This window comes from Faecalibacterium sp. Marseille-P9312 (genome assembly GCF_902497445.1).
GTDB classification, from domain to species: domain Bacteria; phylum Bacillota; class Clostridia; order Oscillospirales; family Ruminococcaceae; genus Faecalibacterium; species Faecalibacterium longum.
This window is the reverse complement of the sequence record NZ_CABVEW010000013.1, coordinates 1-57,148: the sequence shown is the minus strand read 5'-3', so window position 1 is coordinate 57,148 and position 57,148 is coordinate 1. Positions and strand designations below refer to the sequence as shown.

The 57,148-nt window shown below is 57.5% G+C and carries 50 protein-coding genes, 6 tRNA genes, 2 pseudogenes and 1 other annotated feature (1 of these 59 cut by a window edge); of the genes and pseudogenes, 14 read left to right on the top strand and 44 right to left on the bottom strand.

Annotation, left to right across the window (positions count from 1 at the left end; genetic code table 11):
• The 6 genes from F3G95_RS10445 to rpsO all read right to left on the bottom strand — a co-directional run.
• Positions 1–1,009, bottom strand: partial view of an O-acetylhomoserine aminocarboxypropyltransferase/cysteine synthase family protein gene (locus F3G95_RS10445; protein ID WP_149794870.1) — the 5' portion only. It extends 266 nt beyond the left edge of the window; the window shows 1,009 of its 1,275 coding nt (coding positions 1–1,009); it begins with the start codon at positions 1,007–1,009; its stop codon lies off the left edge, out of view.
• Between the two features lie 250 nt (positions 1,010–1,259).
• A complete protein-coding gene (locus tag F3G95_RS10440) occupies positions 1,260–1,916 on the bottom strand; it encodes a methionine ABC transporter permease (protein WP_015565892.1) in 657 nt (218 codons plus the stop codon).
• A complete protein-coding gene (locus F3G95_RS10435) occupies positions 1,913–2,926 on the bottom strand; it encodes an ATP-binding cassette domain-containing protein (protein ID WP_149794869.1) in 1,014 nt (337 codons plus the stop codon). Before F3G95_RS10435 ends, F3G95_RS10440 begins: the two co-directional genes overlap by 4 nt.
• Before the next feature lie 24 nt (positions 2,927–2,950).
• Complete coding sequence (locus tag F3G95_RS10430; RefSeq protein WP_149794868.1) at positions 2,951–3,874, bottom strand: MetQ/NlpA family ABC transporter substrate-binding protein; 924 nt, start codon at positions 3,872–3,874, stop codon at positions 2,951–2,953.
• Between the two features lie 113 nt (positions 3,875–3,987).
• Positions 3,988–4,249: a binding site (T-box leader), on the bottom strand.
• 149 nt (positions 4,250–4,398) lie between these two features.
• Positions 4,399–6,543, bottom strand: a complete 2,145-nt coding sequence (locus F3G95_RS10425) for a polyribonucleotide nucleotidyltransferase (RefSeq protein ID WP_149794867.1) — start codon at positions 6,541–6,543, stop codon at positions 4,399–4,401.
• 219 nt (positions 6,544–6,762) lie between these two features.
• Positions 6,763–7,017, bottom strand: coding sequence for a 30S ribosomal protein S15 (gene rpsO, locus F3G95_RS10420; protein WP_005933138.1), 255 nt, complete (start codon positions 7,015–7,017; stop codon positions 6,763–6,765).
• Positions 7,018–7,244: 227 nt separating this feature from the next.
• On the opposite strand from rpsO, the gene F3G95_RS10415 reads away from it, so the two are divergent.
• Entirely contained in the window at positions 7,245–8,795 is a 1,551-nt protein-coding gene (locus F3G95_RS10415) for a carboxylesterase family protein (protein WP_149794866.1), read from the top strand.
• Between the two features lie 123 nt (positions 8,796–8,918).
• Here F3G95_RS10415 and ribF read toward each other — a convergent pair whose 3' ends face one another.
• The 15 genes from ribF to F3G95_RS10340 all read right to left on the bottom strand — a co-directional run bounded on the left by ribF (position 8,919) and on the right by F3G95_RS10340 (position 28,779).
• Positions 8,919–9,845 carry a riboflavin biosynthesis protein RibF gene (gene ribF, locus F3G95_RS10410; RefSeq protein WP_149794865.1) on the bottom strand — a complete coding sequence of 309 codons (927 nt, stop codon included), beginning with the start codon at positions 9,843–9,845 and terminating at the stop codon, positions 8,919–8,921.
• Between the two features lie 9 nt (positions 9,846–9,854).
• Positions 9,855–10,739, bottom strand: a complete 885-nt coding sequence (truB, locus tag F3G95_RS10405) for a tRNA pseudouridine(55) synthase TruB (RefSeq protein WP_149794864.1) — start codon at positions 10,737–10,739, stop codon at positions 9,855–9,857.
• Positions 10,739–11,722 carry a bifunctional oligoribonuclease/PAP phosphatase NrnA gene (locus tag F3G95_RS10400; RefSeq protein WP_149794863.1) on the bottom strand — a complete coding sequence of 328 codons (984 nt, stop codon included), beginning with the start codon at positions 11,720–11,722 and terminating at the stop codon, positions 10,739–10,741. The genes truB and F3G95_RS10400 overlap by 1 nt, the downstream gene beginning before the upstream one ends.
• Before the next feature lie 32 nt (positions 11,723–11,754).
• Entirely contained in the window at positions 11,755–12,141 is a 387-nt protein-coding gene (rbfA, locus tag F3G95_RS10395; RefSeq protein WP_015565885.1) for a 30S ribosome-binding factor RbfA, read from the bottom strand.
• A gap of 63 nt (positions 12,142–12,204) precedes the next feature.
• Positions 12,205–14,649, bottom strand: coding sequence for a translation initiation factor IF-2 (infB, locus tag F3G95_RS10390; protein ID WP_149794862.1), 2,445 nt, complete (start codon positions 14,647–14,649; stop codon positions 12,205–12,207).
• On the bottom strand, positions 14,646–15,023 hold the full coding sequence (locus F3G95_RS10385; RefSeq protein ID WP_149794861.1) for a 50S ribosomal protein L7ae: 378 nt from the start codon (positions 15,021–15,023) through the stop codon (positions 14,646–14,648). The genes infB and F3G95_RS10385 overlap by 4 nt, the downstream gene beginning before the upstream one ends.
• Entirely contained in the window at positions 15,007–15,312 is a 306-nt protein-coding gene (locus F3G95_RS10380; RefSeq protein ID WP_015565882.1) for a YlxR family protein, read from the bottom strand. The genes F3G95_RS10385 and F3G95_RS10380 overlap by 17 nt, the downstream gene beginning before the upstream one ends.
• A gap of 33 nt (positions 15,313–15,345) precedes the next feature.
• Positions 15,346–16,467 carry a transcription termination factor NusA gene (gene nusA, locus F3G95_RS10375; RefSeq protein ID WP_149794860.1) on the bottom strand — a complete coding sequence of 374 codons (1,122 nt, stop codon included), beginning with the start codon at positions 16,465–16,467 and terminating at the stop codon, positions 15,346–15,348.
• Between the two features lie 100 nt (positions 16,468–16,567).
• Complete coding sequence (rimP, locus tag F3G95_RS10370; protein ID WP_015565880.1) at positions 16,568–17,053, bottom strand: ribosome maturation factor RimP; 486 nt, start codon at positions 17,051–17,053, stop codon at positions 16,568–16,570.
• 126 nt (positions 17,054–17,179) lie between these two features.
• Positions 17,180–18,421, bottom strand: coding sequence for an aminopeptidase (locus F3G95_RS10365; RefSeq protein ID WP_149794859.1), 1,242 nt, complete (start codon positions 18,419–18,421; stop codon positions 17,180–17,182).
• Between the two features lie 784 nt (positions 18,422–19,205).
• Complete coding sequence (locus F3G95_RS10360) at positions 19,206–20,627, bottom strand: glycine--tRNA ligase (protein WP_149794858.1); 1,422 nt, start codon at positions 20,625–20,627, stop codon at positions 19,206–19,208.
• Positions 20,628–20,903: 276 nt separating this feature from the next.
• The gene (locus F3G95_RS10355; RefSeq protein ID WP_149794857.1) at positions 20,904–21,473 is read right to left on the bottom strand and encodes a hypothetical protein; all 570 of its coding nucleotides are present in this window, start codon (positions 21,471–21,473) and stop codon (positions 20,904–20,906) included.
• 1,814 nt (positions 21,474–23,287) lie between these two features.
• Positions 23,288–23,773: a 23S rRNA (pseudouridine(1915)-N(3))-methyltransferase RlmH gene (gene rlmH, locus F3G95_RS10350; RefSeq protein ID WP_149794856.1), complete on the bottom strand. Its 486-nt coding sequence runs from the start codon at positions 23,771–23,773 to the stop codon at positions 23,288–23,290.
• Positions 23,774–24,525: 752 nt separating this feature from the next.
• The gene (locus tag F3G95_RS10345; RefSeq protein ID WP_149794855.1) at positions 24,526–26,775 is read right to left on the bottom strand and encodes a DNA gyrase subunit A; all 2,250 of its coding nucleotides are present in this window, start codon (positions 26,773–26,775) and stop codon (positions 24,526–24,528) included.
• Between the two features lie 12 nt (positions 26,776–26,787).
• The gene (locus F3G95_RS10340) at positions 26,788–28,779 is read right to left on the bottom strand and encodes a toprim domain-containing protein (RefSeq protein WP_149794854.1); all 1,992 of its coding nucleotides are present in this window, start codon (positions 28,777–28,779) and stop codon (positions 26,788–26,790) included.
• 306 nt (positions 28,780–29,085) lie between these two features.
• On the opposite strand from F3G95_RS10340, the gene F3G95_RS10335 reads away from it, so the two are divergent.
• The 7 genes from F3G95_RS10335 to recG all read left to right on the top strand — a co-directional run bounded on the left by F3G95_RS10335 (position 29,086) and on the right by recG (position 32,185).
• Positions 29,086–29,161, top strand: a tRNA-Phe gene (locus tag F3G95_RS10335).
• Positions 29,162–29,190: 29 nt separating this feature from the next.
• Positions 29,191–29,266, top strand: a tRNA-Gly gene (locus F3G95_RS10330).
• Positions 29,267–29,295: 29 nt separating this feature from the next.
• Positions 29,296–29,369, top strand: a tRNA-Asp gene (locus F3G95_RS10325).
• Between the two features lie 159 nt (positions 29,370–29,528).
• Positions 29,529–29,604 (top strand) — tRNA-Gly (locus tag F3G95_RS10320).
• Positions 29,605–29,633: 29 nt separating this feature from the next.
• Positions 29,634–29,708, top strand: a tRNA-Cys gene (locus tag F3G95_RS10315).
• A gap of 156 nt (positions 29,709–29,864) precedes the next feature.
• On the top strand, positions 29,865–30,026 hold the full coding sequence (locus F3G95_RS13820; protein ID WP_188117546.1) for a hypothetical protein: 162 nt from the start codon (positions 29,865–29,867) through the stop codon (positions 30,024–30,026).
• A gap of 98 nt (positions 30,027–30,124) precedes the next feature.
• Positions 30,125–32,185 carry an ATP-dependent DNA helicase RecG gene (gene recG, locus F3G95_RS10310; protein WP_149794853.1) on the top strand — a complete coding sequence of 687 codons (2,061 nt, stop codon included), beginning with the start codon at positions 30,125–30,127 and terminating at the stop codon, positions 32,183–32,185.
• A gap of 37 nt (positions 32,186–32,222) precedes the next feature.
• On the opposite strand, the gene F3G95_RS10305 is transcribed toward recG, so the two are convergent.
• Positions 32,223–32,915 (bottom strand): metallophosphoesterase family protein, encoded by a 693-nt coding sequence (locus F3G95_RS10305; RefSeq protein ID WP_149794852.1) that lies wholly within the window; start codon positions 32,913–32,915, stop codon positions 32,223–32,225.
• Between the two features lie 270 nt (positions 32,916–33,185).
• On the opposite strand from F3G95_RS10305, the gene F3G95_RS10300 reads away from it, so the two are divergent.
• Together F3G95_RS10300 and F3G95_RS10295 are read left to right on the top strand one after the other, a co-directional pair.
• On the top strand, positions 33,186–34,541 hold the full coding sequence (locus F3G95_RS10300; protein ID WP_149794851.1) for a D-alanyl-D-alanine carboxypeptidase: 1,356 nt from the start codon (positions 33,186–33,188) through the stop codon (positions 34,539–34,541).
• A gap of 107 nt (positions 34,542–34,648) precedes the next feature.
• Positions 34,649–34,734: transfer RNA gene (locus tag F3G95_RS10295), tRNA-Tyr, on the top strand.
• A 62-nt stretch (positions 34,735–34,796) separates the two neighbouring features.
• Here F3G95_RS10295 and F3G95_RS10290 read toward each other — a convergent pair.
• Entirely contained in the window at positions 34,797–35,240 is a 444-nt protein-coding gene (locus F3G95_RS10290) for an MATE family efflux transporter (RefSeq protein ID WP_243130358.1), read from the bottom strand.
• Here F3G95_RS10290 and F3G95_RS13980 point away from each other — a divergent pair.
• Positions 35,167–35,394: a hypothetical protein gene (locus F3G95_RS13980; RefSeq protein ID WP_243130359.1), complete on the top strand. Its 228-nt coding sequence runs from the start codon at positions 35,167–35,169 to the stop codon at positions 35,392–35,394. The genes F3G95_RS10290 and F3G95_RS13980 overlap by 74 nt on opposite strands.
• 120 nt (positions 35,395–35,514) lie before the next feature.
• On the opposite strand, the gene F3G95_RS10285 is transcribed toward F3G95_RS13980, so the two are convergent.
• From F3G95_RS10285 to F3G95_RS10265, 5 genes are all read right to left on the bottom strand, one after another.
• Positions 35,515–36,543 carry an ABC transporter substrate-binding protein gene (locus F3G95_RS10285; protein WP_149794849.1) on the bottom strand — a complete coding sequence of 343 codons (1,029 nt, stop codon included), beginning with the start codon at positions 36,541–36,543 and terminating at the stop codon, positions 35,515–35,517.
• A 29-nt stretch (positions 36,544–36,572) separates the two neighbouring features.
• A complete protein-coding gene (locus tag F3G95_RS10280) occupies positions 36,573–37,325 on the bottom strand; it encodes an ATP-binding cassette domain-containing protein (protein WP_149794848.1) in 753 nt (250 codons plus the stop codon).
• A gap of 4 nt (positions 37,326–37,329) precedes the next feature.
• Positions 37,330–38,298: an iron chelate uptake ABC transporter family permease subunit gene (locus tag F3G95_RS10275; protein ID WP_149794847.1), complete on the bottom strand. Its 969-nt coding sequence runs from the start codon at positions 38,296–38,298 to the stop codon at positions 37,330–37,332.
• Positions 38,295–39,266, bottom strand: coding sequence for an iron chelate uptake ABC transporter family permease subunit (locus F3G95_RS10270; RefSeq protein WP_149794846.1), 972 nt, complete (start codon positions 39,264–39,266; stop codon positions 38,295–38,297). Before F3G95_RS10270 ends, F3G95_RS10275 begins: the two co-directional genes overlap by 4 nt.
• Before the next feature lie 385 nt (positions 39,267–39,651).
• On the bottom strand, positions 39,652–39,990 hold the full coding sequence (locus tag F3G95_RS10265) for a hypothetical protein (protein WP_243130355.1): 339 nt from the start codon (positions 39,988–39,990) through the stop codon (positions 39,652–39,654).
• A gap of 188 nt (positions 39,991–40,178) precedes the next feature.
• Between F3G95_RS10265 and F3G95_RS10260 the strand changes: the two are divergent.
• Positions 40,179–41,580, top strand: a pseudogene (locus F3G95_RS10260) (MATE family efflux transporter).
• On the top strand, positions 41,580–42,158 hold the full coding sequence (locus F3G95_RS10255) for a cytidylate kinase-like family protein (RefSeq protein ID WP_149794845.1): 579 nt from the start codon (positions 41,580–41,582) through the stop codon (positions 42,156–42,158). The pseudogene F3G95_RS10260 and the gene F3G95_RS10255 overlap by 1 nt, the downstream one beginning before the upstream one ends.
• A gap of 88 nt (positions 42,159–42,246) precedes the next feature.
• Here F3G95_RS10255 and F3G95_RS10250 read toward each other — a convergent pair whose 3' ends face one another.
• From F3G95_RS10250 to F3G95_RS14070, 15 genes and pseudogenes are all read right to left on the bottom strand, one after another.
• Complete coding sequence (locus tag F3G95_RS10250) at positions 42,247–43,911, bottom strand: recombinase family protein (protein WP_243130353.1); 1,665 nt, start codon at positions 43,909–43,911, stop codon at positions 42,247–42,249.
• A 239-nt stretch (positions 43,912–44,150) separates the two neighbouring features.
• Positions 44,151–45,878: an ABC transporter ATP-binding protein gene (locus F3G95_RS10245; protein WP_149794844.1), complete on the bottom strand. Its 1,728-nt coding sequence runs from the start codon at positions 45,876–45,878 to the stop codon at positions 44,151–44,153.
• A gap of 3 nt (positions 45,879–45,881) precedes the next feature.
• Entirely contained in the window at positions 45,882–47,651 is a 1,770-nt protein-coding gene (locus tag F3G95_RS10240; protein ID WP_188117545.1) for an ABC transporter ATP-binding protein, read from the bottom strand.
• A gap of 74 nt (positions 47,652–47,725) precedes the next feature.
• Entirely contained in the window at positions 47,726–48,502 is a 777-nt protein-coding gene (locus tag F3G95_RS10235; RefSeq protein WP_243130352.1) for a hypothetical protein, read from the bottom strand.
• 106 nt (positions 48,503–48,608) lie between these two features.
• On the bottom strand, positions 48,609–49,565 hold the full coding sequence (locus F3G95_RS10230; RefSeq protein ID WP_005927522.1) for an AraC family transcriptional regulator: 957 nt from the start codon (positions 49,563–49,565) through the stop codon (positions 48,609–48,611).
• A gap of 51 nt (positions 49,566–49,616) precedes the next feature.
• Positions 49,617–49,856, bottom strand: coding sequence for a hypothetical protein (locus tag F3G95_RS10225; RefSeq protein WP_005927518.1), 240 nt, complete (start codon positions 49,854–49,856; stop codon positions 49,617–49,619).
• Between the two features lie 174 nt (positions 49,857–50,030).
• A complete protein-coding gene (locus F3G95_RS10220) occupies positions 50,031–50,630 on the bottom strand; it encodes an L-2-amino-thiazoline-4-carboxylic acid hydrolase (protein ID WP_005927511.1) in 600 nt (199 codons plus the stop codon).
• Positions 50,627–51,289, bottom strand: a complete 663-nt coding sequence (locus F3G95_RS10215; RefSeq protein WP_005927508.1) for an L-2-amino-thiazoline-4-carboxylic acid hydrolase — start codon at positions 51,287–51,289, stop codon at positions 50,627–50,629. The genes F3G95_RS10220 and F3G95_RS10215 overlap by 4 nt, the downstream gene beginning before the upstream one ends.
• Positions 51,286–52,212: a 2-dehydropantoate 2-reductase N-terminal domain-containing protein gene (locus tag F3G95_RS10210; protein ID WP_005927504.1), complete on the bottom strand. Its 927-nt coding sequence runs from the start codon at positions 52,210–52,212 to the stop codon at positions 51,286–51,288. The genes F3G95_RS10215 and F3G95_RS10210 overlap by 4 nt, the downstream gene beginning before the upstream one ends.
• Positions 52,209–52,373 (bottom strand): annotated as a pseudogene (locus tag F3G95_RS13975) (class I SAM-dependent methyltransferase); the annotation flags it as partial. The pseudogene F3G95_RS13975 and the gene F3G95_RS10210, both read right to left, overlap by 4 nt.
• A 102-nt stretch (positions 52,374–52,475) precedes the next feature.
• A complete protein-coding gene (locus F3G95_RS10200) occupies positions 52,476–53,177 on the bottom strand; it encodes an L-2-amino-thiazoline-4-carboxylic acid hydrolase (RefSeq protein ID WP_005927495.1) in 702 nt (233 codons plus the stop codon).
• Complete coding sequence (locus F3G95_RS10195; RefSeq protein ID WP_005927492.1) at positions 53,174–54,037, bottom strand: MBL fold metallo-hydrolase; 864 nt, start codon at positions 54,035–54,037, stop codon at positions 53,174–53,176. The genes F3G95_RS10200 and F3G95_RS10195 overlap by 4 nt, the downstream gene beginning before the upstream one ends.
• A 9-nt stretch (positions 54,038–54,046) precedes the next feature.
• Positions 54,047–54,655 (bottom strand): class I SAM-dependent methyltransferase, encoded by a 609-nt coding sequence (locus F3G95_RS10190; protein WP_097784008.1) that lies wholly within the window; start codon positions 54,653–54,655, stop codon positions 54,047–54,049.
• Position 54,656: 1 nt separating this feature from the next.
• Positions 54,657–55,271 carry a class I SAM-dependent methyltransferase gene (locus F3G95_RS10185; RefSeq protein WP_005927487.1) on the bottom strand — a complete coding sequence of 205 codons (615 nt, stop codon included), beginning with the start codon at positions 55,269–55,271 and terminating at the stop codon, positions 54,657–54,659.
• Between the two features lie 202 nt (positions 55,272–55,473).
• Positions 55,474–55,599 (bottom strand): hypothetical protein, encoded by a 126-nt coding sequence (locus F3G95_RS14070; protein WP_005927484.1) that lies wholly within the window; start codon positions 55,597–55,599, stop codon positions 55,474–55,476.
• Between the two features lie 25 nt (positions 55,600–55,624).
• Between F3G95_RS14070 and F3G95_RS13970 the strand changes: the two genes are divergently transcribed.
• Positions 55,625–55,897, top strand: coding sequence for a hypothetical protein (locus F3G95_RS13970; RefSeq protein WP_243130351.1), 273 nt, complete (start codon positions 55,625–55,627; stop codon positions 55,895–55,897).
• Between the two features lie 1,062 nt (positions 55,898–56,959).
• Here the strand turns inward: F3G95_RS13970 and F3G95_RS13900 are convergent.
• A partial coding sequence (locus F3G95_RS13900; protein ID WP_207706443.1) for a hypothetical protein occupies positions 56,960–57,148 on the bottom strand: 189 nt, incomplete at its 5' end.

The window sequence follows — 57,148 nt, the reverse complement described above, 5'->3', positions numbered from 1 at the left end:
TGCCGTTCGGCAGATACTTCTCGGCCAGTGCATGGTAGGGGCTGGACTCGAGGCCGCAGTAGTTGACGTAAGCCACTTTCGGGTGAGCCTCAAGGAACTTTGCAACGGCCATGCCGTTGGCGCAGTGGCGCTGCATCCGGACGTGGAGGCTCTCAAGGCCGAGGTTCAGCATATAGGCGTTCATGGGGGACTGCATCGAGCCGAAGTCGCGCATGAGCTGTGCGGTGGCCTTGGTGATGAAAGCACCCTCTTTGCCGAAGCGCTCCGCGTAGGTGATGCCATGATAGCTCTCATCGGGAGTACACAGGCCGGGGAACTTCTCGGCGTGGGCCATCCAGTCGAACTTGCCGCCGTCCACGATGGCACCGCCCAGCACAGCGCCATGGCCGTCCATGTACTTGGTGGTGGAGTGGGTCACGATGTCGGCGCCCCACTCGAAGGGGCGGCAGTTGACCGGCGTGGGGAAGGTGTTGTCCACGATGAGCGGTACGCCGTGGGCGTGTGCGGCCTTGGCGAACTTTTCGATGTCCAGCACGGTGAGGGCAGGGTTGGCGATGGTCTCACCAAACACGACCTTGGTGTTGGGCTGGAACGCGGCATCCAGCTCTTCCTCGCTGCACAGCGGGTCCACGAAGGTGGCGGTAATGCCCATCTTCTTCATGGTGACGGAGATGAGGTTGAAGGTGCCGCCGTAGATGGTGCTGGATGCCACGATGTGGTCGCCTGCCTCGCAGATATTGAACAGTGCAAAGAAGTTGGCGGCCTGACCGCTGGACGTCAGCATGGCGGCGGTGCCGCCTTCCAGCTCGCAGATCTTTTTCGCCACCATATCGCAGGTGGGGTTCTGCAGGCGGGAGTAGAAGTAGCCGTCGGCCTCGAGGTCGAACAGCTTGCCCATGTCCTCGCTGGTAGCGCACTTGAACGTAGTGGACTGGATGATGGGGATCTGGCGGGGTTCGCCGTTGCCGGGGGTGTAGCCGCCCTGCACGCAGATGGTATCACGGTTCATTGCAACATACTCCTTTACTGGGTTTGTCTGTATAGCACAATTCCCCGCAGGAGCATGAGCCTCCTGCGGGGAATCGAAACGTTAAATTTTAGTTCCCGTTCAGGGGCTTAGACTGGAACTCCTTCCGTCAAAGCCTGTCGGCTTTGCCACCTCCCTCAAAGAGGGAGGCTTTGGCAATACCGGAAAGTTTTCCTCTTTGCCAGAGGCTCCCTCTCCGAGGGAGCTGGCGCACGAAGTGCGACTGAAGGAGTTACTTTCTCAGCCGCTTATCGCTCCTGGTCGCCCAGAAGGTACCGACGGTCTGGAACACCTGCACCATGAGCACCAGCAGCACGACGCAGACGATCATGATGTTGGTCTGGTAGCGGTAGTAGCCGTAGGACAGAGCGATCTTGCCCAGACCGCCGCCGCCGATGACGCCGGACATGGCCGAGTAGCCGAGAATGGTCGTCAGGGCAGTGGTCATGCTGGAAATGAGGCCGGGCAGACACTCGGGGATCATGACCTTGGTGATGATCTGGAAGGGAGTCGCGCCCATGCTCTGGGCAGCTTCCACGACGCCCTCGTCCAGCTCACGCAGACTGGTCTCCACCAGACGGGCCACGAAGGGGAAGGCCGCGACCACCAGCGGAACGATGGTGGCCTTGGTGCCGACGGTGGTGCCCACAATGGCACGGGTCAGCGGGAAGACGCAGATCATCAAAATCAGGAACGGCACGCTGCGCAGAATGTTGATGACGATGTTCAGAATGTGCATCAGCCAGCCCGGCAGGGGCAGGACGCCGTCCTTATCGCCAGCCACCAGCAGAACGCCCAGCGGCAGGCCCAGAACCAGAGAAAATGCCGTGGAGAGGACGGTCACGTAGAACGTCTCCCAAATGGCGAAGCCATAATCTGCAAAGCTCATTCTCCGGTCACCTCCTCAACGGTCACACCATTCTGGCTGCGCATATAGGCCGCAGCCTGCTTTGCCTGTTCGGTATCACGGGGAAGTTTGAGCAGCATGGAGCCGTAGCACTGGCCGCTCAGATCGCGGGTGTCGGCGCTGAGCACAGACACGAGGATGCCCTTCTCCGCAGCAAGGCTCGCCACCAGCGGCTTTGCGGCGGACGAACCATTGAACGTAACACGGACCACGTGATCGTCGGGCGCAAAGCTCGAGAGGTCGCGGGCTGCGCTGCCGCCGTTGGGGGCGACGAGGCGCCTGGCCGCAGCCGTCTTGGGATTCGCGAAGATCTCGCGCACCTCACCCTGCTCCACGACCACGCCGCCGTCCAGAATGGCGACGGAGTCGCAGATCTCTTCCACAACGCTCATCTGGTGGGTGATGACCACCACGGTGATGCCCAGCTTCTTGTTGATGTCCTTGATGAGGGTCAGGATGGCGTGGGTCGTGTTGGGATCCAGCGCACTGGTGGCCTCATCGCAGAGCAGGACTTTGGGGTTGGTAGCCAGCGCACGGGCAATGGCGATGCGCTGCTTCTGGCCGCCGGAGAGCTGGGCCGGGTAGGCATTGGCCTTATCGGGCAGGCCCACCATTTCCAGCAGCTCCCTGGCGCGCTTTTCGGCATCGGCCTTCTTCACGCCCGCAAGCTCCATCGGGAAGCAGATATTCTTCAGGCAGCTGCGCTGCATCAGCAGATTGAACTGCTGGAAGATCATGGTGATGTCGCGGCGGCGCTCACGCAGGGCTGCGGGAGACAGGGTCTCCATCGCGGTGCCGTCGATGACGACACTGCCCTCGGTGGGGCGCTCCAGCAGGTTGATGCAGCGCACCAGCGTGGATTTGCCCGCGCCCGACATACCGATGATGCCGTAGATGGAGCCATCGGGGATGGTCAGGTCGATGTTCTTCAGCGCATTCACCGCGCCGTCCTTCATCTGGAAGGTCTTGGAAAGGTGTTTGATCTCGATCACGATTTACTCCTTCATTGGTAAAGCTCAGCCCACGATGGGTGCCAGGCTGTCCTGCTTGCCGCCGTAGATGCCCATGGGCTCGACGTGGATGCCGGCGACGGTCACCAGATGGGTACCCTTCTCCTCGTTGAAGTTGTCCAGATACGGCTGATGCTGGAAGTAGTTGGTGTCGCACTGGCCGTCCTCGACGATGGTGTTGGGGATCACATAGTCGTCATACTCCTGAATGTCCAGAGTGATACCCTTAGCGGCCAGAATGTCCTTGCAGACCTCCAGGACCTCGCAGTGGGGAGCGGGAGTAGCAGCGCAGCTGACGGTCTCGCCGTTCAGTGCCTCGTAGTCGATGGAAGCGTCATAGCCATCGGTCGGGGTCTCGACGACGGAGACGACAGCGCCCTTGTAGTTCTCATCCATGAAGTCCTTGACCTGCTGGCTCTGCAGAGCGGCGACGAGGGCCTTGATCTTGGGCTCGTTCTCGTTGCCCTCCTTGCAGACCAGAACATTGACGTAAGCAGAAGAGCCGTCCTCCATTGCCAGAGCGTCGGTCATGGGGTCCAGACCAGCGGAGATGGCGTAGTTGGAGTTGATGACAGCGTAGTCCTCGTCCTGCAGGACGTTGGGGACCTGAGCAGCCTCGACCTCATCGACGGTGACGTTCAGGGGGTTCTCCTCGATGTCATTCTTGGTGGCGGTCAGGCCGGCGTCAGCCTTCAGCTTGAAGAAGCCGTTCTTCTCCAGCAGGGTCAGAGCGCGAGCTTCGTTGGTGGTGTCGTTGGGGACAGCGACCTTCACCTTGTCCAGCTTTGCCACAGCGGAAGCAGCCTCAGAAGAAGCGGCAGTGCTGGAAGCAGCAGAGCTTGCGGTGGAAGAAGAGCCGCCGCAGGCGGTCAGGGCAGCAGCAGCGGCTGCGACACCGGTAACTTTCAGAAAATCACGACGAGTAATCATAGTTTTTTCCCTCTCTATTATTGGATATAATGTACAGCGGCGGCGCGGCACAGTCCGCGCCCGCCTTGAACGGAAGCATCAAAAAAGCCTCCGTCCCTGCCAGCCATGCGCTGCACAAGGACGGAGGCCTGAAACTTCCGTGGTACCACCTTGGTTCACAGCATCCTCGCGGACACTGCCTCAAAACTGCGGCAGGATTTTTTCTGCTTACAGCCGGACGCTTTAACGGGCGCACCCGTCGCGGACTAGTGCTCTTGCTCTTCGTCCGCGCAGCTCCGAGACCATTTTCGGCTCCCTGTTTCCTGCCCTTTTCCACCTGCCGGGCTCTCTGGTAAGGCTCATGCGAAAGCTTACTCTTCTCTTCACAGCCATTTTAGTGATATTGCGTTTATTGTACTCGCCTCGACGGGATTTGTCAACCCCTTAAAACAAACTTTTTCAGTAGGGAATTGAAGATCCTTCGCCCGTGAGACAAAATATGCCCCCGCGCTGTGTGCGCGGGGGCATATTCAGAAGCTTATCTATCAGCCCTGCTCCTGCTGTGCCTTCTTGGCTTCGAGAGCCAGAATGGCGTCGCGGCGGCTCAGGTTGATGCGGCCCTGCTGGTCGATGTCCGTCACCTTGACGACGATGGCATCACCCACAGCAACAACATCTTCCACCCGCTCGACACGCTTGGTGTCCAGCTTGGAGATGTGGACGAGGCCCTCCTTGCCCGGAGCGATCTCGACGAAGGCACCGAAGTTCATCAGACGGGTGACCTTGCCCTTGTAGATGGCACCGATCTCGGGGTCTTCCACGATAGTCCTGATGGTGAAGATGGCGCGCTTTGCGTCCTCCTGATCCACAGCGGAGACGAAGACGTGGCCGTCCTCCTGCACGTCGATCTTGCAGTTGCAGGTGGCGCAGATGTCCTGAATGACCTTGCCGCCCTTGCCGATGACGTCCTTGATCTTATCGGTGGGGATCATCATGCTGAACATCTTGGGGGCCCAGCGGCTCAGCTCGTGGCGGGGCTCTGCGATGACGGGCTTGATGATCTCATCGAGGATGTACAGACGGCCCTTGCGGCACTTCTCGAAGGCCTCGGCGATGATGTCGTAGGTCAGGCCGTCGATCTTAATATCCATCTGGATGGCGGTGATGCCCTTGCGGGTGCCGCCCACCTTGAAGTCCATATCGCCGTGGAAGTCCTCGACGCCCTGAATGTCCAGCATGGTCATCCAGCGGTCGCCCTCGGTGATGAGGCCGCAGGAAATGCCGGCGACAGGAGCCTTGATGGGGACGCCTGCGTCCATCAGAGCCAGCGTGGAGCCGCAGATGGAAGCCTGAGAGGTGGAGCCGTTGGAAGAGAGGACCTCAGACACGCAGCGGATGGTGTAGGGGAACTCTTCCAGAGAGGGCAGCACCGGCACGAGAGCGCGCTCCGCCAGTGCGCCGTGGCCGATCTCGCGGCGGCCGGGGCTGCGGGGTGCGCGGGCCTCGCCGACGGAGTACGGCGGGAAGTTGTAGTGATGGATGTAGCGCTTGGTCTGTTCGTCGGTCAGGTCATCCATGAGCTGGTTGTCCTTGGTGCCGCCGAGGGTGCAGGTGGTGAGCACCTGGGTCTGGCCGCGGGTGAACATACCGGAGCCATGCACGCGGGGCAGGATGCCGACTTCTGCGGCCAGCGGGCGGATCTCGTTGATGCCGCGGCCATCCACGCGCTTGCCCTCGTCCAGCAGCCAGCGGCGGACGACGTACTTCTGCATCTTGTAGCTGACGAGGTCGAGGTCGGCCTCAGTCAGGTCGGGGTACTCCTCAGCGATCTTGTCCATGATGGGCAGCAGAGCGGCATCACGCACATTCTTGTCGTCGGTATCCATAGCGGCCTTGAAGTCGTCGAGATACTTCTCCTTGATGGCGTGGAACATGTCCATATCGAGGCCCACGACCTGGAAATCGATCTTCGGCTTGCCGCGCTCGGCCACGATGCCGTTGATGAAGGTGATGATCTTCTTGATCTCCACGTGAGCGGCCTTGATGGCGTTCAGCATGGTGTCCTCATCGACCTCATTGGCACCGGCCTCGATCATGACGATCTTGTCCATGGTGGCGGCTACGGTCAGGGCCAGGTCGCTCTTCTTGCGCTGCTCCTGAGTGGGGTTCAGGACGATCTCGCCGTCCACCAGACCCACCTGCACGCCGCCGATGGGGCCGTTCCAGGGGATCTCGGACACAGCGGTGACCAGAGAAGCACCGATCATGCCGGCGATCTCAGGACTGCAGTCGGGGTCCAGGCTCATGACGGTCATGGTGATGCAGACGTCGTTGCGCATCTCCTTCGGGAACAGCGGGCGCATGGGACGGTCCACGACGCGGCTGGTCAGGATGGCGCGCTCGCCGGGGCGGCCCTCACGGCGCATGAAGCTGCCGGGGATGCGGCCTGCGGCGTAGAGCTTTTCCTCGTACTCCACGTTCAGGGGGAAGAAATCGACGCCCTCGCGGGGCTTGGGGCTCATGACCACGTTGCACATCACGCAGGTCTCGCCGTAGCGGATGAGGGCGCTTGCGTTGGACAAGCCGCACATCTTGCCCATCTCCACCTTGAAGGGGCGGCCTGCCAGCGTAGTCTCGTAAACTTTGAAGTTGTCAAAGTTTTCTTTGCGGGAACCAAATTCGATTGCCATTTGGTTTGCCTCCTTATGTCCGTTTGATATTCCAAAAGGCTGCCCGCCGCGCATCATAGCAATAAATCCAGCGTCCGTGCTGCTTCACACAGGCGTTCGATTTACTGCTGCAACACGCAGCAGCGGCCTATTTGTTCCAGTGCCTGGGATACAAGGGAAAATCCAACATAAAAGAGCAAAGGGCAGGCACCCTTTGCGGTACCTGCCCTCTGTTTTCTATTACTTACGCAGACCCAGAGTTGCGATCAGAGCACGGTAACGCTCGATGTCCTTCTTCTGGAGGTAGGCCAGCAGATTGCGGCGGCGGCCAACCATCTTCATCAGACCACGGCGGCTGTGGTGATCGTTAGGGTTCTTCTTCAGGTGCTCGTTCAGCTCGTTGATGTGAGCGGTCAGCAGAGCGACCTGGACTTCGGGAGAGCCAGTGTCCTTCTCGGTCAGAGCGACTTTGGCCATAACTTCCTGCTTGTTCATAGTAACAGTACCTCTTTATAAAATTTTTATTTGCCAGCGACACAGCAGCGGGAAAACGGTACTCCCGAGTGGGCATACTCCCAGCCCCGTATCGCGGTAACAGGGCTAGTATAACAGAAACCAACGTAAAAAGCAAGAAAAATTTTTACAGATCCGCAAAAATAAGGATGTTGTTTTCCTGTCAAATCATGTTATAATCTGTCTATTGTAATAAAGAGGTAGATTGAATGACACATTGCTTTTCCCGCCGCAGCTTCCTCAAAGGAAGCGCAGCCGCCGCAGCGGTTCTTTCAAGCCCGCTCCTCCCGGCTGATGCGGCTTCTTCTGAAACCGAAAACGGCCTGTTCTCCCCTGTCTCTCCTCTCTGCCAGACCCAGTACGGCCCGGTGAAGGGCAGAGAGGGCGAAAACGGCCTGCTCTGCTGGTACGGCATCCCCTATGGCGCTGCCCCCACGGGCGAAAGCCGCTGGACAGCGCCGCAGGAGCCCGCCTGCTGGGACACAGTGCGGGACTGCACCAGCCCCGCCCCGGCGGCCTACCAGTACACCACTTTCCCCCTCGGCACCGAGGACTGCCTGACACTGGATGTCTACTCTTCTTCTGACGCCAAAAAGCGGCCCGTCCTCGTCTATCTGCACGGCAGCGCCGCCACAGGCTCATCTCTCGAGCTGCCCGGCTGCGAACTCGTGCGGGACGCGGGCTGCGTCTTTGTCGCGCTCAACTACCGGCTGGGGCTGTTCGGGTGGAACTGTCTGCCCGCCCTCACTGCCGACCCGGACGCCACCGGAAACTTTGCCCTGCTGGACATCGCCCGGGCGCTGGACTGGGTGAAGGAAAATATCCACCGCTTCGGCGGCGATGCCGACAACATCACCCTCTGCGGTTTCTCTGACGGCGGGCGGATGGCAGCGGCCCTTGCGGGCAGTCCGCTCTTCCGCGGACGCTTCCAGAAGGCCGTCGCCATCTCCGGCGGGCTGTCCCTCGCCGACCCGGACGCCGCCGCCCATAAGCTGGCTGAAAATTTCGCGCCGCTGGCCGTGGAAGATGGGCGGTTCGCTGACACGGCTTCCGCCGCCGAATGGCTGCTGACGCCGGGGGCGGACGTCCGGGAATGGCTCTGCGGCCTCGAACCGGCCCGCATTGCGGCCCTCGGCAAACCAGCCATCCTTTACGCAGACGATGTGGTGCTCTCCCGGGGCGCACGGAGTGCTGTCCCCCTCCTGCTGCTCAGCAGCGCCACCGAATTCAGCGGCTTTGTCCGGGACGACCTGCGGCCCGCTTCCAGCGCGGCCCGGGCCTATGCCGTAAAATACGGCTCAGCCCTCTGCCGCTGGAGCAGCACCGAAGCCGTCGCCGAAGCGCTGGGCGGCAGTGCTCCGGTCTGGCTTGGCCTCATCGACTACGGCGGGACCGACAGTCAGACGGCTGTCCCGGGCCTCGGCTCCTTCCACGGCCTGCCGCTGGCGCTCTTCTCGTCCGAAAGCAGCTATTCTGCCTGTGCTGATTTGTCTTCAGCAGGTGCGCAGGCCCTTTCGGCCCGGCTGAAGCAGGCGCTTTCCAGTTTCATGACCAGCGGTTCCCCAGGCTGGGACGCCTGGACGCCGCAAGACCGCGCTGCTCTCCACTTCGATGCCGACAGCGAAACAGCCTGCATCACCCTCAACTCCTACCCGGATACCCAGGAAAGTATCCGCGCCGCCATGGCCGCAGACACATCCCTCTCCGCCGCCGAAAAGGAAACGGTGGAGCACCTCTATTTTTCCGGTCTCTCCTTCTGACGAAGCAAAAACGCACCTCACCGATCGCTTTCATCGGTGAAGTGCGTTCTTGTTTTATTCAGCGGATGATGCCGCCCACAGCCTTTTTGATCTCGGCTTTGTTCTGATACATCTTTGCTTTTTTCATAAAGTTCGCTCCGCAAAGTATTCCTGCGCGCGCTGGGCTGCGTGGTCGATGCACTCGCGCAGCTCATCCAGCGTGTCGAACTTTTTGCTGGGGCTGAGATAGGCGTGGAACTCCACCACCGGGTCGGTGCCGTAAAGGTCGCCGGTAAAGCCCGGGATGAAGGTCTCGCAGGTCACCTTGCTCTCGTCGCTGTTGACGGTGGGCCGGGTGCCAAGGCCGGTGGCCGAGGGGTACCACCTGTCCCCTATCCTGGTGCGGGTGATATAGATGCCGTACCGGGGCAGCTGGAAGCCCTGCGGGTAGAGCTGATTGATGGTCGGCACCCCCAGCGTCCGGCCAAGGCCCGCCCCGTGATGCACTGTGAAGCGGATGGCGTAGGGCATCCCCAGCATGGCATTGGCCGCCGGGATGTCACCACCTTCCAGCGCGGTGCGGATGCGGGTGGAGGAAACAGGCTTCTCCTCAAACTGTGCCATCGGCAGGACGACGACCTCCACGCCCAGCGGCTCGCAGAGCTGACGCAGCAGCTCCGGTGTGCCTGCCGCCCTGGCCCCGAAGGTGAAGTTCTCGCCGCAGAACAGCGCCCTGGCGTTGCAGTCCCGGATGATGCCCAGCACGAACTGCTCCGGCGTCATGGCCTTGATCTCCTCGAAATCGGGGCAGAGATAGTGCTCCACGCCGAGGCTGGCGATGAGGGCGTGCTTGTCCTCGGTGGAGAGCAGGCGCTTGCCCTTCATCTTGTTTTCGGTGGGCAGGCGGAAGGTGAACACCGCCGGTGCCGCGCCGTGGGCCCTGGCCCACTCCACTGCGCCATTGATGACCGCGCGGTGGCCGATGTGGATGCCGTCAAAAAAGCCCATTGCCACAGCAGAGCCGTGGGCACCGCCCAGCGCAAGCGGCGCAAGCTGTGAATAGATCTGCATGAATGTTCTTTAATTCCTCTCTACAAAGAGTTTTTCGACCTTGAGCACGCCGCCGGTGATGTTCGCAAGGCCCAGGAACTGACCTTCGGCATTGCGGACACGGTAGCGGCCATCTGCCGCGGGGTAGCGGCTGGTGGGGCAGCCGTTGTACAGGTGCTGCTCCACCCTCGGCTCTGCCACCAGCAGAGGCAGGCTCTCGAACACGCTCTCCACCGGCAGCATCAAAGCCTGCAGTGCCTCGGGGCCTGCGTCCTTTGCCGCCTGTATCTCTTCCAGCGTGTGGGCGTCGGCCTCGGTGTAGACACCCGCCGTCGTGCGGCGCAAAGCGCTCATGGTGCCTTTCTGGCCCATAGCGGCGGCAATGTCCTCCAACAGAGTGCGGATATACGTTCCCTTGGAGCAGCGGACGGTGAGGACGTATTCGTTCTCCACCGGGCTGCCGCCGTACCGGATGTCCAGGATCTCGATGGGGCGGGCCTTCCGCTCCACCGTGACGCCCTCGCGGGCCAGCTTATAAAGGGGCTGGCCGTTGATCTTGACTGCCGAGTACATGGGCGGCGTCTGCATCTGGGGGCCGAGGAACCGGGGCAGAACAGCCAGCAGCTCCTTCTCCCCTGCCGTCACCGGGGCCGTTTCCAGCACTGTGCCGGTGATGTCGCCGGTGTCGGTCTGCATCCCCAGCCGCAGCCGGGCGCAGTAGGTCTTGGTGTGGTCGAGCTGAAGGTCCACAGCCTTGCTGGCCCCGCCGCAGAACACCGGCAGAACGCCGGTGGCCATGGGGTCCAGCGTACCGCTGTGGCCCAGCTTGCGGGTGCCGAGGATGCCGCGCAGCTTGGCGATGACGTCAAAGCTGGTCCACTCCATCGGCTTATCTACGATAAGGATGCCCTGCATCAGCTTTCCTCCTGCGTCTCGGGGCGGTCGAGTTCCGCCTCCACTTCGGCCAGAATGGCGCTCTTGGCGTTGTCGAGGTTGCCCAGCAACTCACAGCCCGCTGCGCGGGTGTGGCCGCCGCCGCCCAGACGCCGTGCGATGGCGCAGGCGTCCACGCCCTTGGCGGCGCGCACGCTGATGCGGTAGCTGCCGCCGGGCTGCTGACGGAGCAGCAGGCCCACTTTGACCCCCTCGATGCTGATGGGCAGGCTGGTCAGCTCTTCCAGGTCAGCCGGGTCCACGCCGCTCTGCTCGATCTCGTCCCGGGTCAGATACATCAGGGCGCAGCGGCCCTCAAGATGATATTCCAGATGGTTGCGGGCGATACGCTCCGCCTCCATCCGCTCCCGGGGTTTGGTGTCGAAGAGCAGGGTGTTCAGCTCCTCCACCTGCGCACCAGCCAGAATGAGCTTTGCAGCCACGAGGTGGGTGTTGGCAGTGGTGGAAGAGAACCGGAAGCAGCCGGTGTCAGTAGCGAGGCCGGTGTAGAGGCAGTTGGCGATGAGGGGGGTGATCTCCACGCCCATCTCGCCGATGACCTCATACAGAAGCTCTGCCGCTGCGGCCGCATTGCCGTCCAGCAGGGTGAAATCCGCATAGCCGCTGTTGCCCGTGTGGTGGTCGATGCAGAGATCGACGTGGCGGGTATACTGCGGCATGCCGTTGTTTTCGCCAAAGAGCTGCACGCTGGCAACATCCACGGCCACAACGGTCTTGGGCTCAAACTCGCCCCGGAACGGCACCGGTGCAGTAAAGCTGTAGCGGGAAGGCACTGCATCGGAGCAGAGGACGGCTGCCGTCTTGCCCAGCGCCTTGAGCGCGTGGCAGAGGGCGCTGCCACAGCCGATGGTGTCGCCGTCCGGGTTTTTATGACACAGGACCAGAATGTTGTCCGCAGCACAGAGGCGCTCGGCCATCTGCTGCACATTGAGCTGTTCTGTCATTTGATGGATCCATCCTTTCCGCAGCGCTGGATTTATTCCTCGGTCTCGGCGGGCTGAGAGTCCTCAGCGTCGCCGTTCACATTCAGCGTGCGGAGCAGCTCGTTGATGTGGGCTGCATAGGCGGCACCGTCGTCCTCCACAAAGATGAAGCGGGGTGCCTTGCGGATGTGCATTTTCTTGCTCACTTCGGTGCGCACATGGCCTGCGGCGCGGTTCAGGGCCTCGATGGCGGGCTTGGGGCCGTCCTCACGGCCCATCACGCTCACATAGACCTTCGCCACGTCCAGGTCGGGCGTCACATCCAGCCGGGTGACGGTCAGCAGACCGCCCTCCAGCCGCGGGTCTTTCAGCCGTCCGATGATGGCGATGAGCTCACGCTTCATGTCCTGTGCCAGACGGCCCATATTTTTCTGAGACATAGTTTCTCCTCTGAAAAGCCCGTTATCACCGCCCGGGGGCGGTGATAACAGCAGCTTCAACTCTTAGTCGCGGTATTCTTCCATCTTGAAGGCCTCGTAGACGTCGCCTTCCTTGACGTCGGCAAACTTTGCCAGAGTAACGCCGCACTCGTAGCCCTCGGCCACTTCCTTGGCGTCGTCCTTGAAGCGCTTCAGAGATGCGATCTCGTCCTCCGTGATGACGATGCCGTCACGGACGACACGCACCTTGCTGTCGCGGGTGATCTTGCCGCTGGTGACACGGCAGCCTGCGACGGTGCCGACGTTGGAGATCTTGTAGACCTGACGGACCTGCAGCTCGCCCAGAGACACCTCGCGGAACTTGGGAGCCAGCATACCCTTCATAGCGTCGGTGACGTCGTTGATGGCGTCGTAGATGACGCGGTACATACGCATCTCGACCTTGGTGGCAGCGGCCTCTTCCTTCGCCACGTTGTCGGGGCGGACGTTGAAGCCGATGATGATGGCGTTGGATGCGTCGGCCAGGTCAACGTCGGACTTGCTGATGGCACCGACACCGGCGTGGATGACGCGGACGCGGACCTCGTCGTTGGAGATCTTCTCGAGGCTCTGCTTGACGGCCTCGGCGGAGCCCTGCACGTCGGCCTTGACGACGATGGCCAGCTCCTTCATATCGTTCTGAGCCATCTGGCTGAACAGGTTATCCAGAGTGACCTTCTGGAAGGAGGAGAACTGCTTCTCCTTGGCGGCAGCGATGCGCTGCTCGGCCAGCTCACGGGCCAGACGCTCGTCCTCGACGGCCTCGAACAGGTCGCCGGCCTCAGGCACAGCGGTCAGACCGGTGATCTCCACAGGGGTGGAGGGGCCGGCGTCGTTCAGCAGAATGCCCTTGTCGCTGCGCATGGTACGCACACGGCCCACGGCGGTACCGGCGATGATGACGTCGCCGGAGTGGAGGGTGCCGTTCTGCACCAGAATGGTGGCGATGGGGCCCTGGCCCTTGTCCAGACGAGCCTCGACAACAGCGCCCTTGGCACGGCGGTTGGGGTTAGCCTTCAGCTCCATGACCTCAGCTTCCAGAGCGATGCGCTCCAGCAGGTCGTTGATGCCCATGCCGGTCAGAGCAGAGACGGGAATGCAGGCGACGTCGCCGCCCCAGTCCTCGGTGATGATGCCGTACTTGGTCAGGCCCTCCATCACGCGCTCGGGGTTGGCGGTGGGCTTATCCATCTTGTTCATGGCCACGATGAGCTTGACGTTGGCGGCCTTGGCGTGGTTGATGGACTCGACCGTCTGGGGCATGATGCCGTCATCGGCGGCGACGACCAGAACTGCAATATCGGTCATGTTGGCACCGCGGGCGCGCATGGAGGTGAACGCCTCGTGGCCCGGGGTATCCAGGAAAGTGATGAGGCTGTCGTTGACCTTGACCTGATATGCACCGATGGCCTGAGTGATGCCGCCGGCCTCGCCTGCGGTGACGTTGGTCTTGCGGATCGCGTCCAGGATACTGGTCTTGCCGTGGTCAACGTGGCCCATGACGCAGACGACCGGGGGACGGGTGACGAGATCGTCCTGAGAATCCTCCTCCTGGGTGAACAGGCGCTCCTCGATGGTGACGTGGACTTCCTTCTCGACCTTGGCGTGGAACTCCTCGGCCACCAGAGCGGCGGTATCGAAATCGATGACGTCGTTGATGGCATGCATCTCGCCCATCTGCATGAACTTGGCGATGACCTTGCCGGCCTGCTGCTTCAGGCGGGCAGCCAGCTCACCGACGGTGATCTCATCGGGGATGAGGACCTTCAGCTGTGCATTGCGGGCCTTTTCCAGCTGGATGCGCTGCAGACGCTCGAACTCGGTCTCGCGCTTGCCCTTCTGGAACTGCTGGCGCTGGCGCTGGCCGCGCTGGGTGAACTTCTGCTTGTTGCCCTGGGGGGTGGGCTTGCGGCGGTTCTCGGTGTTCTTGGTGGAAGCCAGATCGTCGTAACGGGCGTCGAAGCGGTCCACGTTCATATCGACGGTGCGGGTATCGACGGTGACCTGATTGTCCTCGCGGCGGACAGAGACGGACTGAGCAGTAGCTGCCGTAGCCTTTGCGCCGGTCTCACGGGCCAGCTCGCTCAGGGAGACGGTCTTCTCCTCGCGCTTCTTGTGCTGCTCGTTCTTCTTGTTGTTTTGCTTGGCAGCGGGCTTTGCCTCGGCCATTGCGGGCTCAGCCTTGGGAGCCTTGGGAGCCTCGGGCTTCTTTTCGGCCTTGGGCTCTGCCTTCTTCTCGGCGGGCTTCGGCTCAGCCTTGGGGGCCTTGGCGCTGTTCAAAAACTCGTCCAGGCTCTTGACGCTGTTGTCCTTGCTGAACTTCTCCAGCAGGTAGTTCAGCTCGTTCTCCTCCAGAGTGGAGCTGTTCTTCTTGCCGGTGCTGCCCATGGCGTTCAGCTCGTCGAGGACCTTCTTGGCAGAGATGCTCAGGTCCTTTGCAAAATCGCTCACTTTATATTTTACGGTCATTCGCTCATATCCTCCTCAGTTTGAATCGCTCCGCACGCCGTCAGCCGGTCAAAGCAGAGCTTGGCGAGGTTGCGGTCGGTGACGGCATAAATGGCCACCGGTTTGCGGCTGATGTCAGCCAGCTTATCCTGTGTCAGCGGCATGGGGATGACGTCCACCATATCGCCCACAGCGTAGTTGAGCCGCTGCACGGTCTTGGGGCTGGCGTCGGACGCAGTCATCACGAGCCATGCCTTGCCCTTGACGACGGCGTCTTCCACCGCGTCAAAGCCCATGGTCAGAGCGCCCGCCTTGCGGCAGAGGCTCACGGCCTGGAACAGGGCCTCATTCGGCTCAAGGGCCGGTCTTGCGGGGGCGTTATGCTTCTTTGCCATCGCGGTCGGCCTCCTTTTCCGCTTCCACACCGGCCAGCTGCTGGGCCAGTGCATCGTATACCTCGGCGGGGACCGGCTGCTCAAAGCAGCGCTCCAGCGCCTTCTTCTTTTTTGCCTTTGCAAGGCAGGCGGCATCCGGGCAGAGGTAAGCACCGCGGCCGGGCTTCTTGCCCACGGGGTCGATGCTGATCTCTCCGCTGGGTGCGCGCACCACACGCACCAGTTCCTTCTTGGGGCGGCTGGTCAGGCAGCCGATGCACTGGCGGGCAGGGATCTTCTTTTGTGCCATCCGGTTTTCCCTCCTTCGGCAGGTGTTCCGCGCTTATTCTGCGGCGGTGTCTTCGGTCTTCTCAGCCTCGGCAGCCTTCGGCTCTTCCTCGCCGTAGTAGCCGCTCTCGGGGCGGATGTCGATATTGTAGCCGGTCAGGCGGGCGCACAGACGGGCGTTCTGGCCCTTGTTGCCGATGGCAAGGCTCAGCTGCTGGTCCGGCACGGTCACGCGGCAGGAGCGGGTCTCGCCGGGCAGCAGCTCGACCTTGACCACCTTTGCGGGGCTGAGAGCTGCGGAGATGAACTCGGAGATGTCCTCGCTCCACTTCACGATGTCGATCTTCTCGCCGCCCAGCTTCTCGACCACAGCGGCCACACGGTCGCCGTGGGGGCCGATGCAGGCAGAGACGGGGTTGACGTTGGCGTCCTTGGACCAGACAGCCATCTTGGTGCGGGCGCCGGCCTCGCGGCTGATGGCCTTGACCTCGACGGTGCCGTCGTAGATCTCAGGCACTTCCAGCTCGAACAGGCGCTTGACGAGGCCGGGGTGGGTGCGGCTGATCATGACGCGGGGGCCGCGCTCGCTTGCCACGACATCCACGATGTAGACCTGCAGCATCTGGCCCTCGGTGTAGACCTCGCCGGGGACCTGCTCGTTGCGGGGCAGGATGGCCTCGCCGCCCTTGCCCAGGTCGAGGGCAACGATGCCCTTCTCGGGGTCAACGCGGGTGACGGTGGCCTGCACGATGTCGTGGGCGCGGGACTGGATCTCGCTCAGCTGCTGGCTGCGCTCAGCCTCACGGATGCCCTGACGGATGACGTGCTTTGCGGTCTGGGCGGCGATGCGGCCAAAGTCCTTGGTCTTGAGGGGGGTCACGACGCGGTCGCCCACCTGATAGCTCTTGCGGATGTGCTGAGCCTCGGTGATGCCGATCTCGCTGTGCTCGTCGTACCAGTCCTCATCGGCCACGACGTCCTGGATGAGGGCGACGTTGAACTTGCCGGTGCTGGGGTCGATCTCGACCATGACGTGGTCGTCCTCGACCTCGTAGTTCTTCTTCACGGCGATGACGATCGCAGCCTTGATCTTTTCGATCAGGTACTCCGCGGTGATGCCGCGCTCGTGCTCCAGCATGGAGAGAGCTTCAAAAAATTCGTTGTTCGCTGCTGCCATTTTTCGGGTTCCTCCTAGTTTATAATGGTATCTTTTCTCGATTCATCTTTGGCTCTCCCTCTGGGAGAGCTGGCGCGGAACGCGCCTGAGAGGGTTATTCTTAATCAAACAGATGTTCGTCATCACAGAGATGGACGCCGGATGCGGCGTTCACCTCAAAGCTCACCGGGCCGTTCTCCGTCTCCACCGTGACGGTGCTGCCCTCGCGGCCTTTCAGGATGCCGGCAAACTCGCGCACGCCGTCGGCGGTGGGGCGGATGAGCTTGACGCCGATCTTCTCGCCCTTGAGTGCCTCGTAGTGCTCCGGGCGGGTCAGCTTGCGGCCAAGGCCGGGGCTGCCCACCTCGAGATAATAGCTCTGGTCGATAGGGTCTGCCTCATCGAGGATGGGGTCCAGCGCGTGGGACACTTCGGCACAGGTGTCGGTGTCCATGGTGCCGTCCCTGTCGATGAGCACACGGAGATACCAGTCCGGCCCTTCCTTCTCAAAGACCACATCCCACAGGCGCAGGCCCATGCCCTCCACGACGGGGCGGACAAGCGCTTCGACTCTCTGGGCGGTGTTGCCGCCAGACTGCTTCGCCATAAAAAACCTCCAAACAAACAAGAAAAGCGGACCTTGCGGCCCACTTTCCAATAAAACTATAGCGTACTACTAGAATATAGCATACTCTTGCGGATTATGCAAGCTTTTTCGTGAAAAATCCTTTTCTCACAGCACCCAGACGCCGTCGCGGAACAGCTCCACGGTGCGGCCGTCCCGGCACTTGCCGGTGATATGGCTGTCCTCGGCGCCCACCATGACGTCCTCGTGGATGGCGGACTGGTTCATGCCCCGGGCCAGCAGCTCGTCCTTGCTCAGGCGGGTGCCGCTCTCGGTGGTGCCGGGATAGCTGGCGCCAAAGGCGATGTGGCAGGCGGCGTTCTCGTCGAAGAGGGTGCTGTAGAACAGCGCGCCGCTGCGGTTGATGGGGCTGGACGCCGGCACCAGCGCCACTTCGCCGATGCTCCGGGCGCCCTCGTCGGTGTCCAGAAGCTGGCCCAGAAGCTCCGCGCCCTCGTCTGCACCGTGCTCCACGACCCGGCCATCCTTGAAGGTGACATGGAAGCCCTTGATGAGCTGGCCGTTGAAGACGTAGGGCTTGGTGCCGTAGACGATGCCGTTCACCTTGTCCTTGTGGGGGGCGGTGAAGACCTCCTCGGTGGGGATGTTGGGCAGGAAGACCACGCCCTTTTCGCTGACGCTGGCGGCACTCTCCCAGACGGCCTTGTCGGCGATGCCGACGGTCAGGTCGGTGCCGTTGCCGCTCTCGAAGTGGACGCTCTCGAGGTCGAGGGCGTTCATCTTGTCCTTCAGGCCGGTGAGACAGTCGAGGTGGGCCTTCCACTCGCTGACGGGGTCGCCGCCCGTCACGCGGCAGACGTCGAAGATGAGCTGCCAGAGCTTCTCGATGGCCGCAGCCTCGTCCAGCTCCGGGAATATCTTCTTCGCCCACGGGGCGCTGGGCATGGCGGCGATGGACCACTGGACGCGGTCGTTCATGGTGTACTCCCGCCACGGAGCCATGAACTTGCGCTGCGCAGCGTTCACACGGCTGATCTTCGCGCCGTCCAGACCGGCGTAGACCTCGGGGTCGTCGGCAAGGAGGTGGAGGACGCAGACGCCGCCCTCGCTCTCGGCGTAGTCGAGATAGCGGCGCAGCTGATAAGATTTGAAGTCGGTCAGGGCTTCCTCGCTGCCCAGCTCCATCCGGCTGCGGGAGACCTCGTTGTCGCTCCAGTTCACCAGCACGTCCCGGGCGCCGGCCTCGTAGGCACTGCGCACGCACAGACGGGCCAGCGGGGCGGCCTCGAGGCAGCAGTTGATGACAAGGGTCTGGCCCGGCTGGGGGTTGACGCCCACACGGACGATGAAATCGGCGTATTTTTTCAGAAGAAGAGTAAAGTTTTCCACAGAATATCCTTTCTGCCGTGCAAACCACGGCGGTGCATTTTCTATCTGACAGTATAACCGCTCCCGGGCGAATTGTCCACCCGATAAAAACAAAACAGATGCTTCTGCCGGTTGAAAAATCGGGAAACATCTGTTATAATGGTGTATGAGAGTGCTGTCTACATAACGGCAGGCGGTCTAAACCTTTCCGGCCTTACGTCGGGAAGGCGAGCATTTTTGTTATGCCCCCGACGCTCCACAGCGAAAGGGGGGATGTTCTATGACGCTATTGGAAACTTTAGCTTTGCTTACGTTGCTTGCAACGGTGGGCTTCGGAGTTTTTGACGTCGCCTGGAAAATCTTTAATAACAAAAAATGACCGCCCGGCTACCAATCGCGCGATCATTTTTTGTTGATCTACCGGAAAGGTGCTGACCGTTTGCCAGACAGCACTCTCTTCGTTTATATTATACCACAGCCCCGCCGAAATTGCAACGGCGGGGCTGTAGTATTGCTCGCAACTGTGAGCTGGGGTGATGTTCTATGACGCTTTTAGAAACTTTAGCTCTGCTTACGTTGCTTGCAACTGTGGGCTTTGGCATGTTCGATATCGCGTGGAAAATTTTCAACAACAAAAAATGATTGCCCTCAGTGTCTCAAGCCCGAGCGGTCATTTTTTGTAATTGACCAACCGGAAAGGTGCTGACCGTTTGCCAGACAGCGCTTTCTTTATCTGTATTATACCACAGCCCCGCCGAAATTGCAACGGCGGGGCTGTTTTTTCACTCACAAAAGTGAGTTTTTATCAGAACTCGATCTTGCTCTCGATATAAGCCTTCAGCTCGGAGATGGGCATACGCACCTGCTCCATGGTGTCGCGGTCGCGGACGGTGACGCAGTTGTCGGCTGCGATGCCCTTGGCCTCGTCGCCCACGGTGTCGAAGTCCACGGTGATGCAGTAGGGGGTGCCGATCTCGTCCTCACGGCGGTAGCGCTTGCCGATGGAGCCGGTATCGTCGTAGTCCACCATGAAGTACTTGCTCAGCTCGCTGCGGATCTCCATGGCCTTGTCGCCCAGCTTCTTGCTCAGGGGCAGGACAGCGCACTTGTAGGGAGCCAGAGCCGGGTGCAGGTGCAGGACGGTGCGGACGTCCTCCTTGCCCTTGCTGTCGGTCAGATGCTCCTCGTCGTAGGCCTCGCACAGGAAAGCCAGCGCCACGCGGTCGCAGCCCAGAGAGGGCTCGATGACGTAGGGGATATAGTGCTCGTTGGTCTCGCTGTCGAAATACTCGAGGCTCTTGCCGGAGGCCTCCTGATGGCGGCTCAGGTCGTAGTTGGTGCGGTCGGCGATGCCCCACAGCTCGCCCCAGTCGGTGAAGGGGAAGGCGTACTCGATGTCGGTGGTGGCGCGGCTGTAGAAGGCCAGCTCGGCAGGCTCGTGGTCGCGCAGGCGCAGATGCTCCTTCTTGATGCCGAGGCTCAGCAGCCAGTTCTCGCAGTAGTCCTTCCAGTAGCCGAACCACTCGAGGTCGGTGCCGGGCTTGCAGAAGAACTCGCACTCCATCTGCTCGAACTCGCGGGTGCGGAAGGTGAAGTTGCCCGGGGTGATCTCGTTGCGGAAGGCCTTGCCCACCTGACAGACGCCGAAGGGCAGCTTGCGGCGGGTAGTGCGCTGGATGTTGGCAAAGTTGACGAAGATGCCCTGCGCGGTCTCGGGGCGGAGGTAGCAGGTGGAAGAGCTGTCCTCGGTGACGCCGATGGCGGTCTTGAACATCAGGTTGAACTTACGGATGGGGGTGAAGTCGTGCTTGCCGCAGACGGGGCAGACCACGTCCTCGTGTTCGGCGATGAAAGCGTCCATCTCGTCAAAGCTCATGGCGTCCACGTTCACCTCGGGGTGCTCGTCGCCGATGAGCTTGTCGGCCCGGTGGCGGGCCTTGCAGGCGCGGCAGTCCAGCAACGGGTCCGAGAAGCCGGCAACATGGCCGGTGGTGACCCAGGTCTGGGGGTTCATGAGGATGGCGGCATCGAGGCCCACGTTGTAGGGGCTCTCCTGCACGAACTTTTTCAGCCATGCCTTTTTGACGTTGTTCTTGAACTCGACGCCCAGAGGGCCGTAGTCCCAGCTGTTGGCCAGACCGCCGTAGATCTCAGAGCCGGGGAAGACATAGCCCCGGTTCTTGCAGAGATTGACGATCATATCAAGGGTCTTTTCGCTCTGTTCCATTGTAAGTACATCCTTTCCGTCCGCGGCTGGTTTGCCGTGTCGTGTTGCGTCGTTGTCCCGGCGGCTTTCCCCGCAGCCGGGTCTGCTTTTCCTGTTGAAAGCAGAGTACCTTTACTTTATCATGTTTTGCGGGGATTGTAAAGGCCCGCCCCCTCGCTCCGCTCCGCCCCGTCTCCAAAAAAACCAAGGCCCGGAGCGTTCCCGCTCCGGGCCTTGGAGTCATTTCTCAATGTGTATCACAGACAGGGTCTGTAATGATTTGAGGAGATGGGGTGATTAGGCGTTCTTGGTCAGCTCAACAACAACGACAGCGTAGTAAGCCTTGTTGGAAGCACCGTCATTAACCAGCTTCACGCCGAAGTTGACCTTTGCCTTCGTAGCGCTGGTGTTCTTCTCAGCGTTCTTCACAGTGTAATTATTGCCACTGTCGCTGACAGTCTTCAGAGCGCTAGAAGTAGCATCATAAATAGCGCTGTGCACCTTGCTAGCAGACCAGTTCTCAGCGTGAGAATCATCAGAGGTCTTAGGAGCTTTGATAACAATGTAAGCGTAATCCTTCGTGCCAACCTTGATGTAGGTCAGGGTAGTTGCCTGAGCTTTAGTGGACAGCTGACCCTTACGAGCAGCATCATCAGCACCAAAAGATTCAAAAGCCTTCTCTGCCTTCTTGTCCAGATCGTTGTCATAGTTGTAGACAACCTTCTGAGTCGGCTGAGTGTTGTTGCCGTTCAGAGCCTTCTCCAGAGCATTAGCAGCAGCGCGGTCGCTCAGAGCGCAGCCAGTCAGCATAGACACTGCCATAACACCGGTGAGGACGACGGCCAGAAGTTTCTTTGCCATTTTCATGATTTTTGCCTCCATAAATAAAAATGAATTATACAGGCAGGCCATCCATTTCCGGCTGTCGGCCTGTGCTATCATTATACCTCACCCATTGTTTTTGTCAATATCTTCTTCGCATTTTTATCACATTTACAAATTCTTCTCTTTTCACTCGTGCATTTTCCACAAATTCACGGTAGCCCTCTCAGTCACGCTTCGCAATGCCACCTCTCCCAAAGGGAGAGGCTTTGGCAGGCCGGTTCACTTTCCACTGGACGCCTGAGGCTCGACAGGACGCAAAAGGGCGGGCCTTGCTTGCGGGGACAGCGGCTTCTGGACAACGCACCTTGTCAAGCTGTCGCTGGCCTGGACAGCGGAGCACTACCGTTTCCGAGACATCGCGCTTCGCTCGTCCAGACGAAAGCTGACCGACATGCCAATGGCTCCCCCTTTGGGGCAACGGCGACGACCGCCGCCAGTGGCGGAAACAGGGAGGAGCTGTTGGGGCAGCGGCCAGCAGGATGCGAGCGGCAGCGAAGCAGACGCTGGGAGCCGCAACCCGGCCTTGGCGAGGAGCTTGCGACGAGACTGAGAGGGCAAGGCCGCTGACGGCGAATCCCAGACACAGCGATAGTATCGCTCTGACAAAAAGCCTGCCCATCGCTGCGCAGCGGCTCTTTCCTGCCGGGCTTGCCCTCTCCGTCACCTTCGGTGACACCTCTCCCAAAGGGAGAGGCTTTGGCATGCCGGTTCACTTTCCACTGGACGACTGAGGCTCGACAGGACGCAAGAGGGCGGGCCTTGCTTACGGGGACAGCGGCTTCTGGACAACGCTCCTTGTCAAGCTGTCGCTGGCCTAGACAGCGGAGCACTGCTGTTTCTGAGATATTGTGCTTCGCTCGTCCAGACGAAAGCTGACCGACATGCCAAGGGCTCCCCCTTTGGGGGAGCTGGCGGGCGCAAGCCCGACTGAGAGGGCTAGGATGCTGAGACAAAACAAAAACACAGCGATAAGATGACTCTATCAAAAGCCAATGCTTATCGCTGTGTAGATGCTCTTTGGAGACGGGCTTGCCCTCTCCGTCACCTTCGGTGACACCTCTCCCAAAGGGAGAGCCTTTGGCAGGCCGCATCGTTTCCTGTATCTTTTTGGCGAAACGTGTGATATAATGGTTTTGCGGCCTTGCCCGCCCATTTATTCGGGAGGGGAGGTGAGAAAAATGCCTAGTATTACCACTTTTATGCTGTCCGTCGCAGCAAATGTAGCATCTTACTACATCTGCAAGTGGCTTGACGGATGGTTCACGGGCCGTAAGCACTAAAAAGAAGACCCCCTTTCGGAGATAGCAGCTCCGTGAGGGGGTTTTCTTCTTGGTGAGTCAAATGACTAGCTTGATTACCACTTTTATTGTCTTTATTATATGCGCTTTTTCCCAAAAAGTCAAGCACTGTGCGGAAAGTTTGCAGTCACTCTTCTCTTGGCATCTCCTGTATCTTTTTGTCAAAGTTTATGATATAATGAGTCTGCGGCTCGTCCCGCCCAATCTACCAAGGATGGGAGAAGGGGGGTGTCGCCTTATGGCGTATATTTTTACATTTGTACTGTCCGTCGCAGCGAATGTAGCGTCCTACTACATCTGCAAGTGGCTTGACGGATGGCTGAAGGGCCGTAAGCACTAAAAAGGACCCCCTTTCGGAGATAGCAGCTCCGGGAGGGGGTCTTTCCTTTGGGTGCGCCGATGGCGTATTTGCTTTTACATTTGCTATTTTTATTATATGCCATTCCCCGCAAAAGTCAAGCACTGTGCGGAAAGTTTGCAAGCGCCCTCTCCGACCTTTTATTTATGATACTTCATCCCCGCATTGATGGTGCAGGCGCGGTAGATCTGTTCGGTGAGGACAAGGCGGGCCAGCTGGTGGGGCATCGTGATGCGGCCCATGCTGAACCGGAGCGCCGCCGCGCGCTTGACCTCGTCTGAGAGGCCGTGGGACGAGCCGATGACGAAGGCCACGTCTCCCGCGCCGCTGTTTGCGCGGTCGGCGAGGAACTGGGCCAGCTCCTCGGAGGAGATCTGTTTTCCCTCGATGCACAGGGCGACGATGGCCGCGCCCCTGCGGACGCTGCCGAGGATGGCTCTGCCCTCTTTGTCCAGCGCCTTTTTCACCACGGCGTCGGAGGCGTTCTTCTCTTCGATTTTTTCTTCCGGCAGCTCGACGATGCGGAAAGACGCAAACGCCGCCAGACGCTTCTGGTATTCGGCCACGCCCTCGGCGAAGTATTTCGCGTTGAGCTTGCCGACGCAGATCAGGTCGATGTTCTGCATGGTTATCTTCTCCTTCCTCGCGCTCCAAAGGCTCCCCCTTTGGGGGAGCTGGCGCGCAGCGCCTGAGAGGGCTAGGCCGCTGACAAACAGCTCTTGCACCGCGATAGTATCGCTCTGACAAAGAGCCTGCCCATCGCTGCGCAGCGGCTCTTTCCTGCCGGGCTTGCCCTCTCCGTCACCTTCGGTGCCACTGCCCGGGTTGCGGCTCCCAGCGTCTGCTTCGCTGCCGCTCGCATCCTGCTGGCCGCGGCCCCAACAGCTCCTCCCTGTTTCCGCCACTGGCGGCGGTCGTCGCCGTTGCTCCCAAAGGGAGAGGCTTTGGCAGGCCCCGCAAAGTGAACGGTTTCGCCAGAGGCTCCCCTACTAGGGGAGCTGTCGAGCGAAGCGAGACTGAGAGGTTGTACGAAGGGAAGCCTGACCGTGAGCCACTGCTGGACTCAACCTCTCCGTCAGCGCTGACGCGCTGCCACCTCCCCTACCGAGGGGAGGCCTTGGCATTCCGCAAAGTTTTCCTTCCCAGTTCAAAGTTTTCCACTCCGCCAGAGGCTCCCCCTTTGGGGGAGCTGGCGGGCGCAAGCCCGACTGAGAGGGCAAGGCCGCTGACGGCGAATCCCAGACACAGCGATAGTATCGCTCTGACAAAGAGCCTGCCCATCGCTGCGCAGCGGCTCTCTCGTGCCGGGCTTGCCCTCTCCCTCCTTGCTTCGCAATGCCACCTCTCCCCAAGGGAGAGGCTTTGACAGGCGCAAAAATCACAGCATCGTCATCTGCTCCCCTTCATCCTCCGCGCGGACGAGCGCACCGGTGGCCGGCAGGCTGCGGACGCGGTAGCGGGGGGGGGTGGCCAGTTCCAGCGTATCCGCCGGGACGACGGAGTCGATGGTCTGGTTCTTTTTCAGGGTCACGACCGCCACGCCCTGACTGTCGCGGGTGGTCTTTGCGGCGATCTGCGCCGTGCCGACCAGGAGCATCCGTCCCGCGCTGGTGCGGATGGCCAGCTCCGTCTCCTCGGGCAGGAAGAACATGGTCGCCAGCGGCTCTTTGTCGCAGTAGGCTTTCAGCAGCTTGCGGCGGTTCTGCTTGGTGGCGTAGGAGCTGAGCGGGATTTTTGCGCACCTGCCGCTGGCAAAGAAGAAGAGCATATAGCCGCCGTAGTCGGAGGTGATGACCATGTCGAGGATGTTCTCGCCCTCATCCATGCCCAGACGACCCGGCAGATAGATGCCCATCTGGGCCACCTTGCCGTCTTCCAGCTCGGCCAGACGCACCTTATATACCTGCTGTTTGTCGGTGAAGAAGAGCGCTTCCACGTTGTTCCGCGTCTCCACCTGCCGGACGATCTCGTCGCCCTCCTTGAGCTTGTGCGCACCGGCTGTGCGCAGGCTCTGGGGCGGGATCTTCTTCAGATAGCCCTCGCGGGTGAAAAAGACAGTGACGGGATAATCCGGCACGGCCTCTTCCTCGGCACCGCCCTCTTCCTCGGGCAGGTCGTAGAGGATCTCGCTGCGGCGGGGCTGGCCGTACTTCTTTGCCACGTCGGCCAATTCCTTCATGATGATCTTGCGGATGCGGGCAGGCTTTGCGAGGATGTCGTTCAAATCGGCGATGTCGGCTTCCAGCTGCTCGATCTCGCCGGTGCGCTTGAGGATATATTCCCGGTTGAGGTGGCGCAGCTTGATCTCGGCCACATAGTCGGCCTGCACCTCGTCGATGCCAAAGCCGATCATCAGGTTGGGGACAACTTCCGTCTCCTCCTCCGTGGTGCGGATGATATGGATGGCCTTGTCGATGTCCATCAAAATCGCCGCCAGACCCTTGAGCAGGTGGAGGCGCTTTTCCTTGCCGTGGAGGTCATAGTAAGTGCGTCGGCGGACGCATTCCATCCGGAAGGCCGTCCACTCCTGCAAAATTTCCCGCACGCCCATGACCCGGGGCTGGCCCGAGACAAGGATGTTGAAGTTGCAGCTGAAGCTGTCCTCCAGCGGGGTGGCCTTGAAGAGCTTGGCCATCAGCTTGTCGGCGTCCACGCCGCGCTTGAGGTCGAGGGTGAGCTTGAGGCCGTTCAGATCGGTCTCGTCCCGCATATCGCTGATCTCTTTGATCTTGCCCGCCTTGACCAGCTCGGCGATCTTATCCATGATGGCCTCCACCGTGGTGGTGGGCGGTATCTGGGTGATCTCGATCATGTTCTCGCCCGGCACGGCGGCGTAGCGGGCGCGCACCTTCACGCTGCCACGGCCATTCTCGAAGATGTCCCGCATCTGGGCTTCGTCGTAGAGGATCTGGCCGCCGCCCACGAAGTCCGGGGCGGGCATGGTGGTGGAGATGTCGTGCTTTGCATCCTTCATGAGGGCGATGGTGGTGCTGCACAGCTCTGCCAGATTGAAGGAGCAGATGTTGCAGGCCATACCGACGGCGATGCCCAGCGTGTTGTTGGCCAGAATGGTCGGGAAGGTCACGGGCAGAAGGGTCGGTTCGGTGGTGGTGCCGTCGTAGTTGGGGACGAAGTCCACCGTCTCCTTGTCGATGTCCCGGAACAGCTCTTCGCAGACACCTTCCAGTTTTGCTTCGGTGTAGCGGGCCGCGGCACAGGACATATCCCGGCTGTAGGCCTTGCCGAAGTTGCCCTTGCTGTCCACGAACGGCACCAGCAGGCTCTCGTTGCCCCGGCCCATGCGGACCATGGTGTCATAGATGGCGGCGTCGCCGTGGGGGTTCAGGTGCATGGTGCTGCCCACGATGTTCGCCGACTTGGTGCGCGCGCCCTTGATCAGGCCCATCTCATACATCGTATACAGCAGCTTGCGGTGGGCGGGCTTGAAGCCGTCGATCTCCGGCAGGGCGCGGCTGACGATGACGCTCATGGCGTAGGGCATATAGTTCGTTTCCAGCGTGCGGGTGATGGGGTCTTCCAGCACACTGCCGGCGTTCAGTATCTCAACGCCCTCGCCCAGCTGGGGGCGGACAGGCTTTGCGGTTTTTTTGCTCGATTTTTTTGCCATTGTAAATCCTCTTTAAGACACATCCAGATCGTCCAGATACTCTGCGCCGTGCTGGGCGATATGCTCCTTGCGGCCTGCGAGGTTGTCGCCCAGCAGGATGTCGAACACCTGCGCGGTGCGCTCCACGTCGGTGGGCATCACCTTGATGAGGCGGCGGCTCTCGGGGTTCATGGTGGTCAGCCACATCATCTCGGGGTCGTTCTCGCCCAGACCTTTCGAGCGCTGGATGGTGTATTTCTTATCGCCGATCTCCTCGAGGAAGGTGGCCTTCTCGGGCTCGGTGTAGGCGAAATAGGTGCGGTCTTTCGTGGTGATCTCGTACAGCGGCGACTCCGCGATATAGACATAGCCCTCGTTGATGAGGGTGGGGGTCAGGCGGTAGAGCATGGTCAGCACCAGTGTACGGATCTGGTAGCCGTCCACGTCGGCATCGGTACAGATGACGATCTTATTGAAGCGGAGATTGTCGAGGTTGAAGGTTGCAAGCTCCTTGTTGTGCTTGCCGCCCAGCTCCACGCCGCAGCCCATGACCTTGATGAGGTCCACGATGACGTCCGACTTGAAGATGCGGGCATAGTCGGCCTTGAGGCAGTTCAGGATCTTGCCGCGGATGGGCATGATGGCCTGATATTCACTGTCGCGGCTGGTCTTGACGGCACCCATAGCCGAATCGCCCTCGACGATATACAGCTCCCGGCGGGAGGCGTCCTTGGTGCGGCAGTCCACGAACTTCTGCACCCGGTTCGCCAGGTCGATTTGGGTCGAGAGTGTCTTTTTGATGCTCTGGCGCGTTTTTTCGGCGTGCTCACGGCTCTGCTTGTTCACCAGCACCTGCTGACAGATTTTCTGGGCCTCGTCGGGCTTTTCGAGGAAGTAGACTTCCAGATAGTGCTTGAGGAAGTCGGTCATGGCCTGAGAGACGAACTTGTTGGTGATGGCCTTTTTGGTCTGGTTCTCATAGCTGGTGCGGGTGGAGAAACTGGACGAAACGTAGACCAGACAGTCCTGCACATCCTGAAAGCTGATGGCACTCTCGCCCTTTTTGTAGAGGTTCTTCTCCTTCAGATACTTGTTGATCTGGTAGACGAAGGCCGTGCGGACGGCGTGTTCCGGGCTGCCGCCATGCTCCAGCCAGGACGAGTTGTGGTAGTATTCCAGCAGCTGCACCTTGTTGGAGAAGCAGAACGCCGCGCTCATCTTCACCTTATAATCGGGCTGGTCTTCGCGGTCACGGCCGGTGGCTTCGCTCTCGCAGCTGAACACCGGGGTCAGGCTGTCTTCGCCCGCCGTCTCAGCCACATAGTCGGCGATGCCGTGCTCATAGCACCAGCTCTCCTTCCACGGCTTGCCGGTGGCGGGGTCTTTCTCCTTTTCGTCGGTGAAGTTGAGGGTCAGGCCCGCGTTGACGACAGCCTGACGGCGGAGGACATCTTTATAGTAGCTGCCGGGGACGTCGATGTCGGTAAAGACCTCATCGTCCGGCTTCCAGTGGATGATGCTGCCGGTGCGGCGGCCCTTGTAGGGCTCTTTGTGCAGGCCGCCCACATTCTCGCCCTTCTGGAAGTCGAGGTGGTAGTGGAAGCCGTCGCGGTAGATGTCGGCGGTCATCCATGCCGAGGCGTACTGGGTGGCGCAGAGGCCCAGACCGTTCAGACCGAGGCTGAATTCATAGTTGTCCTCGCCCTCGCCGTACTTGCCGCCTGCGTACATCTCGCAGAACAGCAGCTCCCAGTTGTAGCGCTCTTCGCCCTTGTTCCAGTCCACGGGCATACCGCGGCCAAAGTCCTCGACGATGACGCTGCCATCCTTGCAGCGGGTGACGTTGATGGTGTCACCGTGGCCGTCGCGGGCCTCGTCGATGGAGTTGGAGACGATCTCAAAGATGGAGTGAGCGCAGCCCTCCACGCCGTCCGAGCCGAAGATGACGGCCGGGCGCTTGCGCACACGGTCGGCACCCTTCAGCGAAGTGATGCTTTCGTTGCCATATTCCTGTTTTCTTGCCATGCTGCTCCTCCCGGCCCCGGAATGTTCTTGCAGTGGAGCCGTCTCAAACGCTTTTGCTATATATAGGTATAGATTCCCACAGCGGGAGAAAAGCGATTCTTTTCATTCTCATTTATTAAACCATAGGTTGTTGAAGATGTCAAATAGTCTTTCCCTGTCTGCCGCCCGCAAAAAGTGTCAGAAAAGTCAGTCTTATTTTGGACGATAACACGGGCAAAATATAGAAAGTTCAAAAATTCTCAAAAAATTTTGCATTTACCCCTTTACAAAATCGAAATTTCAGGTATAATAATCATCGTCCGGTGCGCCTCTGTAGCTCAGTCGGTAGAGCAGGGGACTGAAAATCCCCGTGTCATTGGTTCGATTCCGATCGGAGGCACCAGTCAGGAGACCCAGCAGGGTTTCCAATATGCGGCCGTAGCTCATCTGGTAGAGCGCCACCTTGCCAAGGTGGAGGTAGCGAGTTCGAGCCTCGTCGGCCGCTCCATAATGGAGCAGCAATCGTTGTTCCAGTATGGCCCGGTAGCTCAGTTGGTTAGAGCACCAGCCTGTCACGCTGGGGGTCGTCGGTTCGAGCCCGATCCGGGTCGCTTCGTCGAAAGTCCTGCTGTTCATCGTGCAGTCTTGCAAGCAAGACTGCTGTGATGAACGCCAGACTTTCTCCTCTTCCCCACAAACATTTGCTTCGCAAATTTTTGCGGGGGCCCCGTTAAAAAACGGGAGGGTGCAAGGATAAATGCACCGAATATGCGGCCGTAGCTCATCTGGTAGAGCGCCACCTTGCCAAGGTGGAGGTAGCGAGTTCGAGCCTCGTCGGCCGCTCCAAATGGAGCAGCAATCGTTGCTCCGAATATGGTGACGTGGCCAAGTGGTAAGGCAAGGGTCTGCAAAACCCTCATCCACCAGTTCAAATCTGGTCGTCACCTCCAAAAGATTCCCGGATGCTGAGGCATCCGGGAATCTTTGTTGTTTTGCTCGTTAAATAATCTACTTATGCGGAAAAGCTTGTCTCCCCTCTTCGCTCTGTGCTATGCTAAAAGAGTCAGTAACGAAACGGCTAAGAGTCCAGAGGAGGATACAGCCCTATGCCAGCGTTCCCGCGCAAAGATTTCCGGCTCCATGTGGGCTGGCGCACCATCAAGACCGCCGTCAGTGCTCTGCTGGTCAACTACTTTCTGCCCCGGTCCCGGGTCGTTTCCCTCTGGGAAGGGTTCAAAGGGCTGTTCAAGGAAGACAGTAAGGTTTGAATGCTTTTCCGCGCCCCGCTCCGGCGGGGCGCTTTTCTTTTGCCCTCTGCCGTGATACAATGGGCATACTATCATTTCCCCTGAAAGGAGGCCGCGCCATGCCTGCCGAACTTCACACCACCCTCACGCCGGACACCCCGGTACGCTATCTCAAGGGCGTCGGCCCCAAGACTGCCGAGCGGTTCGAGAAGCTGGGCATCCTGACCCTCAGCGACCTGCTCTGCCACTATCCCCGCCGGTATCTGGATTTTTCAAAGCCCTACTCCATCGCCGAGGCCCCCGCCGACACCGAGTGCGTCGTGAAGGCCGAAGTGTTTGCAAAGCCCGGCGGGCGCATCCTGCCGGGCGGGCGGCGGATGGAGCGCATCACCGCCGGGGACGATGTATCCAGCCTCGAGATCACGTGGTTCAATAATCCATACGCCGCCCAGAAGCTGGAGCTGGGGCAGGAATACTATTTTCAGGGCATCGTGACGGGCGGGATGCTCCGCCGTCAGATGGTCAACCCGCAGGTGCGCACCGACGCGCAGGTGAAGTCCTCGCCTTTCGAGGCCGTCTACCCCCAGACCGAGGGGCTGACCAGCAGCGCCATCGCCAAGTGCGTCCGCCAGCTCCTCCCCCACGCGGAACTTCTGCCCGACCCGCTGCCCCCCGAGATGCTGAAAAAATACCGTCTGCTCTCCAAGGCAGACGCCGTCCGGGCCATCCACTGCCCCGCCACCGAGGAGGAAGCCTTTGCGGCGCGGCGGCGGCTCATCTACGAAGAGCTGCTGGTCTTACAGCTGGGCATCGGGCGGATGAAGAACCACGGCGCGGCCTCCACCGGCGCGCCGATGAAGAAAGCCGACGCCTCTCCGTTCTGGGAGTCGCTGCCCTTCTCCCCCACCGGCGCACAGCGGCGGGCCGTGGAAGAGATCCTGACCGATATGTCGGGCAAAACGTCCATGAACCGCCTTTTGCAGGGCGACGTGGGCAGCGGCAAAACGCTGGTGGCCGCTACGGCCATCTGGGCCTGCATCCGGGCCGGGTATCAGGCCGCACTGCTGGCTCCCACCGAGATCCTGGCCAGCCAGCACGCCGAGAACCTGAACCGTCTGCTCTCCCCCTTCGGGATGCGGGTGGCCCTGCTCACCGGCGGCATGAAAGCCGCCGCACGGCGCACCACCCTCGCCGCCATCCGGGACGATGAGGCCGACCTCATCGTAGGCACCCACGCCATCCTCAGCGAGGGCGTGGAGTTCGCCCGGCTGGGTCTGGCCGTCGTGGACGAACAGCACCGCTTCGGTGTGCGCCAGCGGGGCCTGCTGGCCGAAAAGGCCGCGAACCCCCACCTGCTGGTCATGAGTGCCACTCCCATCCCCCGGACGCTGGGGCTGCTGATGTACGGCGACCTCGACATCTCCATCCTCGACGAGCTGCCGCCGGGCCGCAAGCCCGTCAAGACCCGCTGCATCACCGGCAAAAAGCGGGCCGACCTCTACGGCTTCCTTGATCGAGAAATCGATTCCGGACGACAGGTGTATATCGTCTGCCCTGCCATTGAGGACGCAGGCGGCAGCGGCCTGAACGCCGTCAAGAGCTACTATGAGGACATCGCAAAAGCCTATCTGCCGGACCGCCGGGTGGGCCTGATGCACGGCAAGCTCAAGCCGAAGGAAAAGGCCGAGGTGATGGATGACTTCAAATCCGGACGTCTGGACGCCCTCGTGTCCACCACCGTCATCGAAGTTGGTGTGGACGTGCCGAATGCGACGGTCATGGTCATCGAAAACGCCGAGCGGTACGGCCTGAGCGCACTGCACCAGCTGCGCGGGCGTGTGGGACGCGGCGCGGCAGAGAGCTGGTGCTTCCTTGTCAGCGACAATGCCTCCGAGTCGGTGCAGAAGCGGCTCAAGTTCCTCTGTTCCACCTCAGACGGCTTCGCCGTGGCGCAGTACGACCTCGAGACCCGCGGCCCCGGCGACTTCTTCGGGAGCCGCCAGCACGGTCTGCCGACCTTGCAGATCGCCGATTTGATGAACGATACCCGCACCCTCCACGCAGCCCAGAGCGAGGCTGCGGCCCTGCTGGCCGAAGACCCGCTTCTCGAGCGGCCCGAACACGCCCTGCTGGCCCGTCAGGTGGAGCAGATGTTCGACAAGGCCGGTGCAATGAATTGAGTAACGAAAAAGGACTGCCCGCGGCAGTCCTTTTTCGTTATCTTCTCTTCCACCACGGCTTCTTCTCGCCGATGCTCACTACATCGCAGAAGAGGCAGCGGCTCTTGGTAGAGAGCTGCACATCCTTGTGATGGCAGCCGAAGAACCATTTCTCGTAAGTCGTTTTCATGACGATCTTGTCGAGGAAGAGGTGCAGCCGGTTATTCTCGCCCTCAGCCAGCACGCTGAAATCCAGAAATTTGCTTGGCGCGTCGTGGGTCAGCACATAATCTACCTGCCAGCCGTTCGCTTCCAGCGCGGCCTCGCAGCGGGCGTATTCCTCGTCCGAGGGCATCTCCTGCGGCCACCAGTTGACGTGGGCTTCCCGCTCTTCCTTGTCCGGGCTTTCCGCTCCGCCGAAGCAGAGGTACTTCTTCCCTTCCAGCTCCAGTACGCTGCCCCGGCAGACGTGGTACACATTGCCGCCCAGCGGCTGCACCAGCCCGCCGAACCGCTCCTCGGTGGGGTACTGTTCCAGCAGGTCATAGTTCTCGTGGCTGCCATCGAGGAAAAGGATAGTGTAAGGCCGCTTGCGCAGCCAGTCCAGATTCTTCTGCTCGGCCTTGCTGCCGTCCCACACAAAGCCGAAATCGCCCAGCACAACGACGAGATCGCCCTTGCCGGCCCGGCGCAGCTCCCCGTCTTTGAAGCGGTCCAGTTCGCCGTGGGTGTCGCCCGTAAGATATACCATCCTCTTCCTCCTTTTGCGGAGTGTGAAATCGCCCCAAAAGCCTTGTCACGCCCCGCCAAACCTGTTATTATAAAGTATGAGGCCCTCTTCTGAGCCTGTTTTTGTTCCGTAAGAACGGACAGCACATTTTGTCCGATACTCTATCGCAAGTCAAGAAATTCGTGCAACATGAAAACAGCATATTTGCGATATGCAATTCAACGCTGTTGCTGTTGCATTAAAAAGTTGAATTGCTATAATATATTATCGCTTTTTGAGGAAAATGTCCACATGAAACGTATCGTCACCCTATTTCTGAGCCTTGTCCTGCTGCTGAGCTGCCTGTGCGCGCCGGCTTCGGCCCTGTTCGACCCCAGCCTCTTTTACGAGGTGCAGGCCAGGAGCGCCTACATCGTCAACACCGACACCAACATCATCGTCTACGACAAGGACAGCTCCCGTCAGGTGCCTGCCGGGGGCCTGACCAAATATATGACCATCGCGCTGCTGCTGACGAATTACGCCGACCAGCTCGACAACACCTTCCAGATGCCCTTTGCCATCTCGGATTACGTCCACAACAGTGATAATGCCGATATGCGCTCCAATGAGACCTTCACCTACCGGGAAGCTGTCTACGCCATGCTTCTGCGCAACGCCAACGAGGCCGCGATGGGCCTTGCCTACAGCCTTTCGGGCGGCGACCTTGCAGGCTGGGTGAGCCAGATGAATACCCTCTCCCAGCGCATCGGCACCACCGGAAGCACCTGGACGGACGCCTGCGGCCTCGACAGCGGCAACGTGACCACCGCCGTGGATATGTACCTTATCCTGCGGTATCTGATGAGCTTCGACGCCTTCGTGGACATCTCGTCGGCCCCCGCCTTCACCATGCCCGCCAAGGAAAAGCACACCAAGAGTTTCGTGCTGCTGAACCAGAACGTCGCCCTCAACAAAACCAGCGGCGGCAGCTTCTACCGCAAGTCTATGCAGGGTGGTATGTGCGATGTGATGGCCTACAAAAACGACCACGGCGACCAGAGCTATGTTTCGTGGGCCAATCAGGACGGCTCCACCTATATCTTCTGCATCATGCAGAGTCCCGACACCTGTGACACCTACGGTTACGCCAACCGCCGCCCGGCTCTCTACGAAACGACCCGCCTCATCGACTGGGTGTTCCAGAGCTTTTCCATCCAGCCTGCGCTGGACACCGACCTTGCTCTGGCAGAGATCCCCGTGAAGTATTCCTCCGACACCGACACCCTCAAGCTCTACCCCGACAACAGCATGATGACCCTGCTGCCCTCTTCGGGCGACGGCACCGTGACTCAGAAATACTTCCATCTGCCCGACTATGTCTGCGCCCCCGTCCAGCAGGGCGATGTGGTCGGCACCGTGGAGCTGAAGCTGGCCGGCGAGACCATCGGCATGGTCAACCTCATCGCCGGGCAGGACGTGAGCCGGAGCAGCCTGCTCTACTCTTTTTCGAAGCTGCAGGAGTTCTTCGGCAGCCTCTACCTCAAGGTAGTGCTCGTCGTCAGCGCCATCTGCGCCATCATCTATGTGGCGTGGGTCCTGCTCAACTCCCCCCACACCCGCCATTCCTCCAAAAAAGTCCACCGCTATGGCCGTCCCCGCGACTGAGCCGTGCGGTCAGCTTCTTTTCTGAAAAAGCTGTAAAAAGCAGTTGACAAATACGCCCCCAAGTGGTAATATATACAGGCAGTCCGCGACTGCAAAGAACTGTATATGGGCGTGTTCCCGAGTGGCCAATGGGGACAGACTGTAAATCTGCTGCTTTTCAGCTTCGGTGGTTCGAATCCACCCGCGCCCACCAAAAACTCCAGTGTTGTAATGACACTGGAGTTTCTGTCGTATGTGGATCTTTCAGAGTGCGTCCTATTCGGGGCGCACCCTGTTTTTGTTTTGCCTTACTTTCCCTTGTTCCGCAGTTCTTTTTTCGTTGCCCACAGGCTGTAAGCGCAGGCGATCACCTCGGACACCCAAAACGCAAACCACGCTTTTTCGATGCCCATGGTGCGGATGAGAAGCCACAGGCAGGGCACCAGCACCACCAGCTGCCGCAGCGCACCGCCGATCATATTGACCACACCGTTGCCAAGACCGGAGGCAAAGTAGCCGCACAGAATCGTTGTGACCGCAAACAGGAAGGTCACCGAGATGATGCGCACGGCAGGCTTCCTCCGGCTTTTTCTGCCCCAGCTTCCGGGAGAGCAGGGCGTTCAGACCCACGGCGGTACCCACGCCAATGGCGATCATCAAAAACTGGATGGCATATACAAGAGAGGCGGCGGTCAGGGCCTTTTCCGACAGTCGTGCCACAAAAATGCTGTCCACGATGTTGTACAGCGATTGGATGAGCAGCGACAGCATCAGCGGTACCGCCATGGTGTACAGCAGGGGGCGGATGGGCATTTCTGCCAGTTTGTTTTTCGGGTTCATAGGTCCTCCTTTTCGGGCAAACAAAAAAGCGTGAAATCGTTGAGGGGGTAGCTTTCCCTCAGGATTTCACGCTTTGTAAGCCGACTTTTTGTATTCTTAACGAAAGGTATTATACCGGAGTTTTTTCAAAATTGCAAGAAGAATTTTGAAAAAATCACAGCAGTGCGTTTTCCAGATCGCTCAGCATTTCGCTCAGTGCCTGAATGCCGCCCTCTGCGGTGTACCAGACATTCGGGTGTGACAGATAAACGACGTGGCCGTTCTTGTAAGCATCCGTGCTCTTGACCAGCTCGTTTTCCAGGATTTCCTGCGCCAGCTGTGCGCCATCGGTGCCAATGGCTGCATCGCGGTCCATTGCGAAGATGTAGTCGGGGTTCTTGTCCACAATGAACTCGAAGGAGGCCTCGTTGCCGTGGGTCGAAGTGTCGATATTGGCATCTACGCCGATGTTCTCAAAGCCGATCTCCTTGCCGATGATGGAGCAGCGGCCATCGTTGCCCAGAACATTGAAGCTGCCGCTGGTGGTCATGCCGACGATGGCAGTCTTGCCCTCTGCAAAGGCTTTCAGGGCGTCGATGCGGCTGTCAAAGTCCGCCATCAGGCTTTCCACCTGATCTTCCAGACCAAAGATAGAAGCGATGGTCATGGCGTTTTCACGGGTGCTTTCCACAACGCCCTTTTCGGCGTCGGTCGAAAGGAAAACAACGGGTGCGATCTCGCACAGAGCATCATAGGCTTTGGACAGGCGTCCGCTGATAAAAATGATGTCCGGCTCGCAAGCCATGACTGCTTCCATATCGGCTTCCTTGATGTTGCCAAGGTTCGCAATGCTGTCATTGGTGACATAGCTCTGAAGATAGTCCAGAGAGGTGGATGCCGTGCCGACCACACGGTCGCCAACGCCCAGTTCATCCAGAATGTCCAGAGAAGCAAGGTCGAGGATGGCAATGCGCTGCGGGTCAAAGAGTACTTCCACATCTACCAGTTCCTTTGCACCGTTGAACGCCTTGATGGTCACAGATTCCGGTGCAGCTTCCGAAGAGGCTGCGGTTTCGCTGGATGCAGCCACAGAGGATGCCACGGAGCTTGCCGTGGAGGAGGAAGCGCCGCAGGCGGTAAGAACACCCGCTGCACTCACAGCGGCCATAGCGGTCAGAAACGAACGACGAGAAATTTTCTTCATAAGAATGCTCCTTTTAAAAAGTACTGAAATCAATAATATATCGACAAAGGCTTGCCTTCGATCTGCATGATCTCAAAGTCTACCTTGTAGATATCGGACAGGTTTTCTTTGGTGATCACTTCCTGCACGGTGCCAAACTTTGCGATTTTTCCATCCACGAAGGCGCAGATGTAGTCGGAATAAAACGCAGCATAGTTGATCTCGTGCAGAACAAGGATCACCGTTTTGCCCAGCTCATCGCACAGGCGGCGGACGATGCGCATGAGGTTGGTTGCATGGTAAATATCCAGATTGTTGGTCGGTTCATCCAGCAGGATATACTCGGTATCCTGCGCAATGACCATGGCAATATAGGCGCGCTGCCGCTGACCGCCGGACAGTTCATCGATGAACTGCTCCTCAAAATCGCCCAGTTCCATGTAGGCGATGGCACGGTCAATGACCTCGTTGTCCTCTTGGGTCAGCCGTCCGCCGGAGTACGGAAAGCGGCCAAATGCAACCAGCTCCCGGACGGTCAGCTTCATCTGGACATTGTTGGCTTGGGTCAGGATGGCGAGCCGCTTGCTCAGCTCCCGGCTTTTCCAGCGCGTGATCTCCGTCCCCTCAAAATCCACAAGACCGCTGTCCCGTGCGATCAGGCGGGACAACATTCCCATCACGGTGGATTTTCCTGCGCCGTTCGGGCCGATGAGGGAAAGGACTTTGCCTTTCGGAATCTCAAAACTCACGCCATCGACAACGGCTTTGCCATCGTAACGTTTGGTGATCTCTTTTACAAACATGGTGTTATGCCTTTCTCTGGGTGAGCAGCAGATAAAGGAAATACACGCCGCCGCCCACGGTGATGAACACGCTGACCGGAACCGAGTAAACGAACACCCGCTCCACCAGAAGCTGTCCGCCGATCAGAACGACCATACCAAACAAAACAGAGCCGGTAATGAGCTGGCTGTGCCGGTAAGTGCGCAGGAATTGCCGGGAAAGGTTGGCAATGATAAGTCCCAGAAATGCCAGCGGTCCGACCATAGCGGTGGCTGTTGCAATGTACAGTGTGACCCCCAGCAGCAGCCGGCGAATGCAGCGGTCATAATCTACGCCCAGATTGATGGCCTGATCTTTGCCCAGTGTCAGAACGTCCAGCAGCGCAAGCTCTTTCCGGAAGGCAAAGGCGACCAGCGCAAGAACCACAACGGACAGTACCAGAATCGCCGAATTGACATTGGAAAAGCTGGCGACCAGATCCGTCAGCAGCGTGTCGTACTCGTTGGGGTCCATCACACGGGTCAAGGTCGTCTGGATGCTGGAAAAGAACGAGGTCAGCACCGTGCCGATAAGCAGAACGTACAGAACATTGTGGTTCGTTTTCTGGAACAGATAGCTGTAGATCACGGTGGCAACAGCGCCCATAATGGCGAGGTCCACCGCAAAGGCGGCGTTGGCATTGACCGCCAGAAAGCTGCCCGAACCCGCCACAAAGAACACCGCCGTGTGGATCAGCGAATAAAGCTGATCCATGCCCAACAGGCAGGGCGTGACGATGGTGTTGTTGATGATGGACTGAAACACGATGGAAGCACTTCCAATGGCAAATGCCGTGATGAGCATGGCGATCAGCTTGGGTGTGCGGATGCGCATGGCGTAGGCAAATAATTTTGGGTTTTCAAAGTGGACCCCCACTGTCATATAGCCCGCGCAGGCCAGCAGAACAAGAAGCAGAAGGATCAGCAGGCGCAGATGATTTTTGTGCGTTTTCATGCTGCACCTCCGGTTTTCTTGGCAGCTTTGCTCAGCCGGACTGCCTTGCGCCCATGCCGAAGCCGATACAGCAGCAGCCCGACAAACAGGATACTGCCGATGACGCCAACGATCAGCTCGATGGGCAGCTCGTAGGGGTAGATCACAACCCGCCCGATCATATCGCAGACCAGCACGAACAATGCGCCAAACAGAGCGGTATCCACCAGCGTTCCGCGGATCTGGTCACCCTTGAACATTGCTACGATATTGGGTACGATAAGGCCGATGTAGGAGATCGAGCCGACCACAACAACAACGGATGCGGTGATCATGGCAGCAATGGTCAGGCCCATAAACAGCACCAGATCATACGGAACGCCGAGGTTCTGAGAAAAATCTTTTCCCATCCCCACGATATTGAAGTGGTTGGCAAATACAAATGCCAGCACCACCAGCGGTACCGTCAGCCAGACAAGCTCATACCGCCCACGAATGACGGTGGAAAAATGACCGACCAGCCAGCTGGAAAGAGCCTGTGTCATTTCATATTTGTAGGCAAGATAATTGGTAACGCCCATTACGATGTTGGAGAACATGATGCCGACCAGCGGGACCATGACAACGTCCTTGAACTGGATACGCTGGATGAACCAGACAAAGACCCATGTACCGAGAACGGCACAAACGAAGGAAAAGGCAGCACGTCCCCACAGGGTAGAACCCGGTGCAAACAGCAAAGCCAGCAGAATACCAAACTGCGCAGAAGAGATCGTTGCGCCTGTGGTGGGCGAAACAAACTTGTTCATGCAGAGCTGCTGCATGATAAGCCCCGCCACGCTCATGCCAATGCCTGTGCAGAGGATGGCAAGCAGACGCGGCAGGCGGGAGATCAGAAAGATCTCCCATGTTTTCACGCTGCCTGTAAGCAGGTCGGAAGGCCGGATGTCCAGCACCCCGACAAACAAAGAACAAACCGAAAGAATCATCAGCAGAACGCCGAGAAAAACGGTGGAACGATGATTACGAATGAAAAGCCCTCCTCAAGATTAGTGCGAACTAACTTTTGAAAATAAAAAGAGAACGCCTGCGTGTGAAGAAACTGGTCTTACGTGTTCACACACAGCGCGTTCTGCTGGAGGGATTATATCATAAGGCATCGATGGGTTTCAAGTGGCAAACTCTCACGAAGGTTTCACGAAACAAACCGCCCTGCTTTGTTGATTCCTACAAAGTTGCTCCGATTTATATATCGCTGCAAATTACAGCATTGCAGCGTCCTATTCTTATTATAAAAAACGCAAAAAATAAATGCAAAGGAGATCCTTCACAAAAAGAGCCCTTGCATTTATTGGTAAAAATCACCATGCAGCTTCAGTTCAGAACGCCCAGCAGCCGTTTGCCGGCTTCCTGCTGCGATTCCCCAAGGGATACCGCCAGTTCTTCCCGCAGGGCGCGCTCTACCATCTGGTAGAAATAGGTATCCATGGCGTTGATCTTCCGGCCACGGCTTTGCTGCTGGGCCTGCTTTTGCCCCAGCTCCTTGAACAGGGTCAGGTATTGGTAAAAATCGTTGGTGTGGAGCAGCGCCTGATAATGTTCTGCCAGCGCTGTCTGTACCCCCGCCGGGATAGGCAGCTTCTCCGCTTTGATGCGTGCAAGGTCGGCTTCCGCCTGCTGTGGCGGGGTCACCGGGCGCAGGGCATCTTCCACAAAGTTTGCCTCGTGCAATCTGCGCAGAATGCCCAGTACAATTCTTGTGCAAAACTGCCTTTGCAAATTCCAGACAGGCAGGCTATAATGATTTCGTACAACGAGTAGCACTCATGCGTAAAACCGGTTGCATGAGAGCTGCCCGTTGTTTTTGTTTGCCCCAAAATGGAAAGGTAAAGGTGAATCCCATGGAAAGTTCCAATCAATTCCTTGGCACGGAGCGCATCGGCAAGCTGATGCAGAAATACGCGATCCCGTGCATTATTTCGCTGTTGGTCGGCGCACTGTATAACATCGTAGACCAGATCTTTATTGCAAACGCCAGCTATCTTGGCTCTTATGGCAACGCCGCCAATACGGTCGTTTTCCCCCCTGACGGTGGTAGCGCTGGCAATCGCAGTCATGATCGGTGATGGCTGCTGCGCCTTCGTCAGCATCAGCCTTGGGCAGAACGAGGTCCCCAAGGCAAAGCGGAGCGTCGGCAATGCGGTGGTGATGTGTCTGGTCAGCAGCATTGTGCTGGCCGCGCTCTATCTGATTTTTGCGGACACCATTCTTGCCATGTTCGGCGGAACGGTGAACGCCGAGACCTATCACCACTCGCAGGAGTATTTCTTTTATATCACACTGGGCGTGCCCTTTTATATGTTCGGGCAGGCCATGAATCCCATCATCCGCGCGGATGGCAATCCTCGGTTTGCCATGGTGTCCACCCTTGCGGGTGCGGTGCTGAACATCATTCTGGACCCCATCTTCATTTTCGGTTTCCGCTGGGGCATGATGGGCGCAGCGGTGGCTACCGTCATCGGTCAGCTGGTCACGGCAGCGCTGGCAGTGTGGTATCTGCTGCACATGAAGATCATTCGTCCTGAAAAGGGTGACTACCGGCTGAAGGGCTCCATCTGCGGCCGCACCCTGACCCTTGGCATCACCAGCTTTCTGTCCCAGATCAGCCTTGTGGCGGCAATGGCAGCCATCAACAACATGATCCGCAAATACGGCGCACTGGATGCCGTGTTCGGGCAGGAGCAGTACGCCCAGATCCCCATGGCGGTGGTGGGCATCGTGATGAAGTTCTTCCAGATCGTCATCTCCATCGTGGTGGGCATGGCGGCTGGTTGCATCCCCGTGGTGGGCTTCAACATGGGTGCCAAAAAGCCCACCCGCGTAAAGGAGCTGTTCACGAAACTGCTGCTGGCAGAGGCCGCGGTGGGTGCCGTTGCGCTGGTGCTGGTGGAGGGCTTCCCGCGTCAGCTGATTGCCCTGTTCGGTGCCGCCAACGAGAGCGTCTACTACACGGATTTTGCAGTGCGCTCCTTCCGCATCTACCTGTGCATGATCATTCTGGCCTGTGTCAACAAGGCCTGCTTCATCTTTTTGCAGGCCATGGGCAAGGCGGCGGAATCCACCGCCCTGTCCATGGTGCGTGAGGTGGTGTTCGGCGTGGGCTTTGCCCTGCTGCTGCCCCGGTTCTTCGGGCTGGACGGCGTGCTGTACTCCATGCCCATATCGGATATTCTCACCTTCCTGATCGCTGGCTATCTCATCCTCAAGACCTACCGTGAACTGAGCACGAAAGGAGAAGTCTAATGGAAAAACGCATCATCACCATCAGCCGCGAGTTTGGCAGCGGCGGCAGAACCATCGGCAAACTGGTAGCAGAGCATCTGGGCATCCAGTGCTATGACGCCGAACTGATCCAGAAACTGGCTGTCGAAAGCGGCTTTGACGAGAGCTACATCAAGGAGACCGGAGAGTACACTCCCGGCGGCTTCCTCGCCTCCGCCTTCACCGACCGCAGCTTCGGCCCCACCAACGAGGACCTGCTCTGGAAGCTGCAATACCGGATCATCCGGGAGCTGGCGGAAAAAGAGCCCTGCGTCATCGTAGGACGCTGCGCCGACTTCATCCTGCAGGACCGCACCGACTGCCTGAAAGTCTTTGTCCACGCCGACCTGAAGTTCCGGGCTGACCGCATCGTGCGGGTCTACGGCGAGCGTGAGAAATCTCCCGAGGCCCGTCTGAAGGAGAAGGATAAGCGCCGCGCTGCTTATTACCGCTTCTATACCGATATGAAATGGGGCAATGCCGCCAACTATCATATTGCACTGGACAGCGGGGTTATCGGCATTGAAAAAAGCGCAGAGATCATCGAAAGTCTTGCGTAAGCCGTATCCGAGGCAAGTCCTACGCCAATAGAGCAAAACAAATAATCCGAACCTTTCTCTTATCGAGAAAAGGTTCGGATTTTCTATTTTAGCGGCAGTCCTCCCGGGAGACATTCCTACGGGTTGGGAACCGCGCACTAACAAAAGCCCCACTGGGGCTTTTGTTGCCCCGCCTGCGGTGGGGCCGTGCTGTCCAAGTCCTCTTATCCGCTGTTATAGCTAAAGGGAAAATGTCATATAAAGCAAAAAAGACAGCTACCAAAAGCTGTCTTCCTTGTGGTGCAGGAATGCAATCCAAATCCGAACCATTTCCCTTTGATGCGGCTTCTGCCGCTTCTCCAAAAGTCACGGTCTGTGTTCCTTCTTTATAGTTGAAGGTTATCAAAACCTTATCATCGTACAGATAAATCGCATTGATGAAGGTATCCACCAGCGCCTGCCGCTGGTCTTTCAGGCTCATGTCCAGTTTACGGAACCGCAGCAGCCAGAACCGGATGAACTCCTCCGTGACCTTGGGCTTTGCCAGCTTCTCTTCCGCAATGCGGGCTTCAAGCTCACGCTTGGTTTCTTCCAGCTGCTCCAGCCGCTCCTTGGTGGAGCTGGTCAGAATACCAGCCTGTATCGCGTTCAGCATATTCTGGATACCGGATTCCGCATCCCGAAGCTGTTTCTCATAGAGGGGAATGTTGGTGTTCTCCTTGTTTTGCAGTTCCATCACCTTGGCGATGATAGATTCCATGGCGGCATCGTCTTTGACAAGCTGCATCGTCTGGTTGACCACCAGATCTTCCAGCCACTGTTTACGGACGGTCTTTTTCTTGCAGCCCTTGTGCTTTTTGGCAGTGGCACATTTATAGTAGCGGTGGACTTCACCCGTCCGGCTCGTGCCGCTTTCGCCAAACATCAACGCCCCACAGTAGCCGCAGAACAGCTTGGTGGTGAGCAGGTAGTCATCCTCTGCCTTTCTACGGGCAGGGGCTTTCTTGTTTTTGGCGATTTTCTCCTGCACATCCTCAAACAGTTCCAGCGGAATGATGGGCGGGATAGCATCCGGTACGACCACATCCCGGAATTTCAGTTCTCCGATGTACCGCCGGTTTTTGAGCATATGTTCGACGCTGTTATAGGTAAACGCACCGCCCACCGGGTTCTTGATGCCGTTTTCGTTCAGCCAGTCCCGGATCTCCTTCATGGTGGAGCCTTCATTGTACTTCTTGAACGATTCCAGCACAAAAGGCGAGGTGAGAGGGTCAATATGGAACTTCCGTTCCGAATCCAGCGTGTAACCAAAGGTTCCACGACCACCGTTGCAGCGTCCTTTCAGGATGTTCTCGGTCTGTCCACGCACGACCTTCTCGGCAAGGTCAGCGGAATAATACTCGGCATAACCTTCCAGCACCGATTCCAGAATGATGCCCTCCGGCCCCTCGGAGATGATCTCGGTGGCAGACATGAGCTTGACACCATTCTTCTTCAGCTGGGTCTTGTACCGGGCACTGTCGTAGCGGTTCCGGGCAAAACGGTCAAGCTTCCAGACCAGCACAATGTCAAACAGCTTTTTGTCGCTGTCTTTTATCATCTGCTGAAACTCCGGGCGGTTGTCCGTTTTGGCAGAGATGGCACGGTCAATGTAGTGCTTGACGATGGTGATGCCATTCTTTTCCGCATAGGCAGTGCATTCACGAATCTGGCCTTCAATGGATTCTTCGCGCTGGTTATCCGATGAATAGCGGGCATAGATCACGGCGGTCATGGCAAGCACCTCTCTTTTATGCATCAATGGACGGTAGAGTGTTCATTTCAAAGCAATGTTTCGTATAATGTATATACCATACTTTTCATCCTATTGCAATAGGTTTATAGAATGTCATTTTTCCTGAATGTCATTTTTATGATGGACTCCTGTACAAATTTCGGCTGAACGGTATTCAAAAAGGATGTTCTATCCCATGACAGAGCATCCTTTTGAAACAGCTTTCTCTTATTATAGCTTTAAATCGTCCAATTCTGACTTGCTGATTGCAAATCAACCATGTGCGCATACAATCCGTTCCGAGCATAAAGCTCATCCGGTCTGCCTTGCTCCGCTACGATGCCATCCTTCAGCACAACAACCTTGTCTGCACCTGCCACGGTACGCATCCGGTGAGCGATGATGAGAACGGTCTTGTTTTTGATGAGGCGGGACAGAGCCTCCTGAATCGCCGTTTCGTTCTCAACATCCAGACTTGCGGTGGCCTCGTCCAGCAGAATGATGGGCGCATCCTTCAGAAAAGCACGGGCGATGGAAATGCGCTGACGCTCACCGCCGGAAAGAGCGCAGCCATTCTCGCCGATATTGGTGTTCCACTTGTCCGGCAGCTTCTCGGCAAATTCCTCGCAGTTTGCCAGCTTTGCCGCCGTAAGGACCTCCTCGTCGGTGGCACCTTTGCGCCCCAGACGGATGTTTTCGAGGATTGTGTTGTCAAACAGGGTCACATCCTGAAAGACGATGGAATACAGGCTCATGAGTTTTTCCGGGTCGATTCGGGAGACATCCATGCCGCCCACGGTGATACTGCCCTTCTGGTAATCCCAGAACCGTGCTGCCAGCCGGGAAACAGTGGTCTTGCCGCTGCCGGAGGGGCCCACCAGCGCCGTAACCTCCCCCTGCTTTGCGGTAAAGGAGACATCCCGCAGCACCGCTTCACCGGAGTCATAGGCAAAGCCCACATGGTCGAACACGATATCGCAGCCCTGATTGGTCAGCTGCTCGCTGCCGGTCTGCAGGGGAGCGTCCAGAATCTCATTCATCCGCCCCACATTGGTACGCATGGCGATGACCGCCGCCAGATTCTGCAAAGCCCCCTGCATGGGGTCGTACATCCGGGATGCCGCCATCAGGAACAGAAACAGGGTCAGTACATCGATGCTGCCCTGCACCAGCAGCACCGAACCGGTGAGCGCCACCGATGCAATGCCCAGCTTGAGCACCATGCCGGCGGAGGACACAAACAGCGCTGTTTCCAGCTCTGCCACAATAGACTGCTTTTCCACTGCCCGAATTTTGCCGGAAAGGCCGGACAGATACTGCTGCTCCGCATTGCTGGCTTTCAGGTCCCGGAGAGTCTCGATGTACTCCTGAATACCGTCCGCACAGGCCATTTTCGCCGCCATGGTCCTGGCCTGCACCTTATCCTGTACCCGATAGCTGCCCACCACGATGGCGATGGACACCGGGATGACCCACAGAGCTGCCAGTGCCATCCGCCAGTTGAACGCAAACAGGCTCAGCGCAATGATCACGGTGGAGATGAGGGAACCGAACAGGCCGGGAATAAAGTGAGAGCAGGTCTTTTCCAAAACCTCACAGTCCGACATGATGGTACTGGTCAGATCGGCCAAATCTCGTTTGCCAAAGAAAGACAGCGGCAGCTTACGCAGACGTTCTGCGAGAGCCAGACGGCGGATACCGCTTTCTTTATAGGTCGTAAAATAGGTTCCGTTGTACTGGAACCATGTGGTCAGCAGGATCAGCGCAAAGCAGCCCACGCACCCCAGCAGATAGAAGGTGCTTCTCCCGCTCGTGGAGTCTGCCAGCAGGTCTTTTACCAGAAGATACAGCAGCCCGGTGGGCAGCATGAACGCCATGTTCTGGAACGCACAGGCCAGAACGCCCTTTACAAGCCCCTTTGCGCCCTCCGGGGAGCTGGCTGTGGCGTGTTGAATTTTTTCGATCATTCCTTACCCCTCCTTTGCGACCTTCCACTGCACCGAGGCCTGATAGTCCTGCCACATCCGGGCAAACAGGCCGTTCTGCGCGCACAGTTCGTCCTTTGTGCCGGATTCCACAATCTGCCCATCCTGCACCACATAGATGCAGTCGGCGTTGGCTACGGTGGACAGACGGTGTGCGATCATCAGCACGGTTTTGCCCTTGGCAAGCTGAGCAAAGGCTGCCTGCACCTTTGCTTCATTGTCCGGGTCGGCAAAAGCGGTGGCCTCGTCAAGCAGCAGGATGGGCGCATTTTTCAGCATGGCGCGGGCAATGGCAATGCGCTGCTGCTCGCCGCCGGACAGATACACGCCTTTTGTGCCAATGACGGTATGGATGCCCTCCGGGAACTTTTCCACGATATCCATGCACTGTGCAGCTTTCAGCGCCGCCAGCACCTCGGCTTCGGTGGCCTGCGCTCTGCCCAGCCGGACGTTGTCCAGAATGCTGCCCTTGAGCAGGCGGCTGTTCTGGAACACAAAGGAGATGGTGTCCATCAACTCTTCCTTGGGGATGTCCCGCACATCCGCTCCGCCCACCCGGACGCTGCCGCTCTGCACATCAAAGAACCGGCAAATCAGGTTTGCCAGTGTGGATTTGCCGCCGCCGGAGGGGCCAACGAAAGCCACCATCTGACCCGGCTGAATTTTCAGCGAAACGCCCTTGATAACATCCGTTTTGCCATCATAGCTGAAATGCACATCCTGCAGCATAACAGAAGCGTCCTTCGGGTGCTGCGGAACAGCCTCCACCTGCATGGGCGCCGCCTCCAGCACCGAGTCGATGCGTGCCAGCGCATCCGCCACCACCATCTTGCTCTCGCTCATATACATCATACGGGTCAGAGTCAGGGAGATCACCGGCGTGATGATGATATAGAACAGCAGGTTCAGCAGAAACTCCGGGGTGACGCCGTGGGTCGTGAACAGCAGCCCGCCCGCGATCAAAAAGGCGAACACGCCGTTGACGGCGGCGGTATAGAACATCATGGGCAGGCGCAGGTCTTTGGTGTAGGAGATGACCCACTTTTCATACTCATCAATGGTGGTCTTGAACTTTTTGAAGGAAAATACCGATTGCCCGAAGGTCTTGACCACTGGGATACCCCGGACGTACTCCACGGCCTCATTGGACATAGCCTCCAAGGCGTTGCCGTACTGCCGCATTTTTTCAGCCATCCGCTTGCCAGTCATGGTCGCCATAATGAGAAAAGCCAACACCACCGGCGCAAGGCTCAGCAGACCCAGCCGCCAGTCGAACGCCAGCAGCAAAACCAGCAGTCCCGCCGGGGTGGCGATGGCGTTGTACTGGTCGGGCAGCTGGTGGGCAAGATAAGTCTCGGCGGATCCGGTGCTCTCATGGATGATCTTGCGCAGCTTGCCGCTGCCAAAGGTCTCGGCAAAGCCCAGCGGCAGCACCGCCAGATGCTCCGACACCGCCCGCCGCAGATTGGTCGCCACCCGGAACGCCGACAGATGGGAGCACATCAGCGCCGCAATGTAAATGAGGTAAGCCAGCACCGCAAACAACACTGCCATCCAGCCGTAATGGGGGATGTTCACCGCCTGCGCATAGTCCGGCGCGGCGTTCAACACATCTCGCAGGATCTTCCAGATGTACACAAAAGGCACCAGCGCCACCAGCGCACTGACCGCAGACAGCACCCACGAAGCGTAGGTGAAATATCGGTAGTTCCCGGCGTAGCCCATCAGCCGGGAAAGATCGGACTGTTTTTTCACGGAAAGACCTCCTTCAAATAATTTTTATGCAAAAATGTGCCGTGGCGTTTTTGCTCCACAGCACATTCTACGTATTAACCTGCTAGATTTTCAGTACAGAACAGCTCAATGCAGTTGTCGATCATAGTCTGGTCGCAATCCGTAGAAATGCCAGATGCCACCCAGTAAGCATAATCGCCTGCATCATACTGACTCAGAGCATCTGCATCCGAACCATAGCGAAACTCAATGTGGTAGGTTTCCGCACTGGTGTCTGGCGCGAGGAAAAAGTAGGTGAACTCGCCGGAATCGGCATCATCACTTTCAAACTCATACAGTCCATGCACAGGCTCCATGCCAATGTAGTGATAGGTATGGGAGAACAGCACATTGCCGTCCTTATCGGTGCCGGAAATGGTAGAAGTTTCACCATCGAAGGTCAAGATCGCAAGGCTATTGGTAAAGCCGCAGAAATAGGCTCCGCCGCCGTTGGCATACGCTTTGACTGCATCTTCGCCGTAAACATCACCTGTCACCATAGAGGACAGCTTCTCAAAAGCAGCTTCGGCATTGTCCTCGCCCACGAGAGCGGTACAATCATCCAGCCATGTCTGCTTATATTCGTCCGCCAGAATCACCGGCCACAGTTCCTGATAGCTGCCCGTTAGGTCGTTCAGCAACTGTGCAGCGGCAGCTTCGTTTTCATCCACAGCAGAAGAGGCGGTCTCTTCTACGGAAGAAACAGTGCTTTCTGCGGCAGAACTTGCAGAAACGGGAACAGAGCTCGCCGTGCCGCTGCTGCAGCCAACCAGAAGAGAAGCAGACAGAGCTAGCACAGCAGCTGCACTCAGAATTCTTTTCATCAAACGCATTATCAATTTCCTCCACAAAATCAGAATATCGGCGTTAGTTTCAACTAATCGCGATACTGATTTTACTGGAACCGGACTTTCTGCGCAAGAACCAAATCGACAGAATCTATCCAATCGGACGCATCTTCCGATACTCCGTAGGCGTCATGCCGGCTGCTTCCCGAAATGCAGAAGAAAACTTATTCGGATTTTCGTACCCGACCCGATGGGCGATTTCAGCAACCGTGCAATCGGTTTCGAGTAGTAGCTTCTGTGCCAGCTGCAGCCGGTACTCTTTCTGATACGCATAGACCGAGCTTCCGTAAATGCCTTTGAAACAGCTTTTTAATGCCGTAGGCGAAAGGCCGACCTCCTGTGCAAGCTGTTCGATTGTACGGCGAACTGTCAGTTCCTGCGTGAGAAGAGCCGCAGCCTGCTTCACACACTCCACCTGATGCTGATTGAAATACTCTGTCTGCTGCACATCTTCCCTGTTTTTCAGCCGGGTCAGAATATGCAGCAACTCCAGCACTTTCAGCCGAAGATAGCCAGTGTCCGGCACAGAATGCGCTGTGTAAAGCTCTGAAAAAATATGGGCAATGGTCGGTTCTGACCGCAGGATACAGCAGCGGTTTTCCGTGCAGATGTACCGCCGTATGACATCAAGGTCTACGCCGTACCATTCCATTTGTTTCCGCATTTCCGGCGAAATCGCATCCAGATCCAGTAGGATGGTGATGCCGTGGTAGTGCCGCAGCGGAAAGCAGGAGGACGACTTTTTGCGCGCCGCTGCACACACCGCAAAATCCCCTGCTGCCAGATAGCAGCAGCTATTTGCCCCAAAACTGCACTCGTAACGCCCCACGCGGCAGTGGTTGATCTCAATGACATTCCGCATTGGTGCCGTGGCTTCCTCAAAGAATGCAAGGTGCATATCGTTATAATACAGCTCTGCACCCAAAAACAGTGGACAGATAATCATACTCCCAGTTCCTGTCTCATTGGAAAATTTCACGGTGTGAGGCATTTCAGTCGAGGTCGTTTCTTCTATGGAAAGATCAAAAAGTGATTTATGCATAGCCATTCTCTTTTCCTGAAGATTCGCTTTTTCTTACTGATTCGCAGACGTGAACTGTCAAATTCCATTTCTCTGCAAAAATGTTTCCATCAAATCAAGATACCGTTCCGCCTGAACGATAAAGCCCACATGACCGCCCGGAACTGTGCGGATCTCCGCATCCAGTTTCCGGAACAGATCTGCGAACCGTTTCTGATCTTCCTTTTTGAAAATGTCATTTTCCGGGAGGAGGATCAGTATCCTCCCCCGCAGATATTCAAAATCATTTGCTTGGAAAGGCGGGTAATCCTTCAGCATATATACACACCGGAAGCTATGGATGCACTTTCTGCAAAAAACACAGACAATTCAGCAATCGCTGTCAGCCTGCGAGGTGCGCAGAGTGCTTTTTCTCATACACCGCAGCCGCGATGCACCAGCAGATAAAACGCTTTGTTTCTTCTTTCTTCATTTTCTTCGCTTCCTGTGCATCTATTTTATGGTTTTCATGCAAAAATCGCAGTGGTCATTTCCGCGCCCTAGCGTCATGCTTCTCTCCCAGATCAGCTTCGGATGCAGCCCGGTATAGCTGATGTCATCACTGTCACAAAAGCAGCGGCACAGCTCCGGGCAGCCGTATTCTGCGCAGGTGTCGTGATAGGGACACTTCATCATATCCACACGCCAGACGCCGTTACCGGTCTGCAGTTCTTTTGGGGCAAAGCCCGCCGCCGGGCCGAAAACGCTCCGGGTGGATTTGACGAAAACGCCGGGAACAAGGCGGTAAAGCCCCGGTATGTGCAGCAGGGCGGCAAGCTGTTTGTGGCTCGTTCTCGCCAAGTGCTCCACATAGCCGTGAACGGTTTGCAGTGCCTCCTCTTTCGGCATGACCCGCTGCAAGGTCTCGTAGGCCGAAATGCCCGGCAATATCTGCCGCTTGAGGTGATATTGCTTTTCCTTGCTTGCACCCGCATTTTCAGCCAGCAACGCACTCAGGCGTATATCGAAAGCGGTGTTCAGTTCCTTTGCCCGCGCGGGAAAGCGCAGTGCCACAGTCTCCCGGAAATCACGGGAGAGATAGGTTTCCTTCATCGTCCTGCCTCCGTTCCAGCTTTCACGAAGCCCTTCTTTTTATACCCGCAGTCGCAGTATGGGCCGCCGGAGGCGAGAGTGTACTGCCGCACAAAGTTCGTCGCAGCGCCCGCTTCGCTCATGGTGTAGTCCAGATGGCACAGGGCAGGGGTCAGATCGTACAGACCCAGTTCCTTCATCAGCACACAGATGCCGCACTTGGTAAAGCGTCCTTCATAGCCGCTGCCGTCAGGGTATTCGTAAAATTCCATGTTCCACGAGTAGGGGTTGCGGTCGGCGGCTTTCAGAGCAGCGGTGGCCTTCATGGCGGCAATATCCTTTGGGGTAAACTTGCTTTTTCCGCTCTTGCGGCAGAACCACTGCATGGGCTTTGTCATCATGGACTTTGCGTAGTAATCCGTCAGCCTGTCCACCTCCGGACGTTGCGGCATGGAGAGGATGAACGCGCCGAGCATTGCGCAGTTGACGATGTTCATCTTGAAGCGGTCCGCTTTTTCAAACTCCGGTAGCCTGCGGATGATCTGCCGGTATTGCGGCTTTGCCTTTTTCGTGATGGCTCTTGCGGTGGCTGCATCATAGCCCAGCACAGCGGTCAGCTGCTTTTGAAAGGAGCCTGAAAACAGCACCCACATTCCCATAGGCATCCCGGCGTATTTCATTGCAGATACCTCCCGGCTTCCGTTTCCAGTGCCTGCCATACCGGGTAGGCTGCGCCATGTTCATCGAAAAATTTCTTAAGATCCCGGTTCAGCGCACTCATTTCGTCGATGGCGTTCATGGCATGGTCGGAGGCGCAGAGTTTTCCCAGCGAGGTGGCGCACATCAGCTTGAAAAAGCGCAGGCAGGTCTTGCGGTATTTCTCCCCTTCAAAGTCTGCATCCTCCTTGGGCAGAATGGTGTGCCCGGCATCTCGGATGGCGCGGTATCCCTCGATGTTGGCATCCAGCACACGGTTCAGGTACGCGGTATCGCCCCTGAGCTTTTTCAGGTCGCCGTCTGTCTTATAGCAGGCGAAGGCCGCAGGCATCACAAACGCGGCATGGCAGAGCAGATAGTCCTCCATGTTCGGCTCGTAAACGACCTTATATTTTGTGCCGTGGAAGATGCGCCCGATCAGCTGTTTATTGGAGATTGCACCCGGCAGCTGTCCGATGGTGATCTTTTTCAGGTCGATGGAGACAACCCGGTCAACCTCCCGATGCCCCGCAGAAAGCGCAAAGGCAAACAGGACGTTCTTTTCCGGAAGTGCCGCCGCCAATGCTTTTGTCTGTACGTTGTTGCCCACAAAAACGATGTTCTTCGTCCGGTTCGCCCGCAGCGTGTCCAGAACGGAATCCAGCTGTGTATAGCGCAGGACCACAAAGATCACATCGTACATTGCATCCGGTGCAAGTTCAGTCACCACCGGAATGCGGCTGACCGAGGTGCGGAGCGAAAATTTGTCCTTGATCCGCAGGCCGTTCTGCTTGATCTCCGCAGCCCAGTTTCCCCGCGCAAGCAGAGTGACATCCTTTCCGGCGCGCAGCAGATTTCTTGCCAGATTGCACCCCAGAACGCCTGCACCATATACCAGAATTTTCATAGCTTGCCTCCAAATCCGATCTTCACGATCTGCATTTTCATTCCGTTGTCACCGACCTTGGCGAGAAACCGGAAAAAACCGCTGACGGAAGGGTCTTTCAGGTCGCTGTAACCTAACATATAGCCCCGACTGGATACTCGCAAACGGTTGTCCCATGGGGTAAAGATGCACCATCCCAACAGCCCCTTTGCGGATGCCCGCAGCGCAGACCAGAACCAGCAGTGCCCCCAGCCCAAGACCTTCCAGAATCACCTGTAAAAGCATTACTTATTCCTCCTGTATCCGTTTTCATCCCGGTATTCGGGATGTTCCTTTACGTATGGATCCTTATCGCCGCAGATGGTATAGTCGCATCGGCAGCCGTCCACGCAGGTGGTCGTCCGCACGAGCTTGGCATGGAGCAGTTCCATGGACGCATAGTCCACATTGCACAGGGCGGGCATAATGTCCGCAAATCCAAACCGCTTGGCAAATTCCGCCGCCGGACACGTCGTAAATTCATAATAGATGGGCTTGCTGTTTTCGTAAGGCGCAACATCCATCTCGTAATCATGCCATGTGTCACAGTGCTTTTGGGCGGTGCTGAATGCCCGATACATCAGCTTTTTCCAGAATGGCTTGTTGATGTCAACGAATCGCAGCTTCCGGAAGGACGGCAGGATCAGATTTTCTTCTATCTCTTCCATTTCGCGGAATGTGACCACATCCCGGCACACATCGTAAAAGCACATGATGGCGATGCAGTCGTAGGTGCCGCCTACGCCGTTGTGAAAATTCTTTTTACCGCCGAGGTCGGTGCGCCACTTGGAAAGAAGCTCTGCGTATCTCAGCTGCACCTGCTCCCAGACCACCTCGCGCTCCACCTCCGGATAGTGCAGAGTGATTTTCGCCAGAATTTCCTTTTTGCAGGGTTTGGAATATAGCACATGGCAGCTACGGTCAATTTGTAATTCGCTGTCCTTCATCTTCCCACGCCTTTCAGAAAACCGCTCTTTGCATTTTCTTCGGTGTCATCCGATTCGTCGTAGGCATCATAGGGTGCCGATGGGTCGTGGACTTTTTTCTTGAAGGGCGAGCACAGCTCATTTTTGTGCGCAAAGGCAAACTCCATGTTGTCCGTCCAGCCGGTGTGACCGGTAATGAACAGCGGATGCAGTCCGCGTTTTTTCAGCTTTTTCTCCAGCAGTGTCAGAGACTTCACTGCCAGCTTGTTATCCTCTGCCAGCGCAGAAATAAAACTGTAGCCGCCGTCCGCGCCAAACCACAGCGTGTCGCCGATAAAAATGTACTTATCGTCAATGAGGTAGACCATATGTCCCCATGTATGACCGGGAACCAGAAAACACTCGATCCTGACGCCGTCAATGTCAAGTACCTGTCCATCGTGCAGCAGTACCTTTTCGTTGTTGATCGTGACCTGCGGCAATTTATAGAGATGATAGATGACTTTTCGCCGCACCTCGCCGGTGAGATACCGGTTCTCGATCTCGCCGATGTACAGCTTCGCATTCCGGAACAGCCCCGGACTGTCTGCTTCCACCGCACCCACATGGTCGGTGTCCTGATGGGTGATAAGGATATGGTGCATCGACTTCGGATCAATCCCAAGCCAGCCCATTTTTTCGGCAAGGCGGTCGTAGTTATATCCCGCATCGACCATAATGGTCGTATCGCCTTTGCGGTAGAAGAAGATGTTCGCCACCCATTCGCGCACGCAGGCAACATTCTCGTCGATCCAGCCGGTGTTCAAAGGCTTGAAGATTTCCTTGCCCCGGTACATCCAGCTCATTGCTTTTCTTTGAAATTCCGTTGCTTTTTTCGACATGATCGCACCTCATTTCTGTGCTGTGATGCACAGCCAGCCCTTTTTATTTTTGTGGTTCTGGATCTTACAAAATCCTGCTTGCTCCAGATACTCTTTCAGTGCAGTGTCCGTATAGATGGTCATGCCATCGATGATCTGCGTCCATTTGTCGTCTTTTGTTGTTTCGCCGTTTGCTTCATTGCAGATGAAAAAGACCCCGCCGGGCTTCAGCACTCGATAAACCTCTCTGAAATTCTGCGCAAGTTCCGGCCAGAAATAGACCGTTTCAAAGGCGGTCACCACATCAAACTGCTCCGCTTCAAACGGCAGTTCTGCCACACTTGCCTGTTGCACGGTACACCGTCCTGCCGCAATGGCTCTGGCATTGACCTTTCGCGTTTTTTCCACGCTGACAGCTGAGTAGTCGATGCCCTGCACCTTGCCGTTGGGGCACAGTTTCAGCAGTGTCTTAATGTTCGCTCCACCGCCGCAGCCGCAGTCTAGCACCATGGCATCCGGGGCAGGCTTTAAAAAGCGCAGCCCCCATTCTGCCATTGCGCTGTGTCCAAAGTTCATCATAGCAACCATGATCTTCCCGCCAAAGCCTACGGGCTTTCGGGTGTTTTCAAAAAAGGACATATCACACCTCCGATTTCACACATTCCGTATAGGTCAGCGGAAAAGAGGCCTTTAGAACGACACTATTTCGTACTGCCCAGCCGTTCTGATGCAGGAAACTCAGGTATTCCTCATTCGTCCACTTGCTGTGAAGCGGAAAGCCTGCCAGCTTCATGAAAAAGGCTTTGACCTTGCCGGGAAATGAGTTTTCTGCGTGAGTAAAGGTGGGCGCGATCAGCACACCGTCATCCTTCAACACCCGTTTGATTTCTCGCAGTGATTTTTCTGGCTGCGGCACGATGTGCAGTGCGTTAGATACGATTACCACATCGAATGATTTGCTCGAGTATGGCAGAGAAAACATATCCTGCACGGAAAAATGCAGTTTCGCAGAGTAATTCCCCCGCTTGGCCTCTGTAATCATTTCCGGAGAGGCATCCGTCGCCTCGATGTGTGCCGTTGCTTTTACGATGTGCTTGGCGATCAGCCCTGTTCCGGTAGCCAACTCCAGCACCGTTTTGTCTTTCACGACCGGACAGATCAGCTCATACATTTTTTCGTATACTATCCTGTCTTTTCGCATAAAGCAGTCATACAGACCTGCATTTCTGTCCCAGAAATTCTTGCGTGCTCGCATTGCTGTCTCTCCTTTTATAGTTAGATTTATCTAACCACCACGTGCACCGATAAGTTAGATTTAGCTAACTTCCAACCCTATAAAAAGCCGCTTCTCAACGGTCCTTCTGCCAAAATAATACGCCCTGCCGTCTCCTCTGTCAAGAAGTTTAGGCATTTTCGGAGATTCCGAAAGAGATTTCGCTTTCGGGAGCCCCCAACCGTTACCCCAGTGCCACATCCAGCACCATCATCACGCTGAAGCCCACCACGAAAAGTACCGTGCCAACGTTGGAGTGCTGTCCCTGCGACATTTCCGGGATCAGTTCCTCCACCACCACATACAGCATGGCTCCGGCAAAAAGGTCAAGGGCTTTGCGGTACTATAAGCTCGGCGAGACTCCTGCCTACTACATTACCGCATGGTACAACCTGTTGAGCGGCAAGTGGGAGTTTGGCAAAGTCCACGCCACCGAGACTACCGTGGAGGGTGTTACTGTGGAGCTGACCACCAATGGCCGCCACGCGAATTACGAGATGAAGCTCTCCGGTTTTGGTCTGGACACCAGCGCCAACAAGGTCTACGGCGTAGTGCTGACCACCGCCGATGGCAGCGAGTATGGCCTGCATCATGTGACCAATATCTAGCGCGGCACCGAGCTGGGCTTCAATACGGACGAGACCTATCTTGCCTCCATCATCGGCAAGACTGTTACTCAAATCACCTACTACACCGCCGACGGTGTGTATGTTCTGCCGGTCAACGTAGCGTTGTAAAGTCGCGGGCAACTGCCTGATTTAGCAAAATACAGTACAAAACGGCAAGGTCACTTGGCAGCAGGCGATCTTGCCGTTTTTATTGCCGTCTGCGTCTTGAATGCACAAGCAACATCCTGTTGCAGCTGGCAGTAGAAGGATTTACCGCAGACAGAAAATGGGATTTGTTCTGATTCACATAGCGTATTTTTTCCTAAAGCTACAAGATGTGTCATACTTTTCTTGCTTCACTTCAACAAATTTTTCAAAACCCTCTTGACGATTTTCACACACAGTGGTATTTTTCTTGTAAGTCCCACTGGTTTTGTGGATTGGTTACAAGTCATCCACAAGATGTGGTCGTGTTCATTTTGAACACTGCCTCACCGTGGATTATCCCTGAAAGATCAACCGCCCCGCAACACACCCGATTCATTTTGCCGCCGATTCACCCCGACAAAATCCATCGCTGCGCTGCTTGGGCGGTATTTTTCTTTATGGGAAACGTACCTTGAAAATTTCATAAGCCGACCGGACGTGATACCGACTTTTCGTCAACGCCGCTACACAAACAGGGGCAGGAACTGCGTTCGGTGTGAACGGTGACTCCCATACATGAGCAGAGTCCCTCTACTTATTTTTTGCGTCTTAACAATTCGGAAACATTTGTTGAAAATGCGTTTTGAGCGCAGCGGTAGAGGGCAAGAACCGTCCCGTGGCCACAAATTTTCAATTTTTAAAAATGTTGTGTTCCTCCGGGACTACACTTCTGCAACGCTCGTGCGTTTCCGAAGTGCTTCTTGTTGGGGCGTGCCTGCCCCAAACCCTGCCGAGTAACAATAAAGTTCATAATTGTTCCATGGACTGAGTATAACACATCCTTCGACGGTACACTACTCCTCTTTTTGCAAAAATCCAATTATCTTCGGTGACCTGTCGTGAGATGCAATTATTTCATGTCGTTTCACCAATCACTTGACTTGGTTTGAAAAAACACAGAGCATATGATACAATAGAACAAATAATGTTGTCTACCGAGAAAGGAAGTGTCTTTCCATGAAAAAAATCCATAAGTTCTTTTCTAAAGATTTGCTCCATATTCTTGGTGCTGTTGGGATTTTTGTTGCTTTTCTGATTTCTATC

Coding starts and splice junctions, on each gene's coding strand:
- F3G95_RS10400 (WP_149794863.1), bottom strand. CDS start 11,722: ATGACAGAACAGCTCAATGTGCAGCAGATGGCCGAGCGCCTCTGTGCT.
- ribF (WP_149794865.1), bottom strand. CDS start 9,845: ATGCAGATCTATTCACAGCTTGCGCCGCTTGCGCTGGGCGGTGCCCAC.
- F3G95_RS10190 (WP_097784008.1), bottom strand. CDS start 54,655: ATGTCCTTTTTTGAAAACACCCGAAAGCCCGTAGGCTTTGGCGGGAAG.
- rimP (WP_015565880.1), bottom strand. CDS start 17,053: ATGGCGAAGCAGTCTGGCGGCAACACCGCCCAGAGAGTCGAAGCGCTT.
- F3G95_RS10215 (WP_005927508.1), bottom strand. CDS start 51,289: ATGAAATACGCCGGGATGCCTATGGGAATGTGGGTGCTGTTTTCAGGC.
- truB (WP_149794864.1), bottom strand. CDS start 10,739: ATGCAGGGCATCCTTATCGTAGATAAGCCGATGGAGTGGACCAGCTTT.
- F3G95_RS13980 (WP_243130359.1), top strand. CDS start 35,167: ATGGCGATCATCAAAAACTGGATGGCATATACAAGAGAGGCGGCGGTC.
- F3G95_RS10360 (WP_149794858.1), bottom strand. CDS start 20,627: ATGGAACAGAGCGAAAAGACCCTTGATATGATCGTCAATCTCTGCAAG.
- F3G95_RS14070 (WP_005927484.1), bottom strand. CDS start 55,599: ATGCTGTATGTGGTGGTGGAGGAACTGATCCCGGAAATGTCGCAGGGA.
- F3G95_RS10255 (WP_149794845.1), top strand. CDS start 41,580: ATGGAAAAACGCATCATCACCATCAGCCGCGAGTTTGGCAGCGGCGGC.
- F3G95_RS10245 (WP_149794844.1), bottom strand. CDS start 45,878: ATGATCGAAAAAATTCAACACGCCACAGCCAGCTCCCCGGAGGGCGCA.
- F3G95_RS10285 (WP_149794849.1), bottom strand. CDS start 36,543: ATGAAGAAAATTTCTCGTCGTTCGTTTCTGACCGCTATGGCCGCTGTG.
- F3G95_RS10275 (WP_149794847.1), bottom strand. CDS start 38,298: ATGAAAACGCACAAAAATCATCTGCGCCTGCTGATCCTTCTGCTTCTT.
- F3G95_RS10195 (WP_005927492.1), bottom strand. CDS start 54,037: ATGTCGAAAAAAGCAACGGAATTTCAAAGAAAAGCAATGAGCTGGATG.
- F3G95_RS10225 (WP_005927518.1), bottom strand. CDS start 49,856: ATGCTGAAGGATTACCCGCCTTTCCAAGCAAATGATTTTGAATATCTG.
- F3G95_RS10230 (WP_005927522.1), bottom strand. CDS start 49,565: ATGGCTATGCATAAATCACTTTTTGATCTTTCCATAGAAGAAACGACC.
- F3G95_RS10385 (WP_149794861.1), bottom strand. CDS start 15,023: ATGGCAAAGAAGCATAACGCCCCCGCAAGACCGGCCCTTGAGCCGAAT.
- F3G95_RS10380 (WP_015565882.1), bottom strand. CDS start 15,312: ATGGCACAAAAGAAGATCCCTGCCCGCCAGTGCATCGGCTGCCTGACC.
- recG (WP_149794853.1), top strand. CDS start 30,125: ATGCCTGCCGAACTTCACACCACCCTCACGCCGGACACCCCGGTACGC.
- F3G95_RS10440 (WP_015565892.1), bottom strand. CDS start 1,916: ATGAGCTTTGCAGATTATGGCTTCGCCATTTGGGAGACGTTCTACGTG.
- F3G95_RS10425 (WP_149794867.1), bottom strand. CDS start 6,543: ATGGCAATCGAATTTGGTTCCCGCAAAGAAAACTTTGACAACTTCAAA.
- F3G95_RS10340 (WP_149794854.1), bottom strand. CDS start 28,779: ATGGCAAGAAAACAGGAATATGGCAACGAAAGCATCACTTCGCTGAAG.
- rlmH (WP_149794856.1), bottom strand. CDS start 23,773: ATGCAGAACATCGACCTGATCTGCGTCGGCAAGCTCAACGCGAAATAC.
- F3G95_RS10185 (WP_005927487.1), bottom strand. CDS start 55,271: ATGCGAGCACGCAAGAATTTCTGGGACAGAAATGCAGGTCTGTATGAC.
- F3G95_RS10345 (WP_149794855.1), bottom strand. CDS start 26,775: ATGGCAAAAAAATCGAGCAAAAAAACCGCAAAGCCTGTCCGCCCCCAG.
- F3G95_RS10430 (WP_149794868.1), bottom strand. CDS start 3,874: ATGATTACTCGTCGTGATTTTCTGAAAGTTACCGGTGTCGCAGCCGCT.
- F3G95_RS10305 (WP_149794852.1), bottom strand. CDS start 32,915: ATGGTATATCTTACGGGCGACACCCACGGCGAACTGGACCGCTTCAAA.
- infB (WP_149794862.1), bottom strand. CDS start 14,649: ATGACCGTAAAATATAAAGTGAGCGATTTTGCAAAGGACCTGAGCATC.
- F3G95_RS10280 (WP_149794848.1), bottom strand. CDS start 37,325: ATGTTTGTAAAAGAGATCACCAAACGTTACGATGGCAAAGCCGTTGTC.
- F3G95_RS10220 (WP_005927511.1), bottom strand. CDS start 50,630: ATGAAGGAAACCTATCTCTCCCGTGATTTCCGGGAGACTGTGGCACTG.
- nusA (WP_149794860.1), bottom strand. CDS start 16,467: ATGGCAGCAGCGAACAACGAATTTTTTGAAGCTCTCTCCATGCTGGAG.
- F3G95_RS10415 (WP_149794866.1), top strand. CDS start 7,245: ATGACACATTGCTTTTCCCGCCGCAGCTTCCTCAAAGGAAGCGCAGCC.
- F3G95_RS10210 (WP_005927504.1), bottom strand. CDS start 52,212: ATGAAAATTCTGGTATATGGTGCAGGCGTTCTGGGGTGCAATCTGGCA.
- F3G95_RS10355 (WP_149794857.1), bottom strand. CDS start 21,473: ATGAAAATGGCAAAGAAACTTCTGGCCGTCGTCCTCACCGGTGTTATG.
- rbfA (WP_015565885.1), bottom strand. CDS start 12,141: ATGTCTCAGAAAAATATGGGCCGTCTGGCACAGGACATGAAGCGTGAG.
- rpsO (WP_005933138.1), bottom strand. CDS start 7,017: ATGAACAAGCAGGAAGTTATGGCCAAAGTCGCTCTGACCGAGAAGGAC.
- F3G95_RS10300 (WP_149794851.1), top strand. CDS start 33,186: ATGAAACGTATCGTCACCCTATTTCTGAGCCTTGTCCTGCTGCTGAGC.
- F3G95_RS10270 (WP_149794846.1), bottom strand. CDS start 39,266: ATGATTCTTTCGGTTTGTTCTTTGTTTGTCGGGGTGCTGGACATCCGG.
- F3G95_RS10235 (WP_243130352.1), bottom strand. CDS start 48,502: ATGCGTTTGATGAAAAGAATTCTGAGTGCAGCTGCTGTGCTAGCTCTG.
- F3G95_RS13820 (WP_188117546.1), top strand. CDS start 29,865: ATGCCAGCGTTCCCGCGCAAAGATTTCCGGCTCCATGTGGGCTGGCGC.
- F3G95_RS10200 (WP_005927495.1), bottom strand. CDS start 53,177: ATGAAGGACAGCGAATTACAAATTGACCGTAGCTGCCATGTGCTATAT.
- F3G95_RS10250 (WP_243130353.1), bottom strand. CDS start 43,911: ATGACCGCCGTGATCTATGCCCGCTATTCATCGGATAACCAGCGCGAA.